The organism is Polaribacter gochangensis (genome assembly GCF_046224025.1).
Taxonomy (GTDB): Bacteria; Bacteroidota; Bacteroidia; order Flavobacteriales; family Flavobacteriaceae; genus Polaribacter; species Polaribacter gochangensis.
Map to the genome: position 1 here is coordinate 57,672 of NZ_JBJXRF010000004.1, position 57,671 is coordinate 115,342.

Annotated in this window: 36 protein-coding genes, 4 tRNA genes and 1 pseudogene (2 of these 41 cut by a window edge); 17 read left to right on the forward strand and 24 right to left on the reverse strand. The window is 32.7% G+C overall.

Annotated elements, in window-relative coordinates; all coding sequences use genetic code 11:
• The 5 genes from ACEWL1_RS10640 to ACEWL1_RS10660 form a co-directional block, all read right to left on the reverse strand.
• Positions 1-331, reverse strand: partial view of a type III PLP-dependent enzyme domain-containing protein gene (locus tag ACEWL1_RS10640; protein ID WP_409233289.1) — the 5' portion only. 1,067 nt of this gene lie to the left of the window's left edge; 331 of the gene's 1,398 nt are visible here — the first part of the coding sequence; it begins with the start codon at positions 329-331; its stop codon lies beyond the left edge, outside the window.
• A 358-nt stretch (positions 332-689) separates the two neighbouring features.
• Positions 690-763: transfer RNA gene (locus ACEWL1_RS10645), tRNA-Arg, on the reverse strand.
• 29 nt (positions 764-792) lie between these two features.
• Positions 793-867, reverse strand: a tRNA-Pro gene (locus ACEWL1_RS10650).
• A 16-nt stretch (positions 868-883) separates the two neighbouring features.
• Positions 884-967: transfer RNA gene (locus tag ACEWL1_RS10655), tRNA-Ser, on the reverse strand.
• 100 nt (positions 968-1,067) lie between these two features.
• Positions 1,068-3,131, reverse strand: coding sequence for an HD family phosphohydrolase (locus ACEWL1_RS10660; RefSeq protein ID WP_409233290.1), 2,064 nt, complete (start codon positions 3,129-3,131; stop codon positions 1,068-1,070).
• Between the two features lie 183 nt (positions 3,132-3,314).
• Here ACEWL1_RS10660 and ACEWL1_RS10665 point away from each other — a divergent pair, with 183 nt between their 5' ends.
• Positions 3,315-4,490, forward strand: coding sequence for an acetyl-CoA C-acyltransferase (locus ACEWL1_RS10665; protein WP_409233291.1), 1,176 nt, complete (start codon positions 3,315-3,317; stop codon positions 4,488-4,490).
• Between the two features lie 37 nt (positions 4,491-4,527).
• Positions 4,528-5,298, forward strand: coding sequence for a C40 family peptidase (locus tag ACEWL1_RS10670; RefSeq protein WP_409233292.1), 771 nt, complete (start codon positions 4,528-4,530; stop codon positions 5,296-5,298).
• A gap of 53 nt (positions 5,299-5,351) precedes the next feature.
• On the opposite strand, the gene ACEWL1_RS10675 is transcribed toward ACEWL1_RS10670, so the two are convergent.
• Both ACEWL1_RS10675 and gyrA read right to left on the reverse strand, forming a co-directional pair.
• Positions 5,352-6,596 (reverse strand): tetratricopeptide repeat protein, encoded by a 1,245-nt coding sequence (locus ACEWL1_RS10675; protein ID WP_409233293.1) that lies wholly within the window; start codon positions 6,594-6,596, stop codon positions 5,352-5,354.
• Positions 6,597-6,623: 27 nt separating this feature from the next.
• Positions 6,624-9,131: a DNA gyrase subunit A gene (gyrA, locus tag ACEWL1_RS10680; protein WP_409233294.1), complete on the reverse strand. Its 2,508-nt coding sequence runs from the start codon at positions 9,129-9,131 to the stop codon at positions 6,624-6,626.
• Positions 9,132-9,393: 262 nt separating this feature from the next.
• On the opposite strand from gyrA, the gene ACEWL1_RS10685 reads away from it, so the two are divergent.
• Both ACEWL1_RS10685 and ACEWL1_RS10690 read left to right on the forward strand, forming a co-directional pair.
• The gene (locus ACEWL1_RS10685) at positions 9,394-11,976 is read left to right on the forward strand and encodes an ATP-dependent Clp protease ATP-binding subunit (protein WP_409233295.1); all 2,583 of its coding nucleotides are present in this window, start codon (positions 9,394-9,396) and stop codon (positions 11,974-11,976) included.
• Between the two features lie 118 nt (positions 11,977-12,094).
• The gene (locus tag ACEWL1_RS10690; protein ID WP_409233296.1) at positions 12,095-13,153 is read left to right on the forward strand and encodes a TlpA family protein disulfide reductase; all 1,059 of its coding nucleotides are present in this window, start codon (positions 12,095-12,097) and stop codon (positions 13,151-13,153) included.
• Between the two features lie 68 nt (positions 13,154-13,221).
• On the opposite strand, the gene ACEWL1_RS10695 is transcribed toward ACEWL1_RS10690, so the two are convergent.
• The 8 genes from ACEWL1_RS10695 to ACEWL1_RS10730 form a co-directional block, all read right to left on the reverse strand.
• The gene (locus ACEWL1_RS10695; RefSeq protein ID WP_409233297.1) at positions 13,222-14,175 is read right to left on the reverse strand and encodes an acetyl-CoA carboxylase carboxyltransferase subunit alpha; all 954 of its coding nucleotides are present in this window, start codon (positions 14,173-14,175) and stop codon (positions 13,222-13,224) included.
• 95 nt (positions 14,176-14,270) lie between these two features.
• Positions 14,271-15,176, reverse strand: a complete 906-nt coding sequence (locus tag ACEWL1_RS10700; RefSeq protein ID WP_409233298.1) for a DMT family transporter — start codon at positions 15,174-15,176, stop codon at positions 14,271-14,273.
• Positions 15,163-16,248, reverse strand: a complete 1,086-nt coding sequence (locus ACEWL1_RS10705; protein ID WP_409233299.1) for an LptF/LptG family permease — start codon at positions 16,246-16,248, stop codon at positions 15,163-15,165. Before ACEWL1_RS10705 ends, ACEWL1_RS10700 begins: the two co-directional genes overlap by 14 nt.
• A 1-nt stretch (position 16,249) precedes the next feature.
• Positions 16,250-17,380 (reverse strand): tRNA guanosine(34) transglycosylase Tgt, encoded by a 1,131-nt coding sequence (gene tgt, locus ACEWL1_RS10710; protein WP_409233300.1) that lies wholly within the window; start codon positions 17,378-17,380, stop codon positions 16,250-16,252.
• A 54-nt stretch (positions 17,381-17,434) separates the two neighbouring features.
• Positions 17,435-18,319 (reverse strand): 23S rRNA pseudouridine(2604) synthase RluF, encoded by an 885-nt coding sequence (rluF, locus tag ACEWL1_RS10715; protein ID WP_409233301.1) that lies wholly within the window; start codon positions 18,317-18,319, stop codon positions 17,435-17,437.
• Positions 18,320-18,357: 38 nt separating this feature from the next.
• On the reverse strand, positions 18,358-18,960 hold the full coding sequence (locus tag ACEWL1_RS10720; protein WP_409233302.1) for an alpha-ketoglutarate-dependent dioxygenase AlkB family protein: 603 nt from the start codon (positions 18,958-18,960) through the stop codon (positions 18,358-18,360).
• A gap of 234 nt (positions 18,961-19,194) precedes the next feature.
• The gene (locus ACEWL1_RS10725) at positions 19,195-19,839 is read right to left on the reverse strand and encodes a response regulator (protein ID WP_409233303.1); all 645 of its coding nucleotides are present in this window, start codon (positions 19,837-19,839) and stop codon (positions 19,195-19,197) included.
• On the reverse strand, positions 19,832-21,709 hold the full coding sequence (locus ACEWL1_RS10730; RefSeq protein WP_409233304.1) for a tetratricopeptide repeat-containing sensor histidine kinase: 1,878 nt from the start codon (positions 21,707-21,709) through the stop codon (positions 19,832-19,834). The genes ACEWL1_RS10725 and ACEWL1_RS10730 overlap by 8 nt, the downstream gene beginning before the upstream one ends.
• A 154-nt stretch (positions 21,710-21,863) precedes the next feature.
• On the opposite strand from ACEWL1_RS10730, the gene ACEWL1_RS10735 reads away from it, so the two are divergent.
• The 9 genes from ACEWL1_RS10735 (at position 21,864) to ACEWL1_RS10775 (ending at position 33,899) form a co-directional block, all read left to right on the forward strand.
• Positions 21,864-22,277, forward strand: coding sequence for an HYC_CC_PP family protein (locus ACEWL1_RS10735; RefSeq protein WP_409233305.1), 414 nt, complete (start codon positions 21,864-21,866; stop codon positions 22,275-22,277).
• 111 nt (positions 22,278-22,388) lie between these two features.
• A complete protein-coding gene (locus ACEWL1_RS10740) occupies positions 22,389-26,150 on the forward strand; it encodes an efflux RND transporter permease subunit (protein WP_409233306.1) in 3,762 nt (1,253 codons plus the stop codon).
• Positions 26,147-27,376: a TolC family protein gene (locus ACEWL1_RS10745; RefSeq protein ID WP_409233307.1), complete on the forward strand. Its 1,230-nt coding sequence runs from the start codon at positions 26,147-26,149 to the stop codon at positions 27,374-27,376. Before ACEWL1_RS10740 ends, ACEWL1_RS10745 begins: the two co-directional genes overlap by 4 nt.
• A 4-nt stretch (positions 27,377-27,380) precedes the next feature.
• Positions 27,381-27,962 (forward strand): DUF3347 domain-containing protein, encoded by a 582-nt coding sequence (locus ACEWL1_RS10750; protein ID WP_409233308.1) that lies wholly within the window; start codon positions 27,381-27,383, stop codon positions 27,960-27,962.
• Positions 27,963-28,415 (forward strand): heme-binding domain-containing protein, encoded by a 453-nt coding sequence (locus tag ACEWL1_RS10755; RefSeq protein ID WP_409233309.1) that lies wholly within the window; start codon positions 27,963-27,965, stop codon positions 28,413-28,415. It begins immediately after the preceding gene.
• Between the two features lie 2 nt (positions 28,416-28,417).
• Complete coding sequence (locus ACEWL1_RS10760) at positions 28,418-28,975, forward strand: helix-turn-helix domain-containing protein (protein WP_409233310.1); 558 nt, start codon at positions 28,418-28,420, stop codon at positions 28,973-28,975.
• A gap of 68 nt (positions 28,976-29,043) precedes the next feature.
• Positions 29,044-31,542 (forward strand): heavy metal translocating P-type ATPase, encoded by a 2,499-nt coding sequence (locus ACEWL1_RS10765; protein WP_409233311.1) that lies wholly within the window; start codon positions 29,044-29,046, stop codon positions 31,540-31,542.
• A gap of 4 nt (positions 31,543-31,546) precedes the next feature.
• Positions 31,547-32,137 (forward strand): DUF2911 domain-containing protein, encoded by a 591-nt coding sequence (locus ACEWL1_RS10770; RefSeq protein WP_409233312.1) that lies wholly within the window; start codon positions 31,547-31,549, stop codon positions 32,135-32,137.
• 10 nt (positions 32,138-32,147) lie between these two features.
• Positions 32,148-33,899, forward strand: a complete 1,752-nt coding sequence (locus ACEWL1_RS10775) for an efflux RND transporter periplasmic adaptor subunit (protein ID WP_409233313.1) — start codon at positions 32,148-32,150, stop codon at positions 33,897-33,899.
• A 51-nt stretch (positions 33,900-33,950) separates the two neighbouring features.
• Here the strand turns inward: ACEWL1_RS10775 and ACEWL1_RS10780 are convergent.
• A tRNA-Ser gene (locus ACEWL1_RS10780) sits at positions 33,951-34,035 on the reverse strand.
• 211 nt (positions 34,036-34,246) lie between these two features.
• Between ACEWL1_RS10780 and aroC the strand changes: the two genes are divergently transcribed.
• From aroC to ACEWL1_RS10800, 4 genes and pseudogenes are all read left to right on the forward strand, one after another.
• Positions 34,247-35,308, forward strand: coding sequence for a chorismate synthase (gene aroC, locus ACEWL1_RS10785; RefSeq protein WP_409233314.1), 1,062 nt, complete (start codon positions 34,247-34,249; stop codon positions 35,306-35,308).
• A 572-nt stretch (positions 35,309-35,880) separates the two neighbouring features.
• Positions 35,881-44,232: a virginiamycin B lyase family protein gene (locus ACEWL1_RS10790; RefSeq protein WP_409233315.1), complete on the forward strand. Its 8,352-nt coding sequence runs from the start codon at positions 35,881-35,883 to the stop codon at positions 44,230-44,232.
• 125 nt (positions 44,233-44,357) lie between these two features.
• Positions 44,358-44,648: pseudogene (locus ACEWL1_RS10795) on the forward strand (chorismate synthase); the annotation flags it as partial.
• Positions 44,649-45,006: 358 nt separating this feature from the next.
• The gene (locus ACEWL1_RS10800) at positions 45,007-46,413 is read left to right on the forward strand and encodes a T9SS type A sorting domain-containing protein (RefSeq protein WP_409233316.1); all 1,407 of its coding nucleotides are present in this window, start codon (positions 45,007-45,009) and stop codon (positions 46,411-46,413) included.
• 273 nt (positions 46,414-46,686) lie between these two features.
• Here the strand turns inward: ACEWL1_RS10800 and ACEWL1_RS10805 are convergent, their stop codons facing one another.
• From ACEWL1_RS10805 to nusG, 8 genes are all read right to left on the reverse strand, one after another.
• Positions 46,687-46,998 carry a DUF3467 domain-containing protein gene (locus ACEWL1_RS10805; protein ID WP_409233317.1) on the reverse strand — a complete coding sequence of 104 codons (312 nt, stop codon included), beginning with the start codon at positions 46,996-46,998 and terminating at the stop codon, positions 46,687-46,689.
• Positions 46,999-47,048: 50 nt separating this feature from the next.
• Complete coding sequence (rpoC, locus tag ACEWL1_RS10810; protein WP_409233318.1) at positions 47,049-51,323, reverse strand: DNA-directed RNA polymerase subunit beta'; 4,275 nt, start codon at positions 51,321-51,323, stop codon at positions 47,049-47,051.
• A gap of 104 nt (positions 51,324-51,427) precedes the next feature.
• Positions 51,428-55,243 carry a DNA-directed RNA polymerase subunit beta gene (rpoB, locus tag ACEWL1_RS10815; protein WP_409233319.1) on the reverse strand — a complete coding sequence of 1,272 codons (3,816 nt, stop codon included), beginning with the start codon at positions 55,241-55,243 and terminating at the stop codon, positions 51,428-51,430.
• Positions 55,244-55,367: 124 nt separating this feature from the next.
• On the reverse strand, positions 55,368-55,742 hold the full coding sequence (rplL, locus tag ACEWL1_RS10820; RefSeq protein ID WP_409233320.1) for a 50S ribosomal protein L7/L12: 375 nt from the start codon (positions 55,740-55,742) through the stop codon (positions 55,368-55,370).
• Between the two features lie 50 nt (positions 55,743-55,792).
• Positions 55,793-56,308, reverse strand: a complete 516-nt coding sequence (gene rplJ, locus ACEWL1_RS10825; RefSeq protein ID WP_409233321.1) for a 50S ribosomal protein L10 — start codon at positions 56,306-56,308, stop codon at positions 55,793-55,795.
• An 11-nt stretch (positions 56,309-56,319) separates the two neighbouring features.
• A complete protein-coding gene (gene rplA, locus ACEWL1_RS10830) occupies positions 56,320-57,009 on the reverse strand; it encodes a 50S ribosomal protein L1 (RefSeq protein WP_409233322.1) in 690 nt (229 codons plus the stop codon).
• A gap of 21 nt (positions 57,010-57,030) precedes the next feature.
• Positions 57,031-57,468: a 50S ribosomal protein L11 gene (rplK, locus tag ACEWL1_RS10835; RefSeq protein WP_409233323.1), complete on the reverse strand. Its 438-nt coding sequence runs from the start codon at positions 57,466-57,468 to the stop codon at positions 57,031-57,033.
• A gap of 70 nt (positions 57,469-57,538) precedes the next feature.
• Positions 57,539-57,671, reverse strand: the final stretch of a protein-coding gene (gene nusG, locus ACEWL1_RS10840) for a transcription termination/antitermination protein NusG (RefSeq protein ID WP_409233324.1). 419 nt of this gene lie beyond the right edge of the window; the window shows 133 of its 552 coding nt (coding positions 420-552); the start codon falls outside the window, past its right edge — the gene reads right to left on this strand; its stop codon occupies positions 57,539-57,541.

The following is a 57,671-nucleotide window of genomic DNA, read 5'->3' on the forward strand; positions in this document are numbered from 1 at the left end:
CTAAATCAAAAGCAGACGAAGTTTCTATATGAATATTGTTTGTTAAAGCTTCGTCAAGAATAAATTTAAAATGCGAGCTTTTGGTACAATAACTATAAAAATAATCTCCTTTATAATTGTGCTTTTTTATTGAAGATTGAAACCAATTTTGCGCCCTTTTAATATTCTCTGATATTTTTGGCAAATAAGTGAATTTTAAAGGCGTACCATATTGTTCAACCAACTTAGCTAAATTTATATTATGAAAAAACAAGTTGTTATTTTCTGTATGAAATTCCTCTTGGGGAAAATCAAAAGTTTGTTCTATTAAATCTGTGTATTTAGTGTTCATTTACTTTTTAAAAAAAATTATACAATTAACCTATCTAATTAGCATCTTATGCTAAGATAAGAGATAACCTCATTAAAAAGAAAATATCACTGTCTTATGTTTAAATACACAACATGCAGTTTAGAAAACTGCTGTATATTTAAAAGAGAAGTGGGAAAAACCAAAATTTTTTCGATGCATTTCCAAAATGCTAAATACTTATTTTCTTCCCAAGAATAAGTACTCACGAAATAAGAAAAATATAACATTTTACTTACTAAAAAGTTTTCAAATGTAATTTATTTTTTGAAATAAAAAAGAAAAATGAAAAAAATTTTAGAAAACAAAAAATCCTTACTATTTCTAGTAAGGATTTAAGTGAGCCCTGAAGGATTCGAACCTTCGACCGCCTCCTTAGAAGGGAGGTGCTCTATCCAGCTGAGCTAAGAGCCCGTAGTTTTTTAGTTGCTACGACAACTATGTCGGGGTGGCAGGATTCGAACCTGCGACCTCCTCGTCCCAAACGAGGCGCGATGACCGGGCTACGCTACACCCCGAGTTTGCAAAATTTTGCGGAGAGACAGGGACTCGAACCCTGGCGACAGTTACCCGTCGACAGATTAGCAATCTGCTCCATTACCACTCTGGCACCTCTCCTTAACAATACTTAAGTATTAATTAAAAATTGCGAGTGCAAATGTAATATTACAAATACAATTTAGCAACCTTTTTTAGTTTTTTTTCATAAAAATTATCCCTAATCAGGATATTCTATTCGTAAGTGATAAATATTCATCAATTTCTTTTTTATTACCTTTTTTATCTTTTCTATTTCTCTAAATGTAATATCTGAATTAATAAATTGATTATCAGATTTTTGCTTTTCTACAATCTTATCAATTAAAACTTCAATAGATTGTGCTGTGGGGTTTTTAATACTTTTTGTAGCAGCTTCTGCAGCATCACAAATCATTAAAATTGCTGTTTCTTTTGAAAACGGAATTGGCCCAGGGTATTGAAATTTTTTAGAATCAACCTGTTCTTCTGGAAATAATTCTTGCTCTTTTTTATAAAAATAATACACCAAACTTGTTCCGTGATGTGTTCTTATAAAATCTATAATTCGGTCTGGCAATCTATTATCTTTTGCCAATTCAATCCCTTTAATTACATGATTGATAATTAAATATGCACTGTCTTTTGGAGATAAATCGTTGTGTGGATTAACTCCTGTAGATTGATTTTCTATAAAATACATCGGATTAGACATTTTGCCGATATCGTGATACAAAGCACCAGTTCTAACCAACATAGAATTTGCACCAATTTCATTTGCAGCTGCTTCTGCTAAATTGGCAACTTGCATTGAATGTTGAAATGTTCCTGGAGCTTTTTCATTTAATTCTCTTAATAATTTTGTGTTTGTGTTTGATAATTCTAATAGTGTTACATCAGAAACTAGTCCGAAAATTTTTTCATACATATAAATAAAGAACAATGATAAAAAGGACAACAATCCATTTGCTGAAAATAACATAAAGTAATCCCAGTTTATTTGCGAAGCATTTCCTTCTTTGATAATAGAAAAAGCTAAATAGGTAATCATATAAATTAATGTAATCTGCCCGATTGAAATAAACAAACTGGCTCTTTTATACAGGTCAGAAACGGTTAAAATAGTGACCATTCCGGCTATTATATGTAAATAAATAAACTCGAAACTATTTGGTACGATAAAGCCTAATAACAATACGGTTAACACGTGTGCAAACAATCCTAATCTAGCATCAAAGAAGGCTTTTAAAACAATTGGCAAAATACTTAATGGCACAACATACAAATAGTCTGAATTGTACTTAACAACCAAGGTTTGTATTAAAACCATCAGAAAAACGTTGAAAAAGATAAATGTAACTTTATTGTTATTACTATAAATTTCTGGCCTGTATTTTTTTAGAAAAAGTAACAACATCAGCAAAGCCAATGAAACTAAAATTGTGTAACCACAAACAATCCACAAGTAATTTGACTCTGTCCAGACCTTAGATTCTGATTCTTTTTTTAAGGAGTTTAAGATGGCAAATTTTCTTCCTTCTACAATATCACCTTTTAAAATAATGAGCTCTCCTGAAGTAACCAAACCTCTTGTGTAGGAAATATTTTTAAATGATTCTTCTAATGCCTTCTGTGTAAAACTTACATCATAACTAACATTTGGTTTTAGCACCTCCAACAAAGTATTTAACAGTTCGTTTTCTGAATAACTCAATGGAGAACTGCTTATATTTTCTGTAATTAATTGCAGTACTTCTTTATAAACCATTAGTTTATTATAAGCAATTTCTTCAACTACATTGTTTTTACGCAGGTAAATAATTTCATTTTCATTAAAAATTTTCCCTTGACTTGCTTCATCTATAAAACCGTACTTATAAACCTTATCAATCACAAAATTTCCAACTGAAATTAAACGCAACATTTGTTTTGAATCGATAGAATCGTTTTCTTGAATATAATTTATTTTAGAAGTAAATGCTGTTTTAATTTCTAAAACGGTAGTCGTATTAAACTCAAAGTAGTGTTTATTATTTCTTTTAATTTGCAATTTTTCTTGATTGATCTCATCTTCACTTTTCTGAATAGAAAAATCAAAAGTTGCATATAAATTATCGTATTGCCATGGTTTTCCTTTGTTAAAATCGTACTTAAACTGTCCGCCTTTCGGAAACAAATACACAATAGAAACTACAGCTATTAAAAACAGCAATACTTTATAAACTATTGCATTGTTCTTATATACTTTATTAATAAAATTACTCATTCGTTTACTTTTAGCTGCTTAAAAAACATTTACAAACTTACTTTAAATAGTTTCTTCATCAAAAATTAGATTTAACTTTATTCTTTGTGTAAGAAATGCGCTCCTTATATTTTATTGCTCACAATAAAATAGTTATTTTCGCAATATAAATAGTAATGTACAAAACATTTAAGATATATAGATATGAAAGAAGTAGTAATTGTATCAGTAGCTAGAACTCCAATTGGAAGTTTTATGGGAAGTTTATCTTCTATTCCTGCTCCAAAATTAGGCGCTGTTGCCATAAAAGGTGCTTTAGATAAAATCGGTTTAAACCCAGCGTTGGTAGAAGAAGTATTTATGGGAAATGTTGTTTCCGCCGGATTAGGACAAGCTCCTGCGAGGCAAGCAGCCATTTTTGCAGGAATTCCAAATACAGTTCCTTGTACAACTGTTAACAAAGTGTGTTCTTCTGGAATGAAATCTATTATGTTAGCAGCTCAAACTATTGCTTTGGGTGATGCAGAAATTGTGATTGCAGGCGGAATGGAAAATATGAGTATGATTCCGCATTACCAACACGCAAGAAATGGTTCTAAATTTGGGCCAATTAGCATGGAAGATGGAATGCAAAAAGATGGTTTGGTTGATGCTTACGAAAAAGTTGCAATGGGAGTTTGCGCTGATGAATGTGCAACTGAATATGATTTCTCAAGAGAAGATCAAGATGCTTTTGCGATTGAATCTTACAATCGTTCGGCAAATGCATGGAAAGAAGGAAAATATGCAGATGAAATTGTCCCTGTAGAAATTCCTCAACGTCGTGGAGAACCCGTTACTTTCTCTGAGGATGAAGAATATAAAAACGTGAAAATGGAGAAAATTCCTGCTTTACGAGCAGCTTTTACAAAAGGTGGAACCGTTACTGCCGCAAATGCATCAACAATTAATGATGGTGGAGCAGCATTGGTTTTAATGTCTGCAGAAAAAGCAAAAGAATTAAACCTTACTCCGATTGCTAAAATTAAAGGATACGCAGATGCAGCGCACGAACCAAAATGGTTTACAACTGCACCAGCAAAAGCATTACCAAAAGCGTTAGCAAAAGCAGAAATTTCAATAAATGATGTTGATTATTTTGAATTAAACGAAGCGTTTGCTGTTGTTGGTTTAGCCAATATGAAAATTTTAGGATTGTCTTCTGACAAAGTAAATATAAATGGTGGAGCAGTATCTTTAGGACATCCTTTAGGAGTTTCTGGAGCAAGAATTGTTATTGCTTTAACGTCTATTTTAAAACAAAAGAACGCAAAAATTGGTGCAGCAGCAATTTGTAATGGTGGTGGTGGCGCAAGTGCAATGGTTATTGAAAAAATATAATTTTTTAATTCAAAACTTATAACTCAAAACTAACAACTTGTTATACGGCATTTGTAATTTAAGTATTGTTCCTTTAAGGCTTGAAGCTTCAGATGAATCTGAAATGGTTTCTCAGCTTCTTTTTGGCGAGCATTTTAAAGTGTTAGAGAAGAGAAAAAATTGGAGTAAAATAAGGATCCATTTTGATTCTTGCGAAGGTTATATTGACAATAAACAGTTTGAAGAAATTGCTGAAGAAACCTATTTAGAATTGTCTAATTCTAAAGCAACATTATCTGGTGAACTTATCGATTTTATGACCGAAGAAAACGGAAGTTTATCTACCATACCAATAGGTGCAACACTGCCATTTTTCAGCAATAAAAAAGTTTTTATAGGCGCTAAAGAATATTCATATGAAGGTGCTATAATCAATAAAAAATTAGAGAAAGAATACATTTTAAAAACAGCCTTTTTGTTTTTAAATACACCACATTTTTGGGGAGGAAAAACGCCGTTTGGTGTTGATTGTTCTGGATTTACACAACTAGTTTATAAGCTTTGCGGTTATCAATTACTAAGGAGCGCAAAAGAACAAGCAACTCAAGGAGAGGTCTTAAGCTTTATTGAAGAAAGCGAACCGGGAGATTTGGCTTTTTTTGATGATAACGAAGGTAACATTACGCATGTAGGAATTGTAATGAAAGACAATTACATTGTTCATGTACACGGAAAAGTTAGAATTGATCGATTAGATCATAGTGGAATTTACAACGTTGATACTAAAAGGCATACCCACAAACTCAGGGTAATAAAAAAAATTATTTAGCATAAAAAAACCGAAACAGATGTTTCGGTTTTTTTATTTGATTTCGTTAAAGCTTACTCTAACGTTGCTAATACTTTTCTTAACTCAGAAGCTTTGTCAGTCATTTCTAACTGTTCATACACTCCAATTAAAACACGTACAGTTTCTGAACTTCTATCAGCTTTATCAGCTTTTATTAAAATAGGCAAAACCTTGTTAAACAATTTTTTACGCTCAGCTTTATATTTATTATAATTTTCAGTATCAGATATTGGTAAGTCATTCATTTTTGTTACCAATTCTGTATCTTTTAAAATAAGAGTATTTGCCAACATCCAATTTGCTTTTGGAAAATCAGATTTAAGCTCTAAAGCCTTTGTAAAATAATGCTCTGCTTCCTCAATATTTTTAGCATTATAATTTACAATTCCGATATTAAAGAATAATGTTGGGTTGTTTGGATCTTTCTTTGCAGCTTCTTTCATTAATTCAGCAAACTTTTCTGGCTGATTTAAATCATTATAAATAAAAGCCTCTGACTTTAACAATTCTAAATTATCTGGCTCAATTTTACGCAACTCTTGTATTAGAGCAATTGCCTCATTAAACTTTTTCTGTCTAGTTAAAATAGTAACTAAGTTTTTTAAAATATCATTTCTTTTTGATGGAGAATTAGTAATAGAATTATTGATGTATTTACCAGTTTTCATCATTAAATTCATTTCCGCTTTAGAATTGAAAGTAATTTTTTTATTTGTTTCTTTATCAATCGCTCCATATACTTTCTTAACACCTGTATAACCTAAATCTTTTAACTCTTTGTAATATACAAATGAAGCATCTAAATCTTGTGCCTGTAATGCTAACTGGGCTGCATTAGACAAAAACAATGTGTCTTTTTTATCTAAAGTATATCTTAAATAAAATGTTTTCGCAGCTTCTTTATAATTTTTTGCATCATTTAAAGCAAAAGCTTTTTTATTTACCTCTTCTTTTAAAGTGTTTAATAATGGTAATGCATCATCTGAATAACGTTCTCTTCCTGTAGATTTTTCAAATTCAAATAATTCATTATAAGCTTTTGCAGCTTTTTCATAATCTTTTTTTCCTCCAAAAGCTTGACCTTTTAAGAAGTAAAACTTAGATTTTAGTTTATCATCTGCATTTGCTATTAAACCTTCTGCTGAGTTAATCGCTGTTATTGCTGTTGTAAAGTCTTGTTTTTTTATAGCTTTTTCTGCTGTTTTTAACTCATCTTTTTGCGAAAAAGCTGTTACTGTAAACAACCCTAACGCTACTAATAATATTTGTTTTTTCATTCTAATAAATTTTTAATCGTCTTTTTTTTATTCTTGACTTTCGGCTGAGGTATTGTCAACTTCTGTGCCAGTTTCATTTTCGTCTATTTCTTCTTCTTCCTCGTGCTGTACTTTTGCTACAGCAGCAATGCTATCAGAATCTTTAATATTTATCAATCGAACTCCTTGAGTTGCTCTTCCCATTACTCTTAAATCAGAAACAGCCATTCTAATTGTGATACCAGATTTATTAATGATCATTAAATCATCTTCATCTGTAACATTCTTAATAGCCACCAAATTTCCTGTTTTTTCTGTAATATTCAAAGTTTTTACACCTTTTCCTCCTCTATTTGTAATTCTATAATCTTCTAGATTAGATCTCTTACCATATCCTTTATCCGAAACAACTAAAATATTACTTTCATCGTCATTCACTGCAACCATTCCAATAACCTCATCATTTTCATGTTGAAGTGTAATTCCTCTAACTCCAGATGCAGTTCTTCCCATCGGACGAGTTTTACTTTCTTCAAAACGAATTGCTTTACCTGATTTTAAAGCCAACATTACTTGACTTTCTCCGTTTGTTAACTTCGCTTCTAGTAATTCATCACCTTCTTTAATAGTAATTGCATTAATTCCATTTGTTCTTGGACGAGAATATTGCTCTAAAGACGTTTTCTTAACCTGACCTTTTTTAGTGGCCATGATAATATAATTGTTATTGATGTATTCTTCGTCTTTTAAATCTTGTGTTACCAAAAATGCTTTTACTTTATCGTCTTGTTCTATGTTGATCAAATTTTGCATTGCTCTTCCTTTGGTGTTTTTGCCACCTTCAGGAATTTCGTAAACTCGCATCCAGAATACTTTTCCTTTTTGGGTAAAGAATAACATGTATTGATGGTTTGTACCAACAAATAAATGTTCTAAGAAATCTTCATTACGAGTTGTTGCTCCTTTTTGACCTCTTCCCCCTCTATTCTGAACTTTATATTCATCAAGATTTGTACGTTTTAAATATCCTGCATTAGAGATTGTTACAACAACTTGAGTGTCTGGAATCATATCTTCAATACTCATATCTCCACCAGCATATTCAATATGAGAACGACGTGCATCACCATATTTATCTCTAACAGCAATTAATTCGTCTGTAATAATTTGATAACGTCTTACTTCATCACCTAAAATATCTTTTAAATCAGCGATTGTTTTCATGATTTCATCAAACTCAGCACGCAATTTATCTTGCTCTAAACCTGTAAGCTGACGTAATCGCATTTCTACAATTGCTTTTGCTTGAATTTCTGATAATTCAAAACGCGTAATCAAAGCTTCACGAGCATCATCTGCATTTTTAGAAGCTCTGATAATTTTAATTACTTCATCTATATTATCAGAAGCAATGATTAACCCTTCTAAAATATGAGCTCTCGCTTCTGCTTTTTTCAATTCAAATTCCGTTCTACGAACAACAACTTCGTGTCTGTGCTCAACAAAATAATGAATTAATTGTTTTAAGTTTAATTGCTCTGGTCTACCGTTTACCAATGCAATATTGTTGACACTAAATGATGTTTGTAAAGAGGTATATTTATACAGTTTATTTAAAACAATGTTTGGTATTGCATCGCGTTTTAAAATGTACACAATACGCATTCCGTTTCTATCAGATTCATCTCTAATATTTGCAATTCCTTCTAACTTTTTATCATTTACTAATTCAGCAGTTTTTTTAATCATTTCTGCTTTATTAACTTGATACGGAATTTCTGTAACGATAATACATTCACGTCCTTTAACCTCTTCAATGATAGCTTTTGCACGCATAACAATACGTCCACGACCTGTATGAAAAGCATCTTTAACACCTTCGTAACCATAAATGATTCCGCCAGTTGGAAAATCTGGAGCTTTAACGTGCTGCATTAACTCATCAATTTCAATATCTCTATTATCTATATAAGCTAATGTTCCGTTTACAACTTCTGTTAAATTGTGTGGCGCCATGTTTGTTGCCATACCTACAGCGATTCCAGAGGCACCATTTACTAATAAATTCGGAATTCTTGTAGGTAACACAGTTGGTTCAAGTAAGGTATCATCAAAATTTAAACGATGATCAACTGTATCCTTTTCAATATCAGACAACATGTCTTCAGAAATCTTTTGCATTCTAACCTCGGTATAACGCATTGCTGCTGGGCTATCTCCATCTACGGAACCAAAGTTTCCTTGTCCATCAACCATCATGTAACGAACGCTCCAATTTTGAGCCATACGCACCATTGAATCGTACACAGAAGTATCTCCGTGGGGATGATACTTTCCTAATACTTCTCCAACAATTCTTGCTGATTTTTTATAAGAACCTGTAGCTTTAATTCCTAATTCATGCATTCCGAACAAAACTCTTCGATGCACTGGTTTTAAACCATCTCTTACATCTGGTAATGCTCTTGAAACAATAACCGACATTGAATAATCAATGTACGCAGATTTCATTTGTTCCTCAATATTAATCGGGATCAATTTTTCTCCGTCTGTCATAAATATTTATGTATTAATTTTTATACTAATTTCTTAAACGAGCAAGATACACTTTTTTACCTTTTTACTCAAAATAAAACTGGTTCCGATTACCTAGAGTTATCAACATTTTTTAATATTTTTCAACAAGGTTTATACGGTTGATTTTCAACTGTTTCTAACCCTATTTTTAAAGACAATTTGACAATTATTTTAAACTGGCACTTTTTTTGTAATTTTTTCATAAAAAATCTACTAAATTTACAATTAGATATACAAATATATGGACGATAATTTTTCACCAAGAGTAAGAGATGTAATCACCTTTAGTAAAGATGAAGCTTTACGTTTAGGTCATGATTTTATTGGAACAGAGCATTTACTATTAGGCTTAATTAGAAAAGGAGAAGGAAAAGCAATTGACATAATGACTGCTTTTGATGTTGATTTGGAATTGATGCGCAAGAAAATTGAAAAATTAAATCCTGCCGCAATTAGTTTTACGGATGTTGGAGAAAAGAAAAAAAGCTTGCATTTAACAAGACAAGCAGAAAAAGCTTTGAAAACAACTTTCTTAGAAGCTAAATTATACCAAAGCGAATCTATTGATACTGCGCATTTATTGTTATGTATTTTAAGGAACGAGAATGATCCTACAACAAAGCTATTAAACAAAATGTATATTGATTACGATCAAGCAAAAGCTTTTTACAAACAATTACATACCGATGATCCAGAAATTTCAATAAATCCAATTGCAGAAACACCTTCTGATGATGAGTTTAGCGAAGAAAAAGCAAATCCTTACGGACAACAACCACAAAAAGGAGCTGCTGCTGCAAAAAAATCTAAAACTCCAGTTTTAGACAATTTTGGTAGAGATTTAACTGCTTTAGCAGAAGCAAACAAACTAGATCCTGTAGTTGGAAGACAGAAGGAAATTGAACGAGTTTCTCAAATATTAAGCAGAAGAAAGAAAAACAACCCAATGTTAATTGGAGAACCTGGAGTTGGAAAATCTGCTATTGCAGAAGGATTGGCATTGCGAATTGTAAACAGAAAAGTTTCTAGAATTTTATTTGACAAACGAATTGTCTCTTTAGATCTTGCAAGCTTAGTTGCTGGCACAAAATACCGTGGTCAGTTCGAAGAACGCATGAAAGCGTTGATGAACGAATTGGAAAAAAATGAAGACATCATTTTGTTTATTGATGAAATTCATACGATTGTTGGCGCTGGAGGAGCAACGGGTTCTTTAGATGCATCAAACATGTTAAAACCTGCGTTGGCTCGTGGAGAAATTCAATGTATTGGAGCTACAACTTTGGATGAATTTAGAACAAACATCGAAAAAGATGGCGCTTTAGAACGTCGTTTTCAAAAAGTAATTGTAGAACCAACAACAGTTGAAGAAACCATTCAGATTTTACATAACATCAAAGAAAAATACGAAGAACACCATAATGTTGATTTTACAGACGATGCCATTGAAGCCTGTGTAAAATTAACCAACAGATATATGACAGATCGTTATTTACCAGACAAAGCAATCGATGCCTTGGATGAATCTGGTTCACGAATTCATATTACAAATATTGTGGTTCCGCAACAGGTTCTTGCTTTAGAAGCTGAACTAGAAAGTATTCGTTCTAATAAAACAAAAGCGGTTAGCGGACAAAAATATGAAGAAGCAGCAAAACTAAGAGACGATGAAAAAAATATTGAATCTGCTTTAGAATCAGCACAAAAACAATGGGAAGAAGATTCTAAGTTAAATAAAGAAATTGTTACTGAAGATAATGTTGCAGAAGTTGTTTCTATGATGACAGGTATCCCTGTAAATAGAGTTGCCGAAGCAGAAAGCAGTCGTTTAAGCGAATTGCCAAACCTTATCAAAGGAAAAGTTATCGGTCAAGACGAAGCTGTTACCAAAGTTGTAAAAGCGATTCAGAGAAATAGAGTTGGGTTAAAGGACCCAAATAAACCCATTGGTTCATTTATCTTTTTAGGGCAAACCGGAGTAGGGAAAACACAATTGGCAAAAGTTTTAGCCAAAGAATTATTTGATTCTGAAGATTCTTTAATTAGAATTGACATGAGCGAATACATGGAGAAATTTGCTATTTCGAGATTGATTGGAGCACCTCCAGGATATGTTGGTTACGAAGAAGGCGGACAATTAACTGAAAAAGTAAGACGCAAACCGTATTCTGTAGTTTTACTTGATGAAATTGAAAAAGCGCATCCAGATGTGTTTAATATGTTGCTTCAAATTTTAGACGATGGTTTTATCACAGATAGTTTAGGAAGAAGAATCGATTTTAGAAATACAATTATTATCATGACTTCTAATATTGGTGCCAGACAATTAAAAGATTTTGGAGCAGGAGTTGGTTTTGGAACTTCATCTAAAGTTGCCCAAGCTGATGAACACGCAAAAGGAATTATAGAAAATGCGTTAAAGAAATCGTTTGCACCAGAGTTTTTAAACAGAATTGATGATGTGGTTGTGTTTAACGCATTAGAAAGAGAGCAAATTCATTTAATCATTGATATTGAACTTGATAAATTGTTGCACAGAATCTCTGATTTAGGCTACACATTAAAGCTAAGCGAAAAAGCCAAAGATTACATAGCAGATAAAGGGTTTGACAAAAAGTACGGAGCAAGACCGTTAAAAAGAGCGATACAAAAGTATATTGAAGATGCTTTAGCCGAAGAAATTGTTAACTCTAAGTTGTCAGAAGGAGATACTATTGTCATGGATTTAAATGCTAAAGACAATTCGTTAACAATTAAAATTAAAAAAGCAAAAAAAGCACCCAAAGAGGAAAAAGAGGAAAAAGAGGAAAAAGAGGAAAAATAAAAACAACTAAAAACCGAGCTTTAAGCTCGGTTTTTTTTATGAAAAATATAACGTTAAAATCAATAAAAAGAAGACAATCATTTTCTTATATTTGCATCCAATTTGAAACTTCGTATCAATGAAAAAAATCACACTACTCTTAATTGTATTTACAACCTTAATTTCCTGCAAAAAAGAAACACCCGGTTTTGTCACTTTTTCTGGACAATTTACGAACATGAGTAAAAAAGATAGTCTCTTTTCTATAAAAAGTAATGACTACTCTAAAGACATAAAGATAAATGCAGACGGCACTTTTAAAGATACACTTCACATAAAAAAAGCTGGTTACTACACCTTAGTTATCGATAATAAAAATTACGGCTTTGCATTTTTAAGAAATGGTTTTGACTTAAAATTAACAGCAGATAACAATTCTTTTTTTGAAACAACTACATATTCTGGAAAAGGAGCAAGTACAACCAACTATTTGCTTGATCAGTACAAATACAATTTAGCCTTAGGTAACACTAACAAGTTGTTTATGTTAGAAAAAGACGCTTTTTCAAAAGCGTTAAACAATATTAAATATAGTTATGACAGTTTAAAAAAACTTCATGGAGATATCGATACCATGATTGTTAGAATTAACAATCAACAAAACAAGGAGCTTTTTAGCTTGTTAGAAAAAAATTATGATTCTCAACACGAAAAAGTTTTGCAACAACTTAGAACAGAAGAATTATTAGGAAAAGGAAAACCTTCTCCGAAATTTAATAATTATTTAAATTATAAAGGTGGTAAAACATCTTTAGATGCTTTTAAAGGGAAATATGTATATATTGATGTTTGGGCAACTTGGTGTAAACCTTGTCTGGTGCAAATTCCTTTTTTAAAGAAACTAGAAGAAAAATATGCTCGCAAAAAAATTGAATTTGTAAGTATTTCTACTGACAATGCTGCCACAGCCGGATCTTGGGATAACGCATTATCGAAATGGAAAAAAATGGTAAAGGATAAAAGTTTATCTGGTGTTCAATTATATGCAGGAAAAGACACAAAATTTATGGAAGATTACCAAGTTTATGGAATTCCTAGATTTATATTAATTGACCCTAATGGTAATATTGTAGAGGCCAATGCTCCAAGGCCATCTGACCCAAATTTAGAAATTCTTTTTAAAGAGCTAGGGATTTAATTTCCTCAAAATAAGTCATAAAAAAAAGCAGGATTTTCTTCCTGCTTTTTTTATTTATACTACTTTTTTTATCCTTTGAAAACTCCCATTTTAGAGTATTTATCCATTCGTTGCATCACCAAATCAGTTTCATTTAATTCTTTTAATTCTTTATAAGATTCTAGAATTACTCTTTCTACTTCTTTAAAGGTTGTTTCTCTATCAGAATGTGCACCTCCTAAAGGTTCTTTAATGATTCCGTCTACAATTTTTAATTTAATTCCGTCTTCTGCAGTTAATTTCAAAGCTTCTGCTGCTTGTTCTTTATGCTCCCAACTTCTCCATAAAATTGAAGAACAGTTTTCTGGAGAGATTACAGAGTACCAAGAGTTTTCTAGCATTAACACCTTATCTCCTACTCCAATCCCTAATGCTCCACCAGAAGCACCTTCACCGATAATGACTGTGATAATTGGAGTTTTTAATCGCGTCATTTCTAAAATATTTCTTGCAATCGCTTCTCCTTGTCCGCGTTCTTCTGCTTCTAATCCTGGATAAGCACCTGGTGTATCAATTAATGTAATTACAGGAATATTAAATTTCTCTGCCATTTTCATCAATCGCAACGCTTTTCTATATCCTTCCGGGTTTGCCATTCCGAAGTTTCTATATTGACGCGTTTTTGTATTGTATCCTTTTTGCTGACCAATAAACATAAAAGATTGATCGCCAATTTTACCCAAGCCGCCAATCATTGCTTTATCGTCTTTCACACTTCTATCTCCATGTAATTCCATAAAAGTATTTCCGGCTAACGCTTTGATATAATCTAACGTATAAGGTCTATTTGGATGACGAGATAATTGTACTCGCTGCCATGCAGTTAAATTTTTATAAATTTCTTTCTTTGTTTTTTCTAGTTTCTTTTCAATTTTCTTACAAGTTGCGGTAACATCCACCTCACTCTCTTCTCCAATAACCTGACATTTTGTTAATTGGTCTTCTAGCTCTTTAATTGGCTGTTCAAAATCTAAATATTCCATATATAAGTTGGTTAATTTTAACTAAATCAATTTTAAATTGATTGAAATTACAACGTTACAAACTTACTATAAAATTTGTTTTTGTTGTAAAATTTTTACTTTTTATTCTTTTTCATTTTTTGATGAATTGCACCTCTGTTTTTTATAATTCCGTTTAACAGCACAACAAACAGTACGATAAATGCGCCGTAATAAAACTCAGGATTCATTTTTTCTTTATCACCAAAAATAAACAATGCTAAAATTATAGCATAAACAGGTTCTAAATTAATAGTAAGCATTACTGTATATGGTGTTAAATGTTTCATTATTTTAACAGAGACAATAAACGCATACGCTGTGCAAATACTACTTAAGATGATTAAGTAAAACCAATCTGACATTTTAAGGTTGAAAAAATCAATAGAAAAAGAATCTGTGAAAAATAAAAATACAGTTACAAATGCTACTCCAAAAAACAATTGATAAAAGGAAATTACATCCGCAGCCGTTTTTTTGATAAAGATTCCGTTTAAAACCGAAAATAATGCGGCTAAAAATGCTGAAATCAATGCGTAAATAATTCCTAAATAATACTGAGTTTCAAAATTAAAAATAATGTACAACCCGCCAATAACTAGTAATCCTAAAAGGATTTCGATTGACTTAACTCTTCTTTTAAAAAATAACGGCTCTATAAGTGATGTAAAAAAAGCACCTGTACTCATTGTTACCAATGCAATTGATACATTAGAAACTTTAATGGCTTTAAAAAATGTAATCCAATGCAACGCAATTATTATTCCTGTAAATAAAAACTTAAGTAGTGTTTTTTTATCAATCGAAAAATTTTTCTTTTTAACAATAAAATACAGCAAAATAAAAAAGACCGCTAATAACATTCTAAACCAAACTAATGGAACGGCATCAATACTAATTAAAGCACCTAGAATTGCAGTAAACCCCCAGATAAATACAATTAAATGAAGTTGTAAAAAATATTTTAATTTACCTCCTTGCATTGTAGTAAAGATATAAAGCTAAGGTTCCAAAAACAATATTTGGAACCCAAACAGTTAACAATGAATTTGCTCCTGCAACTGCTCCTAAAACTTCAGAAACTTTTAAGAAAAATATGTAAACAAACATCAACCCAAAACCTAATGCTAAATTAACTCCCGTTCCGCCTCTTCGCTTTTTAAACGCTAACGCAACTGCAATAATAGTTAGAAAGTAGGAAGCAATTGGTAAACTTGTTCTCTTGTGTAACTCTACTAAATGAGCATTTAAATTTTTTACACCTCTTTTTTTAGAAATATTAATGAACTCTATCAATTCATTTGAAGGCATCTCTTGTGCTAAAGCTGCTCTATAAATTAAATCTTTGGGCGAAAATGCAAAAACGGTATCAATCGCATTCCCTATAAAAATACTATCTCTTTTTTTATAGATTCTTCTAATTTTATAATTAGATAATTTAAATGTACTGTCTTTTTTATCCCAACTGATATAACTAGCTGTTAGTTTGGATTTAATTTTATTTCCATCATAAACTTCTGTAGAAAAATTATATCCGGTATTTCTTTTTAAATCGAAACTTTGAATAAAAATATATGTACTATCAGTTAATTGTAAACTAAAGTCTTTTACAATATCATCTCCATATTTTGGTTTAAAAATGTAAGTGTTTTCAAACTTTTTTCGAATCTTACTGCTACTTGGTACTACAAAATGATTCATAACCAATGCTAAAATGGTCACCAAAGTTGCACCAATAAAATAAGGGTATAAAAAACGTGTAAACGAAACTTTAGCGTTGTTAATCGCAACAATTTCTGTATTGTTAGACAGTTTGGATGTAAATATAATTACGGCAACAAATAATGCCAACGGCATAAATGTGTTTGTATAATAAATGATAAAATTTAGATAGTAATCATTTACAATTTCAAAAAAAGTTAAGGTGTCAGAAGCTAAAAATTTATCTACTTTTTCTGCTATATCAATAGCAATGGCAATTGGTATTAAGATTAATAACGTAAAAAAAAAGGTTACTAAATATCTTTTTAATATGTAAGAATCAATAATTTTCAAATTATAATCTTTTGTCCATTTGTTTTACCATTTTATCTTTCCATTCGGTAAAATCTCCTGCTAAGATATGCTTTCTTGCTTCTCTGGTCAACCAAAGATAAAATCCTAAGTTGTGTATGGTTGCAATTTGCTTTCCTAATAATTCTTTTGCTGCGAATAAATGACGTAAATATGCTTTAGAATATAAAGTATCTACAAAGGTAATATCCATATCATCAATGGCAGAAAAATCATTCTCCCATTTCTTATTTTTGATGTTTATGGTTCCGTGTGCTGTAAACAACATTCCGTTTCTAGCATTTCTAGTTGGCATCACACAATCAAACATATCAACTCCCAACGCAATATTTTCTAAAATATTAATTGGTGTTCCAACACCCATTAAATAACGCGGTTTGTCTTCTGGCAAAATTTCACAAACAATTTCTGTCATTGCGTACAATTCTTCTGCTGGTTCTCCAACAGACAATCCTCCAATGGCATTTCCTTCTGCGCCAACAGAAGCAATAAACTCTGCCGATTGTTTCCGTAAATCTTTATATGTACTTCCTTGAACAATCGGAAAAAAAGATTGGTTATAATCGTATTTTAAAGGTGTTTTTTCTAAATGATTGATACAACGTTTTAACCAACGATGCGTCATGTGCATTGATCTTCTTGCATAATTAAAATCGCACGGATATGGCGTACATTCATCAAAAGCCATGATAATATCTGCGCCAATTGAACGCTGAATTTCCATTACATTTTCTGGAGTAAATGTATGATAAGAGCCATCGATATGACTTTTAAATTTTACACCTTCTTCTTTAATTTTTCTTCTTCCTGATAAAGAATACACTTGATAACCACCAGAATCTGTTAAAATATTACGATCCCAATTCATAAATTTATGCAAACCACCAGCTTGTTCTATAATATCTGTTTTTGGACGTAAATATAAATGATAGGTGTTTCCTAAAATTATATCAGGATTGATTTCATTTTTTAATTCGGATTGATGCACTCCTTTTACAGTACCAACAGTACCAACTGGCATAAAAATCGGAGTTTCAATTTCGCCATGATCTGTCGTCATTACTCCAGCTCTAGCTTTACTTTTTGGGTCGGTTATTTTTAAGTCAAATTTCATTGCTTGCAAAGATACAGTTATTTAAGAATTGAAATGTTAAAGAAATGGTAGGATTTATCTCTTTTTTCTTTTGAACGATGTATTAGAATTTCGTTTAGATTTTGGTGAATTTTTTCTGAAAGCTGCACTTTTCTTAGTAAACTCGTTTGGCTTAATAACAGTTTTTTGGGGTGCTTTCTTTTTTGGCTTTTCTTTGTGTATCGACGCTTCTTCTGTTTTAGAAGAACTTGCCACCATTGCATTAATTTCTGACAATTCTTTTTCTGTGAGTTCGCGCCATTCACCAATTTTTAAAGCATCCAAATTTACATTCATAATACGAGTTCTTTGTAACTTTAAAACCTCGTATCCAACATATTCACACATTCTTCTAATCTGACGATTTAAGCCTTGTGTTAATACAATTTGAAAAGTGTTTGTGTTAATTTTTGTGACTTTACATTTTTTGGTTACGGTTCCTAAAATCGGAATTCCGTTGCTCATTTTTTTGATAAAATCGTCTGTAATTGGCTTGTCTACTTTTACTACATAATCTTTTTCATGATTATTACCAGCTCTTAAAATTTTATTAACGATATCGCCATCATTGGTTAAAAAAATCAACCCCTCAGATGGTTTATCTAATCGTCCGACAGGAAATAATCGTTCTGGATGATTTATATAACTAATAATATTATTTCTTTCTCTTGAATCTGTGGTACAAACAATTCCGACTGGTTTATTAAAAGCAATGTAAAGTGTTTTAGGTTTTGGCTGCAAAGCTCTTCCGTCAATTTTCACAATATCGCCATCAAAAACTCTGTTACCTAGTTCTGTTGAGTTTCCGTTAATGGTAACTCTACCGGCAATAATTAGTTTTTCTGCTTCTCTACGAGAGCAAATTCCTGTACTGCTGATAAACTTATTAAGGTTTGTAGATTGTTGATTTTTCTGTTCCAAAAGTGCTAAACTATTTCTTCTACAAAGAAACGGATTCTTTAAATAATTATAGTTCTAAAAGTTAAATTTATTCTTGGCGTTTTAATCAATTTTGTTGGTGGTAATCTGTGCAACCAATTGGTTTGTGTTGAGTCTTTCATCACTAACAAACTTCCCTTTTCTAAAATAATGTCTATTTTTTGTTTGGTGTTTTTATGTTTAAAGGAAAATTTGCGTTCTGCTCCTAAAGTTAACGATGCTATTTCTCCATTCTTCTTCAACATTTTTTCTCCGTCAGAATGCCAAGCCATTCCTTCTTCTCCAGAATGATATAAATTTAACAAACACGAATTATAGGTTGCATTACTTTCTTTTTCCACGAGTTCTTTTAAGGCTAATAAACCTTCTGTAAAAATAAGTGCTTGCTTTGTAACGTTAGAATAGTTGTAGTAATAATCGGTATCTCCATACCAAGCAACTTTGCGTTTGGTAATTATTCTTTTACCAAATATTAAAGCTTCATCATTTTTCCATTCAATTTCTGACAACAACTTTTGGTAATAAAACTCGCTTTTTTCTTGCGATAAAATTTTACCGTGATAATTGGTAATTCCATCATAAGGTAAAATGTTTTGTACTTTTTCTTGATTGAATAAATCCATATTTAAAATTACAAAAAAAACCTCACAACAAACGCTGCAAGGCTTTAGCAAAAAATTTGGTTAGATCATATGTAGTTGGTTATTATTAGTTAGACAACAAATAACTTCACTTTACTTCTTTTTTAATTTTTTTTTGCTGCTACAAATATATACAGAATCAATTAACTACAAATATTTATTTCCCTTTTTTAATACGTGTTACTACGTAATTGTCAGATGATTAAATTGCGATTTTTAAATTAACTCTATTAAATCTTTGTTTTTATGCACCCATTTAGAAAGCGACTCTGTGTTTGAAGAAACATCTAATTTAGAAATGATATTAGAGCGGTGTTTTTCAACTGTTCTTTTTGATATTGATAAAATTTCTGCCATTTGTTTGGTGGAGTTTTCGTTTGCAATTAACCTTATAATTGTTCTTTCTGAGGGTGAAAGAAATTTTATTTTTTCTAATTCTGGAGAAACTTCTTGATCAAATATTTCATTAAAAGTGGAACTTGCATAAAACTGCCCTTTTAAAACAGATTGAATACATTTTTTTATTTCTTCAAAAGGTTCATCTTTTAACAAATAACCATCAATATTCATTTTTTTTGCTTTTAACACAAACCCTTTTTCTTTATAAGAAGTAAGAATAATAAATTTTGTTTCTGATGCAACTTCTTTGCTTTTTTTTATAACTTCAAATCCAGATAATAAAGGCATGTTAATGTCTAAAATGGCAATAGTAGGTTTATTTAAAGTAATCATTTCTAAAGCTTGTTCTCCGTTAGTTGCACCTTCTAAAACATTAAGATTTAGCGTTAGTAATTCATTTCTTAATCCTTTTAATAATAAAGGATGGTCGTCTGCTACAAGGATACTTATTGTATTATTCATTTTTTATGGGTATAGAAAATATAAAACTTGTTCCGTTATTTGGTTTGCTATCAATAGAAAGGTTTCCATTCATAATTCGTATACGCTCAAAGATAGTTTTAAGTCCTAAGCTATTTTTCTTTTTGCTATCGTTTATATTAAAACCTTTTCCATTATCAGAAATTAGCGTAATAATTGCGTTATCTTCTTTTTTAATACTTACTGTTACCGATTTTGCTTTTGCATGTTTAATAATATTTGTCAAACATTCTTGTATCAACCTATAAAAATTAAGGCTAGTACTTTCTGTAAAAAACTCATTTACATTATCAATATCCACAGAAAAAAATAATTCTGTTTGCTCATCATAATCGTTAATTAACTGCTCAATACTTTCAGACAATCCTAATTGTTTTAACAATGCTGGATACAATCCTCTAGAAATACTCCTTACTTCTTCTAATGCATTATTAGTTAAAACAGTAATTTCTTTTTGGTTTTCGTTTTGTGATTTCCTTTTAATTAATGTTAATTGCTGACCAACACTATCGTGCAATTCTCTGGCAATTCTTGTTCGTTCTTCTTCTTGTGACACTAATAAGTTTTCAGAAAATTGCTGTTGTAGTTTTTTCTCTTTTTTAACCGCATTTCTAGATTTATATAAGGTGATAAATAAAAAAACAGCCAACAATCCTGTTCCACCAAAAAGCAACCATTGATTTTTAACCTTATTTTCTGCATCTAATATGGCTATATTACTTTCTTGCGTTACAATTTTTAAATTCTTTTTTTCGGTTTCGTACTTTATTTGCATTTCGTTAATGCTGGCAATTTTTTCGATAGAAAAAAGGCTATCTTGTAAAACATGATATTGCTTTAAATTCTTAATGGAGTTTTTATAATTGCCTAAACTATATTCTATATTTGACAAGACAAAATATGCATACCTTTCTTGATGCAAACTCCGATTTTTTGCATAATCAATTGCTTTTAAAGCATATTTTTTAGCGTTAATTAAATCACCTATTTCAATATATGTTTCTGAAATATCGTTACATGTATGCGCTGCACTTCCATATTTTTTTATTTTTAATTTAAGATCTAAGGCTTGAAAAAGATACTCAAGTGACTCTTCATAATTTTTAATTCTTCTAAAAGAAGAGCCTATGTTTCCCAACAAAACAGATTCTCTGTTTTGTAAATTATTTTTTTGCGCTATTGGTAATGCTTTTCTATATAATTCGATTCCTTTTAAAATTTCCCCTTCTTTCTGATAGCTTGCTCCGAGGTTTGATAAATTAAATACAACACCAGCTTTATCGTTTAGTTCGCTATAAATCTCTAAAGCTCTATTAAAGTTGTTTTGTGCTTTTTTTAAATTTAGTGTTAGTAAATAAACTCTTCCGATACTTTCTAAACCTAAGGCAATATTCTTTTTATCTTGTATTCTTTCAGAAATTTCAAGCGCTTTAAAATAATTAAACAATGCCTTTTCATAGGAGGCCTTATTGTAATAAACTGCTCCTAATCTTAAATAAGAATTTGCAGTTTCAGCATTATTCTTTGTTTCTTTAAAAATTTTTAGAGCAGTAGTATAATGGATGATTGCCTCAGAATATCTTTTTTCTTTCACATACAAATCCCCTAAATAAAAATTTCCTAATGCAATTAAGGGATGGTCTTTAATTTCTTTAGATTTTTCTAATCCAAAAGAAAAAGGAACAAAAGCTTCTTTATATTTTTCTGTTAACAAGAGTGCATTCCCTTTTAAATAATCCTTCTTAATCTGAGCTGAAGAAAAAGGTGTAAGAACAATACCTTTTGATTTATTATTTTGAGAAACTGTTGCAATTGTAAATAACAAAAAAAATATAGAGAAAAGATGTTTCACAGAGTTTTTTTTAAAAGCATAAATTTAAAGAAAACTATTTATTATTTTGGAAGGTAATTTAATTTTATTAAAAAATAACGAATGTAGAAGTTCTTTTAAAATTTTTGTTAAACAAAAAAAAAGATAATTATAATTTCATACATTTGTATTCAGTATGAAAAAAGTATTCCATAAAATAATATCTATGTTAATGGCCGTAATGGTGTTGTTTTCTACAATGTCGTTTACTGTAGACATGCATTATTGTGGAGATACCTTGGTTGAAACTGCTGTTTTTCATAAAACAGAAGGTTGCGGAATGGAAATGAAAAATTCTACAACCAAAGATTGTTCTGTAATTAATAGCAATTGTTGTTCTAACAATCAAATTGTTGCTGATGGTCAAGATCAATTACAAGTTTCTATAGTAAAACTTTCACTTGAACAACAACTATTTATTACTTCTTTTGTAGATGCTTATAACACCCTTTTTAAAGTTGTTACAGAACATACTAATTCTTACAGAAATTATTTTCCTCCATTTGTCGTCAGAGAACTCTACAAGCTTGACGAAACGTATTTAATTTGATTTTTAAACAATAACCTTTTTTGTCCTACAGGTATATATCCTTTAGGATAAATTTTAGTATTCGGTGTTTTCCAAAAATATCAATGTTTAACTGTTTAATTATCAAAGCTAATGCTAAATAAAAGCATCAAATTTTTAATAGAAAATAAACTCGTAGCCGTTTTGTTACTTGTCCTTTTTATAGGATGGGGAACTGTAAATGCACCTTTTAATTGGGATACAGGATTTTTACCTAGCAATCCTGTAGCTGTTGACGCCATTCCTGATATTGGCGAAAATCAGCAAATTGTTTTTACAAAATGGGATGGTCGTTCGCCTCAAGATATTGAAGATCAAATTACCTATCCTTTAACAACTTCTTTGTTAGGAATTCCTGGAGTAAAAACAATTCGTAGTTCTTCTATGTTTGGATTTTCTAGTATCTACATCATTTTTGAAGAAGATGTAGAATTTTATTGGAGTCGAAGTAGAATTCTTGAAAAATTAAATTCCTTACCAAGTAATTTATTACCAAACGGAGTAAATCCTGCTTTAGGTCCAGATGCAACAGGTTTGGGGCAAATATTTTGGTATACGTTAGAAGGTCGTGACCAAAAAGGAAACGTTACTGGCGGTTGGGATTTACAAGAATTAAGAAGTATTCAAGATTATTATGTAAAATATGCGTTATCTTCTGCAAGTGGCGTTTCTGAAGTTGCTTCTATTGGTGGTTATGTGCAAGAATATCAAATTGATGTCAATCCAGAATTGATGCGTCAATACAACATTGGTTTAAGTCAAGTTGTAAAAGCAGTTAAAGAGAGTAATAAAGATATTGGAGCACAAACTTTAGAAATTAATCAAGCGGAATATTTAGTTCGTGGTTTGGGATATATTAAATCTATTTCTGACATTGAAAATGCAGTTGTAGTTTCTAAAGATTTTGTTTCTATAAAAATTAAAGACATTGGAAAAGTTACATTAGGGCCAGCTGCTCGAAGAGGAATTTTAGACAAAGAAGGCGCAGAAGTTGTTGGCGGAGTTGTTGTTGCTCGATATGGAGCAAATCCAATGGAAGTCATTAACAACGTAAAAGAAAAAATGAATGAGTTAAGTGCTGGATTGCCTTCAAAAATATTGAAAGATGGCAGCACTTCGCAAGTAACAATTGTTCCTTTTTATGACAGATCAGAATTAATTCAAGAAACTTTAGGAACATTAAACGAAGCATTAACCTTAGAAATTTTAATCACCATTTTAGTGATTATGGTTATGGTTTTTAATCTCCGAGCTTCCATTTTAATATCTGGTTTGTTGCCCGTCGCAGTATTAATGGTATTTATTGCGATGAAAATTTTTAATGTTGATGCAAATATTGTAGCACTCTCTGGTATTGCTATTGCAATTGGAACCATGGTAGATGTTGGTGTTATTCTTTCAGAAAATATTATTAGGCATTTAGATGAAAATGAAAATATCATTCCGAAAGAGCAAGAAACGAACAACGAGGGAGCTCTTCTAACTAATCAGAATAAAAAACGTTCAATTAACGAAATTGTGTACACTGCTACAACCGAAGTTTCAGGAGCAATTATTACAGCCGTTTTAACAACCATAATTAGTTTTATTCCAGTTTTTACAATGATTGGCGCTGAAGGGAAATTATTTAGACCTTTGGCTTTTACAAAAACATTTGCTTTAGTTGCATCTATTCTTGTTGCTTTATTTTTAATTCCGCCTTTTGCAGCATTTTTATTTAGAAGAAAAAGCATCAAAAAATCTTTTAGTTACCTTATAAATATTGCTTTACTATTCGCTGGAATAACAGGTATCATTTATGGATATTGGCTTGGAATAATCGTAATTGCTTTTGGAATTACAGGAATCTTAAAACTTCAAAAAAAAATAAACGAAAAACGAGCAAACTATATCAATATTATTATTTCTGTAGCTGCAATTGTATTTCTATTAGCAGAATACTGGAGACCTTTAGGTGTTGATAAAAGTATTTTCTGGAATCTTATTTTCGTCGGAATTATTTGTTTCGGATTACTAAGTGTTTTCTCCATATTTATAAAGTTTTACACACGTATTTTAAGATGGTGTTTAGATAATAAAATCTTGTTTTTATCTATTCCTACAGCAATTGTAATTGCTGGATTTTTTATCATGAAAAACACAGGAAAAGAATTTATGCCATCATTAAATGAAGGGTCTTTCTTATTGATGCCAACTTCAATGCCACATTCTGGAGTTGAAGAAAACAAACGTGTTTTACAACAGTTAGATATGGCTGTTGCTAGTATTCCCGAAATTAAAACCGTTGTTGGAAAAGCTGGTAGAACAGAATCTGCTTTAGATCCTGCTCCTTTATCAATGTATGAAAACATGATTCAGTACAAACCTGAATATATGTTGAATGAAAAAGGAGAACGTCAGCGTTATAAAGTAAATAATGATGGTGAATTTGTATTGAAAAACGGAATGTCATTGCGAGCGGATCAGCGTGAAGCGTGGCAATCTATCAATGCAAAAGAACAGCTTATTCCAGACAACGATGGCGAGTTTTATAGAAACTGGCGACCAGGAATAAAATCTCCAAACGATATTTGGAATGAAATTGTGCGTGTAACAAAATTGCCAGGAGTTACTTCTGCACCAAAATTACAACCAATTGAAACACGATTGGTAATGTTGCAAACAGGAATGCGTGCACCGATGGGAATAAAAGTAAAGGGCCAAGATTTAAAGCAAATTGAAGCTTTTGGAGTTGCCCTAGAAACGATTTTAAAACAAGCAAAAGGTGTTAAAGTAGAAGCTGTTTTTGCTGATAGAATTGTTGGCAAACCTTATTTATTAATTGATATTGATAGAGAAAAGATTGCTCGTTATGGAATTTCGATACAAGATGTACAAAGTATTATTGAAGTTGCAATTGGTGGAATACAAATAACACAAACTGTTGAAGGACGAGAACGGTATGGTGTTCGTGTTCGTTATCCTAGAGAACTAAGAGCAAATCCAACAGATTTAAAAAATATTTACATTCCTGTTGCAAACGGTAATCAAATTCCTTTGAATGAATTGGCGACAATTAAATATGAACAAGGTCCGCAAGTAATTAAAAGTGAGGACACTTTTTTAGTTGGTTATGTGTTGTTTGATAAGTTAGACGGATTTGCAGAAGTAAATGTTGTTGAAAATGCACAAGCTTTGATTCAATCAAAAATTGATGCAAGAGAATTAGTTGTTCCAAAAGGAATTAATTACACGTTTACAGGAACTTATGAAAATCAACTAAGAGCAGAAAAAACACTATCGGTTGTGGTGCCTTTAGCATTGGCAATTATCTTTTTAATTCTGTATTTTCAGTTTCGATCTGTAGCAACATCACTAATGGTTTTTACTGGAATTGCTGTTGCTTTTTCTGGTGGATTTATTATGATTTGGCTGTACGGACAAGATTGGTTTTTTAACATCAATTTCTTTGGCGAAAATCTTCGCGATTTATTTCAAATGAAAACCATCAATTTAAGTGTTGCTGTTTGGGTTGGATTTATTGCGCTTTTCGGAATTGCAACAGACGATGGCGTTGTTATGGCAACCTATTTAACACAAACATTTGATAGAAATAAACCAGAAAGCAGAAAAGAGATTAGAGCATCTATTGTTGAAGCTGGAGAAAAAAGAATTCGTCCTTGTTTAATGACAACCGCAACAACCATTTTAGCGCTATTGCCAATTCTTACATCAACAGGAAGAGGAAGTGACATTATGATCCCAATGGCAATTCCAAGTTTTGGCGGAATGTTAGTTGCATTAATTACCTTATTTGTCGTTCCGGTTTTATTTAGCTGGAAACAAGAATTTCAACTTAAAAGAACAGCAAAATGAAACACTTAAAATTCAATCTTAAAACAGTTATTTTTCTTTGTTCTTTTTTCTTTATTCTTAAAGGAAATGCACAACAGTTAGAAACACTAATAAACGATGCTTTAAAGAACAATCCTGAGATTAAAAAATTTGATTATCAACATAAAATTGCTTCAGAAAAAATACACGAAGTAAATAGCTTGCCGAATACCGAATTTAATTTGGGTGTTATGGCAATCTCACCAGAAATGAATATGCCGATGCAACGTTTTAAGGTTTCTGTAATGCAAATGTTGCCTTGGTTTGGAACCATATCAGCAAGAAAAAATTATGCGACAACACTGGCAGAAGCTGAGTTTGTGGAAGTAACTATCGCTAAGCGAAAATTGGTGCTTTCTGTTTCTAAATTGTATTACCAACTCTATGAAATTAATGCCAAGCAAAAAGTGCTTGATAAAAGTATTGAGCTATTAAAGCACTACGAACGTCTAGCACTGACTGCGTTAGAAGTTAGTAAAGCATCTGCGGTAGATGTTTTAAAGTTACAAATAAGACAGAATGAACTTAATCAAGAAAAAGCAGTTTTAATTCAACAATATAACGGAATTCAAGCAGCAATAAACAGCAAGTTAAATCGGAGTTATAACACCAAAGTAACGATAGAATCTTCGCCAGAAATTCCGGAAGAAGATACTCTTTATGATTATGAAACACTCGCTTTAAATCCAGAATTGCTTAAATATGATAAGTTGTACCAATCTGTTGAACTTTCGGAATTGTTAAATCAAAAAGAAAAAAAACCAATGATTGGTGTTGGTTTGGAGTACATCAATCAAGAAAGTAACGGAATGATTACCAGTCCTTTTAAAGATATGATAATGCCCATGGTATCTATAACGCTACCTATTTTTAATAAGAAGTACACATCACAAACCAAACAAAATGAACTGCGAAAAAAAGTGTTGCAATTTCAAAAAGATGATCGATTGAATGGGTTAAAAGCAGATTTATCAAAAGCTATTTCTTTGCGTAATCAGTCACGAATTAAATTTAATACTCAAAGTAAAAATTTAAAACAAGCTAAAAACGTCGAAGAAATTATCCTTAAAAAATACGAAACCGGAACTATTAATTTTAATGACATTTTAGACATTCAAGAATTGCAATTAAAATTTCAAATCAATCAAATAGAAGCTATCAAAACATATTATTTACAAACAACAATTATTAATTATTTAAAACAATAAAAAAATGAAACATTTAAAAACAACAACAGGTATTTTAGCAATCGTATTTATTGCACTTACAGCAACTTCGTGCAAGGAGAACAAAAAAGATAGTGACAATATTGTTAATCATCAAACAGAAATGAAAGATGAAGATCATTCTAACATGAATCAAAAGAATACAGCAACAACTGCAGTTATTGAAGCATACATTCAGGTTAAAAATGGTTTAGTAGAAGAAAGTAAAGACAATGCAGCAAAAGGAGCTACTGCAATGTTAACTGCTTTTTCGAAATTTGACATGACTAAATTGTCTGCTGAAACGCATAAAAACTATATGGAAATATATGAAAGTGCAAAAGAACATGCAACACATATTGTAAAAAGTGATATTAAACATCAAAGAGAACATTTTGAAACATTAAGCGGTGATATTACAGACTTAATTGATTTACTTGGAACAGAAAAAACGTTGTATCAAGATTTTTGTCCGATGGCAAATAACAATAAAGGAGCTTATTGGATCAGTGAAGTTAAAAATATTAGGAATCCTTATTTTGGATCAAGAATGATGAAATGTGGTTCAGTAAAGAAGCAAATTAATTAATTGAAAATACTAAAAATCATACTATTAATTTTATTGGTTGTGTTTGTGGGAATTCAGTTTATTCCCACAAATAGCAATCAAAGTAAAACGATACCAAAAACTGATTTTATGTTTGTGAATACTATTCCTAACAATATCAAAAAAAAATTACAGATATCTTGTTATGATTGTCATAGTAATAACACCAATTATCCTTGGTATAATAAAATTCAGCCTGTTGCTTGGTTTTTAGAAGATCATATAAAAGATGGAAAAAAAGAATTAAATTTTAATACTTGGAATACTTATTCTACTAGGAGAAAAAAGAGTAAATTAAAATCAATTATCAGTCAAATTAAAGATGATGAAATGCCATTAACATCTTATACATTTATACATGCTGATGCAAAATTCACTAAAAAAGAAAAAAAAGAAATTATAGAATGGCTTACACAATTAAGAGATAGTGTTTAAAGATGAAGGAAACTATTTATATAAAAAACATGGTTTGTAACCGTTGTATTTCCTCGGTTTTAGCAATTTTTACTGCTGAAAATTATATAATAGAATCTGTAGAATTAGGAAAAGTAGTAGCAATAAAAAGTAAAAACAGTAATGCAGAAAATTTAAAAAAAACGCTTACCAACATCGGTTTTAAAATTATTGATAATGAATCAGATACGCTGATTGAACAAATAAAAATAAAGCTTATATATAAAGTAGAATTAGGTGAAACAGAAAATTTATTTAAACTTTTAGCAAAAGAATTTGGCAAAACAGAAACCGTTATTAGCAAATTATTTAGTAAACATGAAGGTCTAACAATAGAAAAATACATCATCAATTTAAAAATAGAAAAAGTAAAAGAATTGATACAACTCGGACAATTAAATTTCTCTGAAATAGCCTACAGTTTAAATTACAAAACCAGTAGCCATTTGGCAAGACAATTTAAAACCATTACAGGAATGTCAATGTCTAACTATAAAAATTTGCAAGATTGGGATAGAAAACCCTTAGACCGAATTGTATAAAAAAGAATCAGAATTATGAAAATAATGCAAACAACATCTGTTTAATTTTGAACATAAAATTAAATACCATGCAACACACATATCACATACACGGAATGACCTGTAACGGTTGTAGAAGTCACGTTGAAGAAATACTATCAAAAGTAGATGGTGTTTCTAGCGCAACTGTAAATTTAGAAAAAGCAGAAGCTACTATTAAAATGGAAGCGCACATTGCTATTGAAACCTTTCAAGATGCTTTAAAAAATGATGGTGGACGATATAGCATCCATAAACAAGGAGAACACCATCACCATGAAGATAAAAAGGAAGTAAAACCTACTGGCAAAGGAACAGGTACATTTTATTGCCCAATGCATTGCGAAGGCGATAAAACTTATGACAAAGCTGGCGATTGTCCTGTGTGTGGAATGGATTTAGTTGAAGAACAAAACCTTTCAACTTCAAATTCAGAACAATGGACGTGCCCAATGCATCCTGAAGTGGTAAAGGATGAACCTGGTGCTTGTCCTATTTGCGGAATGGATTTGGTTCCGTTAGAAGCAGATATTTCATCAGAAGAAAAAACCTATAAAAAATTATTAAAAAAATTCTGGCTTGCTGTTGCCTTTACAGTACCAATATTTTTAATTGCGATGTCAGAAATGGTAAACAACAATCCATTGTATGCTGTTTTAGAACAAAAAAACTGGAATTGGATTCAGTTTGCATTGTCAATTCCAGTTGTATTCTACGCCACTTGGATGTTTTTTGAACGCGCGTTCAGAAGTATTAAAACTTGGAATTTAAATATGTTCACACTTATAGGCATTGGTGCTGGTGTAGCTTGGCTATTTAGTGTATTTGGAATGTTTTTCCCCGATATTTTTCCAGAGCAATTTTTATCCGAATCAGGAGCCGTGCATGTTTATTTTGAAGCTGCTTCAGTAATTTTAACTTTGGTATTGTTAGGGCAACTTTTAGAAGCGCGTGCGCATAGCAAAACCAATTCGGCAGTAAAAGAATTATTAAAATTAGCACCAAACAAAGCTACAAAAATAGTAAATGGCGAAGATGTTGAGGTTAGCATTGATAAGATAGAATTAAACGATGTTTTAAAAGTAAAACCAGGCGATAAGATTCCTGTAGATGGCTCAATAACCGAAGGTGAAACTACCATTGATGAATCGATGATTTCTGGAGAGCCAATACCTGTTAATAAAACTGTAGGTGGTAAAGTAAGTAGTGGTACTATAAATGGAAATCAAGTGTTCTTGATGAAAGCCGAAAAAATTGGTAGCGACACCCTACTCTCTCAAATTATCCACATGGTGAATGACGCAAGTAGAAGCCGTGCACCCATTCAGAACTTAGCAGATAAAGTCTCTGGATATTTTGTGCCTGTTGTCGTATTAATTTCTCTAATAACCTTTGCAGTTTGGGCTATTTGGGGACCAGAACCTGTTTATGTCTATGCTTTTGTCAATGCCATTGCGGTGTTAATTATTGCCTGCCCTTGCGCATTAGGATTGGCAACACCTATGTCGGTTATGGTTGGAGTTGGTAAGGGTGCTCAAAATGGTGTGCTGATTAAAAACGCAGAAGCTTTAGAGAAATTAGATAAAGTAGACACACTCATTATTGATAAAACAGGAACCATTACCGAAGGAAAACCCACCGTTGAAAAAGTAGGTGCTTTTGGAACTAATTTTTCCGAAAGTGAAGTGCTTCAATATGTTGTGTCTTTAAATAGCAATTCTGAACATCCATTAGCAGAAGCAACCGTTAAATATGGTAAAGAGCAGAAAGCAGTAGTCTTAAAATCTGAAGAATTTAGTGCAGTTACTGGTAAAGGAGTTGAAGGAAAAATAAACGCTAAAAACGTAGCATTAGGAAATCCAGAGATGATGCATTATGCTAAAGCAAAAATTTCTTCAGAAATGGAAGAAGAAGCAAAAACCTATCAAAAACAGGGTAAAACAGTTTCCTATTTAGCAATTGATAATCAAGTTGTTGGTTACGTCGTAATTGGCGATAAAATTAAAGCAACAAGTGCCAAAGCAATTAAAGAACTTCTAGGTAAAGGAATTGCAGTTATTATGCTTACAGGCGATAATCACGATACCGCACAAGCAGTAGCCTCAGAGCTTAATCTAACCGACTTTAAAGCAAGTATGTTGCCAGAAGATAAACTCAAAGTGGTAGAAAAACTTCAGAAAGAAGGAAAAGTTGTGGCGATGGCTGGCGATGGTATCAACGATGCACCTGCATTGGCAAAAAGTGATGTCGGAATCGCAATGGGAACCGGAACAGACGTGGCGATTGAAAGCGCTATGATTACATTGGTTAAAGGTGATTTACAAGGCATTGTAAAAGCCAAAAACTTAAGTCACGGTGTGATGAAAAATATCAAGCAAAATCTGTTTTTCGCACTTATTTACAACACATTAGGCGTGCCTATTGCTGCAGGTGTTTTGTTTCCCTTTTTTGGAATATTATTATCACCAATGATTGCCGCTTTAGCGATGAGTTTTAGTTCAGTATCTGTAATCACAAATGCATTAAGGTTAAGAAATATTAAAATATAAAAAAATGAAAAAATTACTAATAATACTTGTAGTATCATTATCAGTGTTGGGTTGTAAGAATGAAGTAAAAAAAACAGACAAAAACGAACATGAAAACCATGTTACTACTTCTGTAAAAGACAAAACACCCAAAAAGAAAGTATTAAGTCCACATACATCAGCTATGGCAATGATTGGAGATGCTCATATTCATATCGATTATTCTTCTCCTGGTGTAAGAGGCAGAATTATTTTTGGTGGGCTTGTTGGTTATGATGCTGTTTGGCAAGCTGGTGCACATAATGCAACTTGGATAGAAACTAATAAAGACTTGATAATAAATGGCAAAGTGCTTCCAAAAGGGAAATATGGTTTTTTTACAATTCCAACAAAAAAAGATTGGACAATAATAATTAATAAAAATTGGGATCAACATGGCAAAGATGAGTATGATGCAAAGGATGATGTTATTAAATTTAAAGTAACACCTAGTATTTCAAAAGAAATAACTGAGCATTTAGAATATAAAGTACAGAAAAATAGTGAAACTGAAGGTAGTATTTCTCTTGCTTGGGAAAAGATTACTATTCAGTTTCCTTTTAAATTAAAGCAATAAAACAAACACCATGAAAAAATATATAAGTTATATCGTACTATTAATTGCTGGTTTACTTTTAGGATGGTTCTTATTCGGAACTTCTTCTAACAAAAAAACAGCACACAAGCATTCTGAAATTTCGGGAATCGCTAAAATGTGGACTTGCTCTATGCATCCGCAGATAATGCAACCAGAAGCAGGCGATTGTCCAATTTGTGGAATGGATTTAATTCCTGCAGAATCAAGTGCAGGTGGATTAAATGCTAATGAGTTTAAGCTGACTAAAAATGCCATGGCATTGGCAAATGTTAGAACATCAATTATTGGAAAAAGCAATACAGCAGATAAAGCGATAAAACTATCAGGAAGAATTGTAGAAAACGAAGACAACTCTGCAATTCAGCCTGCTCATTTTGATGGGAGAATAGAAAAGTTATACGTAAAATATTTAGGAAAAAAAGTAACCAAAGGTCAGGCTGTTGCCCAAATATATTCAGCAGAATTAACAACTGCACAACAAGAATTGTTAACAACATATAGTTTAAGAGAAACACAACCTCAACTTTACAAAGCTGTGTATAACAAATTTAAAAACTGGAAAATTGATGGTGCTCAGTTAGAAGAAGTTTTAAAAACTGGGAAAATAAAAACGAGTTTTACAATCTATTCTCATGTTTCTGGAGTAATTACTGAAATTTCTGTAAGTGAGGGTGCACATATTATGGAAGGAAAACCCATTTTTAAAGTATCGAATTTAAGTACTGTTTGGGCTAATTTTGACGTGTATGAAAATCAAATAAAGCTCTTTAAAAAAGGACAAGAAGTTGCAATAACTACCAAAGCTTTTGCTGATAAAGAATTTAAAGGAAAAGTAACTTTTATTGATCCAATTTTAGACACCAAAACAAGAATTGTAAAATTAAGAGTTGTGCTTGATAATGAAGCGGGCGATTTAAAACCTGGAATGTTTGTAGAAGGAAAAATTAAAGGAACTACTTCAACAAAAAAACAAATAGTTATGATTCCGGCTTCTGCAATATTATGGACAGGGAAGCGCTCGGTTGTCTATATAAAAACTAGTAAAACAGAGCCAATTTTTGAAATGAAAGAAATTACTATCGGAAATAAAATTGGAGAACAATACGAGGTTATAGACGGATTAAAAGATGGAGACGAAATTGTAACTAACGGAACATTTACGATTGATGCATCTGCACAATTGCAAGGCAAAAAATCGATGATGAACAAAACTGGCGGAGCAACTACTACTGGACACGAAAATCATCTTGGAACAGAAGCAACAACTACTTTAAAAATTGAACGTCTTAACGTATCTTCTAAATTTCAAAATCAATTAAAAACAGTTTTTAATTCTTACATCAAACTAAAAGATGTTTTGGTAAATGATGACGAAAATAATGGAATTACAGCAGCTAAAAATGTATTGCAAAGTCTAGCTAAGTTAGATATGAAACTTTTAAAAGATAAAAAAGCCCACGAAAAATGGATGTCTTTTGAAAAGGAAATTAAAACTGCTGTTACTGCTATTTCAAAAACATCGAACATTAAAGCACAGAGAAATCACTTTAAACAGTTGTCAACAAATCTAATTGGTGCGGTAGAAACTTTCGGAATTCAAGAAAAAGTATACCGTCAATTTTGCCCAATGGCAGATGCTAATAATGGCGCATATTGGTTAAGTAAAGAAGAAAAAATATTAAATCCTTATTTTGGAGACGCCATGTTATCTTGTGGTAGTGTAGCGCAAGTCATTGAGTAAAAGTTTTTATTATAACAAAAAAACCGTAACAATTGTTACGGTTTTTTTTTGCGGAGAATGAGGGATTCGAACCCCCGGACCTGTTACAGTCAACAGTTTTCAAGACTGCCGCATTCGACCACTCTGCCAATTCTCCAAGTGTCTCATCAAGTATTCCCTGAATGCGGATGCAAATATAGAATCTTTTTTGAGTTCCTAAAAGAATTTTATGCTTTTTTACGATTATTTTTATAATTAATATTGACTTCCATTTTATAGCAACTTATAAAATATGTAACTTATAAAATTATGGTTTTTCTAAGAAAAAAAAGTAACTTCGCTACTCATATCTTTAAAATTAAAAGACCATGTTTAATTCTTTTGGAAACTTATTAAAATTGACAACTTTTGGTGAATCTCACGGAATTGCTATTGGCGGAATTATTGATGGTTTTCCGGCAGGAGTGAAAGTTGATTTTGATGCCATTCAAAAAGAATTAGACAGGCGTAAACCTGGTCAATCTTCAATTGTTACACAACGTAAAGAGCCAGACACGGTTCAGTTTTTATCTGGGATTTTTGAAGGAATTACCACTGGAGCATCAATTGGTTTTCAAATTCAGAATACCAATCAAAAATCAAAAGATTATGCTCATAATACCAATGTATATCGTCCATCTCACGCAGATTTCACCTACGATAAAAAATACGGAACTAGAGATTTTCGTGGTGGCGGAAGAACTTCTGCTCGCGAAACTGCCAATTGGGTAGTTGCTGGAGCATTGGCAAAACAATTAATTGCACATATAAATATCAATGCGTTTACTTCTTCTGTTGGAGATATTTTTATTGACAAACCCTATCAAGAATTAGATTTTACTAAAACGGATGCTAATATTGTTCGTTGTCCAGATGCAATTTCCGCAGAAAAAATGATTGAAAAAATCAAGACGATTAAAAAACAAGGTGATACTATTGGAGGAACAATTACCTGTGTTGCACAAAATATTCCTGTTGGATTGGGCGAACCTATTTTTCATAAATTACATGCCGAATTAGGAAAAGCCATGTTATCCATCAACGCAGTAAAAGGTTTTGAGTTTGGTAGCGGGTTCTGCGGAAGCAAAATGAAAGGAAGTGAACACAACGATATTTTTAATGCCGACGGAAAAACAGAAACCAATTTATCTGGCGGAATTCAAGGTGGAATCAGCAACGGAATGGATATTTATTTTCGTGTTGCTTTTAAACCAGTTGCCACCATTATGCAAAATCAACAAACCATAGACTCTGAAGGAAATCTAACAGAAATCCATGGTAAAGGCCGTCACGACCCTTGTGTGGTTCCAAGAGCAATTCCTATTGTAGAAGCATTAACTGCTTTGGTATTGGCAGATTTTTATTTGTTGGATAGAACAAGACAGGTTTAGATTCAATGTTCAATGGTAATTGTTAATTGTTAATTTGCCAATAAAGCACTTTATACAAAACTAACCGACACACTTTTTTAGAACTACTACTCTACTTTTTTAGTCTTGTAATTTTTAAACTTTTTGTTGTGTTTAAAAAGCAATTTTGGTTTTACATTCAGTAAGTATTGAGTTGTAATTCTTTTTTTAAAAAAAATCCTCTTTTTTCGCAGAATCTCAATGCTTTTTATAAAAAGCAAACTCTAATTGGTGTAAAAAAAGGTTACATTTATTTCGGAAATACCTTATTTTACTAAGGAAACCACTTACCTATCTTAACTTTCACTCTTTATAAATTGTAACGCTTTTGTAACGCTACATGTTATAGATTTTACACTTCATATTAGGATATTTGCTTCATGTCAAAAAGAAATAGAAATTTTTCAACACTTATTCTTATGCTATTAGTAGCGTTAATTTTATTTCTATTGGTTTGGCACTTCTATAATACTCAGTTAGTAGAAATAGATAATAATATTAAAAATTTAAAACAACAATAATACACAAAACTAAGATCATTAAACAGCCATATTATGAAAAAAAAATACCTATTTCTCTTATTAGTTATTAGCAGTTTTTTTGCAACATTACAAGCACAAACTACAAGGTATGTAACCGAGGGTGGTGCAGGAACAAAAGATGGTCTTACTTGGGTAAATGCCTCAGATGATATCCAAGCTATGATAAACATCTCTGCTGCAAATGACCAAGTTTGGGTTGCTACCGGTTCATATAGACCAAATAGAAGAGCAGATAATATTTCCACTATTAGTTCTAGTACTGATAGAGCTGTATCGTTTTTATTAAAAAAAGATGTAAAACTCTATGGTGGTTTTGCTGGAACAGAAACTACATTAGCAGAAAGAAGTTTAACTTTATCAGCAAATAAAACTATACTTAATGGAGGAGATATTAATGGTTTAGGTCGTATATTTAATGTGATTATAAGTTCTGGAGATGTGGGTTCTGCACGTCTAGATGGTTTCACTATTTTTGGTGGAACTTTAGGAAATCCTTATCTTACACTTCAAGTAAACGGAAATGAAATTAGTACTATAGATGGTAGTGGAATGTATAATCATACCTCTTCACCGACTATAGCAAATTGCATTTTTTATGGTAATTTTTCAATGAATGGTGGTGGAATGTATAACTATAATTCCTCTCCAACAATTATAAATAGTACATTTTATGAGGATACTGCTGATAGTGATGGCGACGAAATATATAATGAATCATCTTCTCCAAAAATTTACAACTCTATAGTTTGGGGAACTATTTTTAATAATTCTTCTACACCAGAAATTAAAAATAGCATTATTAAAGGAAGTAACAATACAACTGATGGCAATATAGATGCTGCTACTTTAACAGATGCAACTCTTTTTAAAGACCCAGCTAACGGCGATTATAGTTTAAAAGCAGGTGGTATTGCTGTAAATACAGGGAGCAACACACTATATACAAACACAGGAGGTAACTTAACCACAGATGTAGATGTATTAGGCAACAAAAGAGTATTTCAAAATACTATTGATATTGGTGCGTATGAATCTCAAAAAGCTATCATAACTCCAGATGCAAATAACATCTTGTATGTTAACAAAGCAGCAATTGGCGAAGGTAGTGGAAATTCTTGGGCAAACGCCATCCCAGAATTAGCAGACGCTTTAGTTTGGGCAAACAAAAACAAAGCAAATTTTACCACAACACCTTTACAAATTTGGGTTGCAGGTGGTACTTATAAACCACTATACAGCCCAGAAGATGGAGCTAATTTTGGTACGAACCAAAATAAAAGCAATGCTTTTTTAATGGTAAATAATGTACAAATCTATGGTGGTTTTGCAGGTACAGAAACTACATTGGGTGAGAGAAATTTAAGTATTAGTGCTAATAAAACTACTTTAAGTGGCGATTTTAATAACGATGATACTATTACAGGTTCTGGAAGCACTTTAAGTATTACTAATAACACTGATAATACTTATAATATAGTTGTCAGTGCAGGGGATGTTGGTTCGGCACTTTTAGATGGTTTTACGATTACTGGTGGTAATGCTACTTTTAACACGAAATTTTTAGCAAATACTAAGGAAATTTATATTTGTTCTGGAGCTGGAATTTATAATTCGGAATCAAATTCTACCTATAAAAACTTAATAATAAGAGGAAATTTAAGTGCAGAATCTGGTGGAGGAATGTTTAGTTATATGTCAACTCCTAAATTAGAAAATATACTTATTGAAAGTAATATGGCTAATGACGGTGGAGGCTTAACAAATCAAGGAAACACAAATGCAACACTAACAAATGTTACTGTTTTTGGTAATAAATCATCAACAAATACTAGCGGAGGCATCTACAATACTGGTGCTACGGTAGTTGTAAATAATAGTATTATTTGGAACCTTATCGAGAATGAAGGAACGGGTTCTTACATAGCCAATAATAGCATTATAAAAGGAAGTTCAGTTACAACAAATGATAATATTGATGCTACAAGTATCACGGAAACCACTCTTTTTAAAGATCCAACAAATGGAGATTATAGTTTAAATCCAAGTATTTTAAATACGGCAATAAATGCAGGAGACAACACATTGTACACTGGTACCATTGCAACAGACAAAGATGTAGCAGGCAATGCACGTTTGTTTGATGGAACATCCACTACAGATGTTATCGATTTAGGAGCCTATGAATTACAACAAGAACCAATACCATTGGCACCTAAAACAGCTATATCATTACAAATTTATGCAGGAGTAAAAACAGTAAGTGATTTAGCTATTACTGGAACTGCAATAAAATGGTATGATGCTGCAACTGCAGGTAACTTTTTAGAAAATACCACAGTTCTTACAGACAACACCACCTATTACGCAAGCCAAACTGTAAACGGAGTAGAAAGCACAGATAGAAAAGCGGTAACCACTAAAAAAATTAGTGAATCCAACCAAACTTTTTTAAGTAGTGCCAATCCAACAGTTACCAATTTAGTAGCTACGCCAACTACCAATGCAACGGTTAAATGGTTTACCACAGCTACAAATGGCACTGCTTTAGAAAATACAGCAACATTAACTACAGGTACGTATTATGTGGAGCAAACTTCTTCTTTGTTAACCATAGAAACTTTAGGGAGTAATTTTTCTCAACCTTTTGGACTTACCGTGCAATCTGATGGAAAAATTTTGGTGGCAGATACCAATAACAATGTTATCAAACGGATGGACGCAGATGGAACGAATATACAAATTTTAGGGAGTGGTTTTAATAAACCTCGTGGAGTTGCCCTACAATCTGACGGAAAAATTTTGGTAGCAGACGCTGGTAATAACAGTATTAAACGTATGGATGCAGATGGATCTAATATAGTAACCCTAAACAGTACATTTAATCAACCTCATGGGCTTGCTGTTCAATCTGATGGAAAAATTTTAGTGGCAGATAGCTATAATAGTGCTATTAAACGTATGGATGCAGATGGTTTTAATATCGTAACTTTAGGAACTGGGTTTAGTTATCCTTATGGAATTACGGTACAATCTGATGGGAAAATTTTGGTAGCAGATGCTGAAAATAGTGCTGTTAAACGTATGGATACAGATGGATCTAACATGCAAATTTTAGGGAGTGGATTTACTGCTCCTTCTGGAGTTGCACTACAATCTGATGGTAAAATTTTAGTAGCAGGTTCTGGTAGCAATCCAATTAAACGTATGGATGCAGATGGCACAAATATCGTAACTTTAGGAAGTGGATTTAATATTTCTCGTGGCGTAGCCGTACAATCAGATGGAAAAATTTTAGTGGCAGATACCTTTAACAATGCGATTAAACGCATTACAGAAGTAGCTACAAGTAACCGTATTGCGGTAGCAGTTGTTATCATACCATCAGCACCAACAACAAGCTATGCTACCCAAGTATTTGCAGGAGCAAAAACACTAAGCGATCTACAAGTTACAGGTACCGCAATAAAATGGTACGATGCAGCAACAGCAGGTAACTTTTTAGAAAATACCACAGTACTTACAGATAATACCACCTACTACGCAAGCCAAACCATAAACGGTGTAGAAAGCACTAGCAGAATCGCAGTAACTGCTAAAAAAATTAGTGAAAACAACCAAACTTTTTTAAGTAGTAGCAACCCAACCGTTGCCAATTTAGTAGCTACACCAAGTACAGGTGCAACAGCAAAATGGTTTACCAATGCTACAGGTGGTACTGCTTTAATAAATACAACTGCATTGGCTACTGCTACCTATTATGTAGAACAAAACACACCTTTAACTATAGAAACGGTAGGTAGTGGATTTAGTTTTCCTTATGGGGTAGCGGAACAATCCGATGGAAAGATTTTGGTAGCAGATACTTCCAATAACGCTATCAAACGTATGGATGCCGATGGTACAAATATTGTAACGGTAGCGAATGGATTTAATAAACCTCGCGGAGTTGCGGTACAAGCGGATGGAAAGATTTTGGTAGTAGATACTGATAATCATGCTATCAAACGCATGGATGCCGATGGTTCTAATATTGTAACCTTAAGCAGTGGATTTAATAAACCTTATGGCGTTACGGTACAAGCGGATGGAAAGATTTTGGTAGCAGATGCTTTTAATCATGCTATTAAGCGTATGGATGCCGATGGAACGAATATTGTAACCTTAGGTAGTGGGTTTCATATTCCTAGTGGAGTTGCGGTACAAGCGGATGGAAAGATTTTGGTAGCAGATCATGGTAATCACGCTGTTAAGCGTATGAATGCCGATGGAACAAATATCGATATTTTAAGTAGTGGATTCAATTATCCTTCTAGTGTTGCTGTACAATCTGATGGTAAAATTTTGATTACTGACACTAGCAATAACGCTATTAAACGTATGGATGCCGACGGTACAAATATAGTAACCCTAGGTAGTGGATTTGGTTCTCCTTATGGCGTTGCGGTACAAGCAAACGGAAAGATTTTAGCGACAGATTATGCTAATAGCGCTATTAAACGTATTACAGAAGCAACTGTAAGTAATCGTGTGGCGGTAAGTGTTATAATTGAAACACCAGCACCAACTACCAGCTATGCTACGCAAGTATTTGCAGGAGCAAGTAAAACACTAAGCGATCTACAAGTTACAGGTACTGCTATAAAATGGTACGATGCTGCAACAGCGGGTACCTTGTTAGACAATACTACCGTTTTGGTAGACAACACCACGTATTATGCAAGCCAAACTATAAACAGCGTAGAAAGTACAGATAGACTTGCTGTAACCGTGAAAAAAATAAGCGAAGCCAGCCAAACTTTTTTAAGTAATAGCAACCCAACCGTTGCTAATTTAGTAGCTACACCAAGTACAGGTGCAACAGCAAAATGGTTTACCACTGCTACAGGTGGTACTGCTTTAGTAAATACAACTACATTAAGTACTGCTACCTATTATGTAGAGCAAGCACTTCCTTCGATAACCATAGAAACGGTAGGTAATGGATTTGATGAACCTCGTAGAGTTGCGGTACAAGCGGATGGTAAAATTTTGGTGGCTGATACTTATAATAATGCTATTAAACGCATGGATGCCGATGGTACTAATATTGTAACCCTAGCCAGTAGTGGATTTAATTTTCCTTCAGGAATTGCCGTACAAGCGGACGGAAAAATCTTAGTAGCAGACACTAATAATAGTGCTATTAAGCGTATGGATGTCGATGGTTCTAATATTGTAACCCTAGGTAGTGGATTTAATGCACCTTATAGCGTTGCGGTACAAGCGGATGGAAAGATTTTGGTGGCAAATGCTGGTAATAGTACTATAAAGCGTATGGATGCCGATGGTACAAATATAGTAACCCTAGGTAGTGGTTTTAATTTACCTCGTGACGTTGCGGTACAAGCGGACGGAAAGATTTTGGTAGCTGATAGTTCTAATAATGTTATAAAACGCATGGATGCCGATGGTACTAATATTGTAACCCTAGCCAGTGGATTTAATAATCCTCGAGGCGTTGCGGTACAAGCAGATGGAAAGATTTTGGTTGCAGATATTTATAATAATGCTATAAAACGCATGGATGCCGACGGTACGAATATAGAAACGCTAGCCAGTAGTGGATTTAATTTTCCTACTGGAGTTACGGTACAAGCAGATGGAATTATTTTGGTTGCAGATACTGGTAATAACGCTATTAAACGTATTACAGAAGCAATTGTAAGTAATCGTGTGGCGGTAAGTGTTGCAATTGAAACATCAGCACCAACTAGCACTTATGCTACGCAAGTATTTGCTGGCACAAAAACACTAAGCGATCTACAAGTTACAGGTACTGCTATAAAATGGTACGATGCAGCAACAGCAGGCACCTTGTTAGACAATACTACCGTTTTGATAGACAACACCACGTATTATGCAAGCCAAACTATAAACAGCGTAGAAAGTACAGATAGACTTGCTGTAACCGTAAAAAAAATAAGTGAAGCCAGCCAAACTTTTTTAAGTAGTAGCAACCCAACAGTTGCTAATTTAGTAAGTATGCCAAGTACAGACTATAGTGCTAAATGGTTTACTACCGCATCTGGCGGAACCGTTTTAGAAAATACAACAGCATTAAATTCTGGGACGTATTATGTAGAACAAAGCAGACTTTTCAACATAGAAACGATAGCGAGTGTATTTGATGGCCCTTATGGAGTTGCGGTACAAGCTGATGGCAAAATTTTGATAGCAGATACTAATAATAATGCCATCAAACGCATGGATGCCGATGGTACAAATATTGTAATCCTAGGCAGTGGATTTAGTGCTCCTCATGGAGTTGCCATTCAATCGGATGGTAAAATTGTAGTTGCAGATTACAATAATAGCGCCATCAAACGGATGGATGCTGATGGAAAGAATATCGAAACACTAGGAAGTGGGTTTAGTTACCCTAGGGGCGTTGCCATTCAATCGGATGGTAAAATTGTAGTTGCTGATAGCAATAATAACGTTATTAAACGTATGAATTCGGATGGTTCTAATTTAGAGGTTTTAGGGGTTGGAGGATTTAATTTTCCTTCTGGAGTTGCCATTCAATCGGATGGTAAAATTGTAGTTGCTGATTTAGATAATAACGCCATCAAACGGATGGATGCTGATGGAAAGAATATCGAAACACTAGGAAGTGGGTTTAGTGCCCCTAATGACGTTGTCATTCAATCGGATGGTAAAATTGTAGTTGCAGATTTAGGTAATAACTCCATCAAACGGATGGATGCTGATGGAAAGAATATCGAAACACTAGGAAGTGGGTTTAGTTACCCGAGCGACATTGCCATTCAATCTGACGGAAAAATTTTGGTAGCAGATACATACAATAACGCCATTAAACGTATTACAGAAGCAACGATTAGCAATCGTGTGGCGGTAAGTATTGTTGTAAAAACAACACCAACAATTACTTTTGCAGATTTCACAAAAACTTACGGTGATGCAGCTTTTGATTTAGCAGCAACATCAACTTCATCAGCAACGGTTACGTATAGTGTTGTTGCAGGTGGTACAGGTGAAATTAGCTTATCGGGTAAAAACATCACTCTCGTAAATGCAGGGACTGTAACCTTAAAAGCGAGTGTAGCTGAAAACGCTACTTATGAAGCTGCTGAAAAAGAAATAACACTTACTATTAATAAAGCCGAATTAACCGTAACTGCAGATAATAAGTCAAGAGTTTACGGAGAATCAAATCCAACCTTAACCTTTGCCTATTCAGGATTTAAAAATTTAGAGGACGCAACAGCCTTAACCACAGTACCAACAGCCAGTACAACAGCAAGTGTAGCTTCTAATGTTGGAACTTATGATGTTGAAGTTGCCAATGGAGTTGCTACCAACTACTCATTTAAATATGTAAAAGGAACTTTAGAAATCACTAAAAAAGCAATCACAATTACTGCGGATGCAACAACGAAAGTGTATGGAGAGTCAGATCCAGCTTTAACCTATACTGCAAGTCCAAGTTTAGAAGCAGGCGATTCTTTTATAGGAAACTTAACAAGAGTAACTGGCGAAGATGCTAATACCTATGCAATTTTACAAGGAACATTATCTGCTGGAACAAATTATACAATTACTTTTGTTTCTAAAGATTTTACCATCACTAAAAAAGCAATCACAATTACTGCGGATGCAACAACGAAAGTGTATGGAGAGTCAGATCCAGCTTTAACCTATACTGCAAGTCCAAGTTTAGAAACAGGCGATTCTTTTATAGGAAGCTTAACAAGAGTAACTGGCGAAGATGCTAATACCTATGCAATTTCACAAGGAACATTATCTGCTGGAACAAATTATACAATTACTTTTGTTTCCAAAAACTTTACGATTACTAAAGCATCTCAAACAATTACTTTTGGGGAGATAACGCATAGCGATTCAGATGTTTTTGATTTGACTGCAACAAGCACTTCTGGTTTAGCAATTGTGTATACAAGTTCAAATACTAATGTAGCAACTATTTCAGGAAATACAGTAACGGTAGTATCAGCAGGAACTACAAGTATTACTGCAACTCAGCCTGGAAATAATAATTATAAGGCCGCTACAGCTGTGGCACAAACATTAACAGTAACAACTCTTGGTGTTGAAGAGGATGCTGTTCAATTAAAAGCGGTGAAATTGTATCCAAATCCGGCTGTAAATTCGATACGTTTAGATATTGGTATGGTTGATACTGCTGCAATTCAAATTTTTGATATTAACGGTAAGTTAGTGATCGAAAAAAAGAACTACCAATCTAAAGAAATTGTAAATATATCTTCATTAAAAACAGGTGTATATCTTATAAGAGTAGTAAGTACAAAAGGAAATGCAATAAAGAAATTTATTAAAAACTAACTCTATATTGCATCCCTTCAAGTTTAGGGGCTTGTAGGGATATTAAAACCGACACAACAATGTGTCGGTTTTTTTTATTAGAAAATTGTTGAGTTCAGTTACTTTTTGTTTCAAATAGCACTCTGAAATACAACGATATTTTTAACGCAGACGGAAAAACCGAAACCAATTTATCTGGCGGAATTCAGGGTGGAATCAGTAACGGAATTGATATTTATTTTCGGGCTGCTTTTAAACCAGTTGCCACCATTATGCAAAATCAACAAACCATAGATTCTGAAGGAAATCTAACAGAAATTCATGGTAAAGGTCGTCACGACCCTTGTGTGGTTCCAAGAGCAATTCCTATTGTAGAAGCGTTAACTGCTTTGGTATTGGCAAATTTTTATTTGTTGGATAGAACAAGGAAATTATAATTTTTAATGAACAGAAATCAATTTAAATTATACAAAATTATGAGCATTGAATAAAACGAGAATCTTTCGAAAAATATTTTTTACTTTATCCTTTTAGAATTATAATATTGATTATTTACATAAAAACAAGATCTAAAATTAACTTTACAAATACAGCTTTTTTTAAGGGAAAAGGTTAAATTCTCAAAACTAGATATTTAAATAACTGACATTCTGCTAATTATAATTTTCAAGATGTTCTGAAGCGATGATCTTAGATATACTTCAAAATTTTTATTATCTTTATTTCAAAATTTCGGACGCTAAACAATTTTCTTTTGTTAATTCTCGTATCTCGTAAAGCATAAAAATAACAAGTATGGTTCAATTTTACACTTCAAAAAAACTCACCTTATTTTTTTTAATCATACTTTGTAGCTTCTTTGCAACATCACAAGCACAAACCACTAGATATGTAACCAAAAACGGAGCAGGAACCAAAGATGGTCTTTCTTGGGCAAATGCTTCAAATGATATCCAATTAATGATAAACAACTCAGAAGCTAATGATATGGTCTGGGTAGCTAGAGGAATTTATAAACCTATTAGGCCTGCAGACAACCTTGGTACTATTAAGGAAGATAACATAAGTAATGCTTTTGTGTTAAAAAAAAATGTTGAAGTCTACGGCGGCTTTGCGGGTACAGAAACTAACTTGTCAGACAGAAACTTAAAAGGTTTTTTAAATACAACTATTTTAAGTGGAAAACTTAATCTTTATTTAAATATAAATGCCCGTCACGTAGTAATTAGCGTAGGAAATGTTGGTACGGCACGTTTGGATGGATTTACTATAACTGGTGGTATTGCTAATAATACAGATTATATTATAGTAAATTCAAGAGTAGTAACTAATAGTAATGGTGGTGGAGTGTACATTGCTTATTCTTCCCCTACCATTACAAACTGTAAAATTAACAAGAACACCGCTGGTGGTTACGGTGGTGGAATATATATTGAGTACGATTCTAAACCGTACATTACCAACAGTATTATTATTAATAATAATGCTTATAGAGCTGGGGGTGGTATAGTTAACTCTAGCTCTTCTCCTACAATTACAAATTGCACTATTGCTGCGACGATCAGTTCAATTGGTATATTTAATCTTTATGGTTCTCTAAAAATTAACAATTCTATTGTTTGGGGTGGCGTTGGTAGATATCCTGATGATAATAGTGAACCAGAAATTAAAAATAGCTTGGGACATGGACGTGGTTTTTATACAAGTATAGATAATGATAATATAAATGCTAGTGGCATTAAAGATACAGACATCTTTAATAACCCAAGTAATGATAATTATACTTTAAAAGCAGGGAGTGTGGCTGTTAATAAAGGAAATAATGCATTATATACCAATGCAAGCGGTTCTTTAACAACTGACACAGATTTAGCTGGAAATCCAAGAGTTTATCAGTCTATAATAGATATAGGTGCTTATGAATTAGGAAGCTTAACAACTCTTAGTGTTGGAGAGGATGCCGTCCAATTAAAAGCGGTGGAGTTGTATCCAAATCCGGCTGTAAATTCGACACGTTTAGATATTGGTATGGTTGATACTGCTGCGATTCAGATTTTTGATATTAACGGTAAGTTAGTGATCGAAAAAAAGAACTACCAATCTAAAGAAATTGTAAATATATCTTCATTAAAAACAGGTGTATATCTTATAAGAGTAGTAAGTACAAAAGGAAATGCAATAAAGAAATTTATTAAAAACTAACTCTATATTCATCCCTTGCAAGTTTAGGGGTTTGTAAGGATATTAAAACCGACACAACAATGTGTCGTTTTTTTTATTAGAAAATTGTTGAGTTCAGTTACTTTTTGTTTCAAATAGAAATCTCTTTAACAATACTATTAAATTAAGGTATCTTATTTACGCTTTAATTTGCTACAATGAGTATGCATTTATATTGAATAAATAAAGGTAGATCTAAGTGTATGCAATAAATAGACATAAAAAAACCGAAACTAATACGTTTCGGTTTTTGTTTTATGCTTCACCAGTGGGTCCAAAATTCATTGGAATTGGTGGTTGTTCGTACTCTTTAATTTCACCGTGAGCTTGTTCAAATCTTTGTACATTATCTGCCAAAGCTTTGGTTAATCTCTTAGCGTGTTGAGGCGTTAAAATAATTCTAGATTTTACTTTTGCTTTTGGTACTCCGGGCATTACGTTGATAAAATCAACAATAAATTCTGAAACCGAATGATTGATAATTGCCAAATTAGAATAGGTTCCGTCTGCAACAGCTTCATCTAATTCTATATTTAATTGCCCTTGTTCGTTTTTAGTATCCTCCATAGTAATAGTATTAAAAAAGCCTACAAATTAATTTGTAGGCTTTTTATTATTTATAGATTTTTCTCCATTTCTTCTTTTGGACCTACAATGATATGATCGTATTGTCTCATACCTGTTCCTGCTGGAATTCTCTTACCAACAATAACATTTTCTTTCAATCCTTCTAAAGTATCTATTTTACCATTAACGGCTGCTTCATTTAACACTTTCGTGGTTTCCTGGAACGATGCCGCAGAGATAAACGATTTAGTTTGTAGCGAAGCTCTTGTAATACCTTGCAACACTTGTTCTGCTGTTGCTGGCTGAGCGTCTCTTGCTGAAGCTAAATTTTTATCATTTCTACGTAAAATAGAGTTTTCATCTCTTAACTGACGTGAAGTAATGATTTGACCTGCTTTTAAATTTTCAGAGTCTCCTGCATCTTCAACAACTTTCATTCCGTAAATTGCGTCATTTTCTTCGATAAAGTCATTTTTATGAATCAATTGATTTTCTAGGAAAAGTGTATCTCCAGAATCAATAATTCTAACTTTACGCATCATTTGACGTACTACAACCTCAAAGTGTTTGTCGTTAATTTTCACACCTTGTAAACGATAAACTTCTTGAATTTCGTTTACTAAATATTCTTGTACAGCAGATGGCCCTTGAATGTTCAGGATATCGATTGGAGTAATTGCTCCGTCAGATAATGGCATCCCTGCTTTAATGAAATCATTTTCTTGTACTAAAATTTGGTTAGACAACTTGATTAAGTATTTTCTAACATCACCTGTTTTAGATTCAACAATAATTTCTCTATTACCACGCTTAATTTTCCCGAAAGAAACAACTCCGTCAATTGCTGCAACTACAGCAGGATTAGAAGGGTTACGTGCTTCAAATAATTCTGTTACACGAGGTAAACCTCCTGTAATATCTCCAGCTTTTCCTGATTTACGAGGAATTTTTACTAAGATTTTACCAGATTCTACAGCTTCTCCATTGTCAATCATTAAGTGAGCTCCAACAGGTAAACTATAAGAACGCAACGCATTACCATCTTTATCTTCAATAATTAAAGAAGGAATAATTTTCTTATTCTTAGAATCTGTAATTACTTTTTCTTGGAAACCTGTTTGTTCATCAATTTCTACAGAGTAGTTAATTCCTTGTTCTAAATCATCAAAACGAACTTTACCTCCAAATTCAGAAACAATTACACCGTTAAATGAATCCCACTGACAAACTACATCACCTTTCTTAATGGTTTTTCTATCTTTATCAAAAATTGTAGAACCATAAGGAATGTTATTTGTACTTAAAGTAATTCCTGTTTTCTTATCAACAACTTTAATTTCTGCAGTTCTAGAGATTACAATATCAATTTCTTCTCCATTGGCATCTTTACTTTTTACAGTACGTAAATCTTCGATTGAAACTTTACCTCCAAAACTAGCAATTAACTTATTATCTTCAGAAATATTTCCTGCAACTCCCCCAACGTGGAAAGTTCTTAATGTTAATTGTGTACCAGGTTCACCAATAGATTGTGCTGCAATTACACCAACTGCTTCACCAATTTGTACTTTATTGCGAGTAGATAAACTCTGTCCGTAACATTTAGCACAAATCCCTTTACTTGATTCACAAGTTAAAGCAGAACGTACTTGAACTCTATCGATTCCTGATGCTTCAATAGCTTCCGCAACTTTTGAAGAAATTTCTTCTCCAGCACTTACTAATAAATCATCTGTTAATGGTGCATATACATTTTGTAAAGAAACACGCCCTTCAACTCTTTCTGATAATGATTCAACGATTTCATCATTTTTCTTTAATGGCATTACTTCTAAGCCTCTTAAAGTACCACAATCTTCTTCGTTGATAATTACATCTTGAGATACATCTACTAAACGACGCGTTAAATAACCTGCATCGGCAGTTTTTAATGCTGTATCGGCTAATCCTTTACGAGCACCGTGCGTTGAGATAAAGTATTCAAGAATTGATAATCCTTCCTTAAAGTTAGAAAGAATTGGATTTTCAATAATTTCTCCACCACCTGCTGTAGATTTTTTAGGTTTTGCCATTAATCCACGCATACCTGTTAACTGACGGATTTGTTCTTTAGAACCCCTCGCACCAGAATCTAGCATCATGTATACTGAGTTAAACCCTTGTTGATCTTCACGTAAACGCTTCATAGATAATTCTGTTAATCTGTTGTTCGTAGAACCCCAAATGTCAATTACCTGATTGTAACGTTCTTTGTTTGTTAACATTCCCATGTTATAGTTTGCAATAATTCCGTCCACTTCTTCATTCGCTTCAGCAATCATTTTTGTTTTTTCCTCAGGAATAATAATATCACCTAAACTAAATGATAATCCTCCTTGGAATGCAAACTTATATCCCATGTTTTTAATATTATCTAAAAATTCTCCAGTTGTAGGAATATCAGTAGCTTTTAAAATTCTACCAATAATACCACGTAAAGATTTTTTAGTTAATACATCATTAATATATCCAGCTTTAGCAGGTACTACTTCGTTAAATAATACTCTACCAACTGTAGTTTTAATAATTTTTCTAACCTGTTCTCCGTTTTCATCAATGTCGTAAGTTCTTACTTTAATACCTGCGTTTAAATCAACCATTTCTTCGTTAAAAGCAATGTTTACTTCTTCAGGTGAATAAAAAGTTAAGCCTTCTCCTTTAATTGGAACTTCTGGAGTAGAGATTCTTTCTTTAGTCATATAGTACAATCCAAGTACCATATCCTGAGAAGGAACTGTTACTGGAGCACCATTTGCAGGATTTAAGATATTGTGAGAAGCCAACATTAATAATTGTGCTTCTAAAATAGCTTCTGGTCCTAATGGTAAATGTACTGCCATTTGATCTCCATCAAAATCGGCATTAAATGCCGTACACACTAATGGGTGTAATTGAATTGCTTTTCCTTCAATTAATTTTGGTTGAAAAGCTTGGATTCCTAAACGGTGAAGCGTTGGAGCACGGTTTAATAATACAGGATGTCCTTTTAAAACATTCTCTAAAATATCCCAAACTACAGGCTCTTTTCTATCAATTATTTTCTTTGCAGATTTAACCGTTTTTACAATTCCTCTTTCAATTAATTTACGAATTACAAAAGGTTTGTATAATTCGGCTGCCATTTCCTTTGGGATACCACATTCCGATAACTTTAATTCTGGTCCAACAACAATTACAGAACGTGCAGAATAATCAACACGCTTACCTAATAAGTTTTGACGGAAACGTCCTTGTTTTCCTTTTAATGAATCTGACAACGATTTTAACGGTCTGTTAGATTCAGTTTTTACTGCTGATGATTTACGTGTGTTATCAAATAATGAATCTACAGATTCTTGTAACATACGTTTCTCGTTACGTAAAATAACTTCTGGAGCTTTGATCTCAACCAATCTTTTTAAACGGTTGTTTCTGATAATAACTCTTCTGTATAAATCATTTAAATCTGAAGTTGCAAAACGACCACCATCTAATGGAACTAATGGACGTAATTCTGGTGGAATCACCGGAACTGCCTTCATAATCATCCACTCTGGCTTGTTTTCTCTTTCTTTATTAGAGTCTCTAAATGCTTCAACAACATTTAAACGTTTTAATGCTTCAGTTTTACGTTGCTTAGACGTTTCTGTATTTGCTTTGTGTCTTAATTCGTAAGAAAGTTCGTCTAAATCTATACGAGCTAACAAATCAATTAAACATTCTGCTCCCATTTTAGCGATAAACTTATTTGGGTCAGAATCATCTAAATATTGATTTTCTTGCGGAAGTGTTTCTGCAATATCTAAATATTCTTCTTCTGTTAAGAAGTCCATTTTTTGCAATGGTTCTCCTTCAGCATTTTTTGCAATACCTGGAGCAATTACTACGTAACGCTCGTAATAGATAATCATGTCTAACTTTTTAGATGGCAAACCTAAAAGGTATCCCATTTTGTTAGGCAATGATCTAAAGTACCAAATATGAGCAACAGGAACCACTAAATTAATGTGTCCTACTCTATCTCTACGTACTTTCTTTTCTGTTACTTCTACACCACATCGGTCACAAACGATTCCTTTGTAGCGAATTCTTTTATATTTACCACAAGCACATTCAAAGTCTTTTACAGGACCAAAAATACGCTCACAAAATAAACCATCTCTTTCTGGTTTGTGTGTACGGTAATTAATTGTTTCTGGTTTTAACACCTCTCCTCTAGAGATTCCTAGAATAGCTTCTGGAGATGATAATCCAATTGAGATTTTATTAAACTTTTTTACAGTGTACTTCTCGTTTTTTCTTGCCATGGTAATGGATTCGAATTAAAATTGTAAAAATGACCTCTAAGGAGGCTTCTAAATATATGATTGTCATCAAGCCTTAAAAAGACTTGATGACATTTCACTGTTTGTTATTCTTCTAATTGAACGTTTAATCCTAAACCTTTCAGTTCGTGCATTAATACGTTAAATGATTCTGGTAATCCAGGTTCTGGCATTTCTTCACCTTTCACAATACTTTCGTATGTTTTAGCTCTACCTAACACATCATCAGATTTTACTGTTAAGATTTCTCTTAAGATACTAGATGCACCGTATGCTTCTAATGCCCAAACTTCCATCTCTCCAAAACGCTGACCTCCAAATTGAGCTTTACCTCCTAATGGTTGTTGTGTAATTAATGAATACGGACCAATAGAACGCGCGTGCATTTTATCTTCAATCATGTGTCCTAACTTAATCATATAAATGATCCCAACTGTTGCTGGTTGATCGAAACGTTTTCCTGTTCCTCCATCATATAAATAAGTATGTCCAAATCTTGGTACACCAGCTTCATCTGTAATTCCGTTGATTTGATCTAAAGAGGCACCATCAAAGATTGGTGTTGCATATTTAGTTCCTAATTTTTGACCTGCCCAACCAAGAACAGTTTCATAAATCTGACCAATGTTCATACGAGATGGTACACCTAATGGATTTAATACGATATCAACTGGAGTTCCGTCTTCTAAGAAAGGCATGTCTTCTGCTCTAACAATACGAGCAACAATACCTTTATTTCCATGACGTCCTGCCATTTTATCACCTACTTTTAGTTTACGTTTTTTAGCAATGTAAACTTTAGCAAGTTTTAAAATTCCGGCTGGTAATTCATCTCCTACAGAAATGGTAAACTTCTCACGACGTAAATTACCTTGTAAGTCGTTTACTTTAATTTTATAGTTGTGAACTAATTCACCTACAGATTTGTTTAAACCTTTATCAGTTGTCCAAGATCCTTGTGTTAAATGCGTATAATCTTCTACAGAATTTAACATTTTTAGGGTAAATTTCTTTCCTTTTGGAAGTACTTCTTCGCCTAAATCATTAAATACACCTTGAGAAGTTTTTCCGCTAATCAATGCAAAAAGCTTTTCAACTAATTGATCTTTTAAAACTTCAAACTTAGTAACAAAAGAAGATTCTAAAGCTATAATTGCTTCTTTATCTCTTGCTCTCTTTGTTTTATCTTTAACTGCTCTTCTGAATAATTTTTTATCAATTACTACACCTCTTAATGATGGAGAAGCTTTTAAAGATGCATCTTTTACATCGCCTGCTTTATCACCAAAAATAGCACGTAATAATTTTTCTTCTGGAGTTGGATCTGATTCTCCTTTTGGAGTAATTTTCCCGATTAAAATATCACCAGGATTTACTTCTGCTCCAATACGAATCATTCCGTGTTCATCAAGATCTTTTGTAGCTTCCTCAGAAACATTAGGAATATCATTCGTTAACTCTTCAGTTCCTAATTTTGTATCTCTAACATCTAAAGAATACTCATCAATATGAATTGATGTAAAAATATCTTCACGAACTACTTTTTCAGAAATTACAATTGCATCCTCAAAGTTATACCCTTTCCAAGGCATAAAGGCTACTTTCATATTTCTTCCTAGAGCTAATTCTCCTTTTTGTGTGGCATAACCTTCACAAAGAACTTGTCCTTCTGTAACTCTATCTCCTTTTTTAACAATCGGTTTTAAGTTGATACAAGTACCTTGATTGGTTTTTCTAAATTTAATTAAGTTGTACGATATTTCATCAGAATCGAAACTTACCATTCTTTCTTCTTCTGTTCTATCGTACTTAATTGTAATTTTATTAGCATCTACATATTCTACAACTCCTGCTCCTTCTGCATTGATTAAGATTCTAGAATCTTTTGCAACTCTACGCTCTAAACCAGTTCCAACAATTGGAGATTCTGGTCTTAATAATGGAACTGCTTGACGCATCATGTTTGATCCCATCAAAGCTCTATTCGCATCATCATGCTCTAAAAATGGAATTAATGACGCAGAAATAGAAGCAATCTGATTTGGAGCAACGTCCATATAATCGATTTCATTTGGAGTAACTACAGGGAAATCACCACCTTCACGTGAAATAACTCTGTCTCCAACAATATTTCTTTTTGCATCAACTTCTACATTAGATTGCGCAAACTTCATGCCTTCTTCTTCCTCTGCACTTAAATAGATATGCTCTTTATTCGCATCTACATTTCCTTCAGCAACTTTTACATACGGAGTTTCAATAAATCCTAAGTTGTTTACTTTTGCAAATACTGCTAAAGAAGAGATTAATCCAATATTCGGCCCTTCAGGAGTTTCAATCGGACACAGTCTACCGTAATGTGTATAGTGAACATCACGCACCTCGAATCCTGCTCTTTCTCTAGATAAACCTCCAGGTCCTAAAGCCGATAAACGACGCTTATGTGTAATCTCTGCTAATGGATTTGTTTGATCCATAAATTGAGATAACTGGTTGGTACCGAAAAATGAGTTAATTACTGATGATAATGTTTTAGCATTAATCAAATCAATTGGAGTAAATACTTCGTTGTCACGTACATTCATTCTTTCACGAATTGTACGAGCCATACGAGCTAAACCTACACCAAACTGACCAGCTAATTGCTCTCCTACAGTTCTAACACGACGGTTAGATAAGTGATCAATATCATCTACTTCTGCTTTAGAGTTGATCAATTCAATTAAGTATTTAATGATGGTAATAATATCATTTTTTGTCAATACTTTTTGATCAATTGGCTCGTCTAACTGAAGTTTTGTATTCATTCTAAAACGACCAACTTCACCTAAATTGTAACGTTGTTCAGAAAAGAATAATTTATCGATAATACCTCTTGCTGTTTCCTCATCTGGCGGCTCAGCATTACGTAATTGTCTGTAAATATGTTCAACAGCCTCTTTTTCTGAGTTTGTTGGATCTTTTTGAAGCGTATTATGAATAATAGCATAATCGCCCATTTGATTATCTTCTTTGTGTAATAACACTGTTTTTACACCCGATTCTATAATCTCATCGATATGATCTTTCTCTATGATAGTATCTCTATCAAAGATAATTTCATTTCTTTCTATTGACACTACTTCTCCAGTATCTTCATCAACGAAATCTTCGTGCCAAGTTTTTAAAACTCTAGCCGCTAATTTACGTCCAAGAACTTTTTTCAATCCAGCTTTAGAAACTTTAACCTCTTCTGCTAAATCAAAAATTTCTAGAATATCTTTATCTCTTTCGAAACCGATTGCTCTAAATAATGTTGTTACTGGTAATTTTTTCTTTCTATCAATATAAGCATACATTACTTGATTGATATCAGTTGCAAATTCTATCCAAGATCCTTTAAAAGGAATTACTCTTGCAGAGTATAACTTGGTTCCGTTTGCGTGGAATGATTGTCCGAAGAATACACCTGGAGATCTGTGTAATTGAGAAACTACAACTCTTTCTGCTCCATTGATTACGAACGTACCAGAGTTTGTCATATAAGGAATTGTTCCTAAATAAACATCTTGTACAATAGTTTCGAAATCTTCGTGTTCTGGATCTGTACAGTATAATTTTAAACGCGCCTTAAGAGGAACACTATGTGTTAAACCTCTTTCGATACATTCTTGAATGCTATATCTTGGTGGATCTACAAAGTAGTCTAAGAATTCTAACACAAAATTATTACGTGTATCTGTAATTGGAAAATTATCCATGAAAGTTTTATACAAACCTTCTTCACCACGCTCTTCAGCTTTTGTTTGTAATTGGAAAAAATCTTGGAATGATTTTACTTGAATATCCAAAAAGTCTGGATAATCAGTTCCCAATTTTGCTGACGCGAAGTTTATTCTTTCAGTAGTGTTTTTCGTTGTCAAAAGAGAAATTTTTTTTGATTAAAATCGATAATAAAATATAAAACGAATATATACACAAAATGGTTTAGGTCTAAGAACGCTTGTTCTACAGACCTAAACCTAAGTTTGTTTAAGCTATTAAAGCTTATTTAAGCTCAACCTCAGCTCCTGCTTCTTCTAAAGATGCTTTAAGCCCTTCAGCTTCGTCTTTAGAGATACCTTCTTTGATTGGTGCTGGTGCACTATCAACGATACCTTTAGCTTCTTTTAATCCTAATCCAGTTAATTCCTTAACTAATTTTACAACTGCTAGTTTAGAACCACCTGCTGCTGTTAAGATTACGTCGAATTCAGTTTGCTCTTCAGCTCCACCATCAGCACCACCTGCTGCTGGTCCAGCTACTACAGCTGCTGCTGCAGGCTCGATACCATATTCGTCTTTTAAAATAGTAGCTAAATCATTAACTTCTTTTACTGTTAAGTTAACTAATTGCTCTGCGAAATCTTTTAAATCTGCCATTTTAATTGTTTTTTTTAATTTTATTTATTATAGTTTATTAGTGCGCGTACTTATTTCTCTGATAATGTTGTAAGAATACCAGAAAGTTTTTGACCACTTGACTGCAATGCAGAAATAACATTTTTAGCTGGTGATTGTAATAAGGTAATAATTTCTCCAATAAGTTCTTCTTTAGACTTAATGTTAACTAGTGTATCTAGTTGGTCATCTCCAACATAAATAGACTCTTCAACAAAAGCACCTTTTAATAAAGGCTTGTCTGATTTTTTTCTGAACTCTTTAATTACTTTTGCTGGTGCATTAGATGCTTCAGCAATCATAATAGAAGTATTTCCTTTTAATACATTTGGTAACTCTCCGAAATCTTTATCAGATGCTTCCATTGCTTTTGAAAGCAATGTGTTTTTAACAACTGCTAGTTTTACGTTTGCTTTAAAACATGCTCTTCTTAAATTAGAAGTAGCTAAAGCGTCTAAACCTGAAATATCTGCTAAATAGATAATATTAGTATCTGCTAGCTTAGCTGTTAAATCTTGGATTACTTGTGATTTTTCTTCTCTTGTCATAATTTCTAAGATTAAACTGCTTTTACTTCAACTGCAACACTAGGGCTCATTGTACTAGACATGAATACACTTTTAATGTAGGTTCCTTTTGCTGTAGTAGGTTTCAATTTAACAATTGTTTGTATTAATTCATTTGCATTATCTGCAATTTTATCAGCGTCGAATGATGTTTTACCAATTGCTGCGTGTACAATACCAGTTTTATCAACTTTAAAGTCAATTTTACCCGCTTTTACATCTGCAACAGCTTTAGCAACATCCATTGTTACTGTACCTGTCTTTGGGTTAGGCATTAAACCTCTTGGTCCTAAAACACGACCTAAAGGACCTAATTTTCCCATAACACTTGGCATAGTAATAATTACATCAACATCTGTCCATCCTCCTTTAATTTTTTGAAGGTACTCGTCTAATCCAACATAATCTGCACCCGCTTCTGTAGCTTCTGCTTCTTTATCTGGAGTAACTAATGCTAAAACTTTTACATCTTTACCAGTTCCGTGAGGTAATGTTACAACACCACGAACCATTTGATTTGCTTTACGAGGATCTACTCCTAAACGAATTGCTAAATCTACAGATGCATCAAATTTTACATTTGTTATTTCTTTTATTAAAGCTGAAGCTTCACTTACAGAATAAGATTTCGTACTATCTAATTTTGCGCTTGCTTCTTTTCGCTTTTTTGTTAATTTTGCCATTTTGAATAACCGTTATTAAATTTAAGCTGGAGCGTTTCCTGTTACTGTTAATCCCATAGAACGAGCTGTACCTGCAATCATTTTCATTGCCGACTCTACTGTAAATGCATTTAAATCTACCATTTTGTCTTCTGCAATAACTTTAATTTGATCCCAAGAAACTTTTGCTACTTTCTTACGGTTAGGCTCTCCAGAACCTTTTTTAATTTTTGCTGCTTCTAATAATTGTACTGCAGCTGGTGGAGTTTTAACAACAAAGTCAAAAGATTTGTCTTTAAACACAGTAATTGCTACTGGTAAAACTTTTCCTTGTTTGTCTTGAGTTCTAGCATTAAATTGCTTACAGAACTCCATGATGTTAACTCCGGCAGCACCTAAAGCAGGTCCAACTGGTGGAGAAGGATTTGCTGATCCTCCGCGCACTTGTAATTTAACAACCTTACTTACTTCTTTTGCCATTTTTTAAACTTTAGTTTAAGATTTTTGAACCGTGGAAGCGATTAAAAATCAATTTCTATTTGTGTAACAATTATGATATTTTATCTACTTGCATATAGCTTAACTCTAATGGAGTTTTACGTCCAAAGATTTTAACCATAACCTCAAGCTTTCTTTTTTCTTCGTTGATCTTTTCTACAGTACCGTCGAATCCATTAAATGGA

Bases quoted from the DNA above. Each gene is read 5' to 3' on its own strand.
- ACEWL1_RS10700 (WP_409233298.1), bottom strand. From the start codon at position 15,176: ATGCAAGGAGGTAAATTAAAATATTTTTTACAACTTCATTTAATTGTA.
- tgt (WP_409233300.1), bottom strand. From the start codon at position 17,380: ATGAAATTTGACTTAAAAATAACCGACCCAAAAAGTAAAGCTAGAGCT.
- ACEWL1_RS10675 (WP_409233293.1), bottom strand. From the start codon at position 6,596: ATGAAAAAACAAATATTATTAGTAGCGTTAGGGTTGTTTACAGTAACA.
- ACEWL1_RS10805 (WP_409233317.1), bottom strand. From the start codon at position 46,998: ATGGAGGATACTAAAAACGAACAAGGGCAATTAAATATAGAATTAGAT.
- ACEWL1_RS10800 (WP_409233316.1), top strand. From the start codon at position 45,007: ATGGTTCAATTTTACACTTCAAAAAAACTCACCTTATTTTTTTTAATC.
- ACEWL1_RS10685 (WP_409233295.1), top strand. From the start codon at position 9,394: ATGGACGATAATTTTTCACCAAGAGTAAGAGATGTAATCACCTTTAGT.
- ACEWL1_RS10695 (WP_409233297.1), bottom strand. From the start codon at position 14,175: ATGGAATATTTAGATTTTGAACAGCCAATTAAAGAGCTAGAAGACCAA.
- ACEWL1_RS10660 (WP_409233290.1), bottom strand. From the start codon at position 3,131: ATGAGTAATTTTATTAATAAAGTATATAAGAACAATGCAATAGTTTAT.
- gyrA (WP_409233294.1), bottom strand. From the start codon at position 9,131: ATGACAGACGGAGAAAAATTGATCCCGATTAATATTGAGGAACAAATG.
- aroC (WP_409233314.1), top strand. From the start codon at position 34,247: ATGTTTAATTCTTTTGGAAACTTATTAAAATTGACAACTTTTGGTGAA.
- rplK (WP_409233323.1), bottom strand. From the start codon at position 57,468: ATGGCAAAAGAAGTAAGTAAGGTTGTTAAATTACAAGTGCGCGGAGGA.
- ACEWL1_RS10765 (WP_409233311.1), top strand. From the start codon at position 29,044: ATGCAACACACATATCACATACACGGAATGACCTGTAACGGTTGTAGA.
- rplA (WP_409233322.1), bottom strand. From the start codon at position 57,009: ATGGCAAAATTAACAAAAAAGCGAAAAGAAGCAAGCGCAAAATTAGAT.
- rpoC (WP_409233318.1), bottom strand. From the start codon at position 51,323: ATGGCAAGAAAAAACGAGAAGTACACTGTAAAAAAGTTTAATAAAATC.
- ACEWL1_RS10775 (WP_409233313.1), top strand. From the start codon at position 32,148: ATGAAAAAATATATAAGTTATATCGTACTATTAATTGCTGGTTTACTT.
- ACEWL1_RS10665 (WP_409233291.1), top strand. From the start codon at position 3,315: ATGAAAGAAGTAGTAATTGTATCAGTAGCTAGAACTCCAATTGGAAGT.
- ACEWL1_RS10725 (WP_409233303.1), bottom strand. From the start codon at position 19,839: ATGAATAATACAATAAGTATCCTTGTAGCAGACGACCATCCTTTATTA.
- ACEWL1_RS10745 (WP_409233307.1), top strand. From the start codon at position 26,147: ATGAAACACTTAAAATTCAATCTTAAAACAGTTATTTTTCTTTGTTCT.
- ACEWL1_RS10790 (WP_409233315.1), top strand. From the start codon at position 35,881: ATGAAAAAAAAATACCTATTTCTCTTATTAGTTATTAGCAGTTTTTTT.
- ACEWL1_RS10740 (WP_409233306.1), top strand. From the start codon at position 22,389: ATGCTAAATAAAAGCATCAAATTTTTAATAGAAAATAAACTCGTAGCC.
- ACEWL1_RS10770 (WP_409233312.1), top strand. From the start codon at position 31,547: ATGAAAAAATTACTAATAATACTTGTAGTATCATTATCAGTGTTGGGT.
- ACEWL1_RS10735 (WP_409233305.1), top strand. From the start codon at position 21,864: ATGAAAAAAGTATTCCATAAAATAATATCTATGTTAATGGCCGTAATG.
- ACEWL1_RS10750 (WP_409233308.1), top strand. From the start codon at position 27,381: ATGAAACATTTAAAAACAACAACAGGTATTTTAGCAATCGTATTTATT.
- rplL (WP_409233320.1), bottom strand. From the start codon at position 55,742: ATGGCAGATTTAAAAGATTTCGCAGAGCAATTAGTTAACTTAACAGTA.
- ACEWL1_RS10720 (WP_409233302.1), bottom strand. From the start codon at position 18,960: ATGGATTTATTCAATCAAGAAAAAGTACAAAACATTTTACCTTATGAT.
- ACEWL1_RS10690 (WP_409233296.1), top strand. From the start codon at position 12,095: ATGAAAAAAATCACACTACTCTTAATTGTATTTACAACCTTAATTTCC.
- ACEWL1_RS10760 (WP_409233310.1), top strand. From the start codon at position 28,418: ATGAAGGAAACTATTTATATAAAAAACATGGTTTGTAACCGTTGTATT.
- rplJ (WP_409233321.1), bottom strand. From the start codon at position 56,308: ATGACAAGAGAAGAAAAATCACAAGTAATCCAAGATTTAACAGCTAAG.